Source organism: Streptomyces albidochromogenes, assembly GCF_005981925.1.
Classification (GTDB): domain Bacteria; phylum Actinomycetota; class Actinomycetes; order Streptomycetales; family Streptomycetaceae; genus Streptomyces; species Streptomyces albidochromogenes.
Genome location: NZ_VBVX01000013.1, coordinates 1 through 44,445, shown reverse-complemented (window position 1 = coordinate 44,445; position 44,445 = coordinate 1). Strand labels below are relative to the sequence as shown.

Here is a 44,445-nt window from a genome sequence, read left to right as displayed (position 1 = left end):
GCTGTGGTGGGACGACGAGCCCGCGTGGGGGGTCCAGCCGCCGGTCGCCGGGTACGTGCACCGCCTGATGATGGACCGCGCGACCGCGCCGCCGGGGCTGGGGCGCACGCTGCTCGCCCGGGCGGAACGGCGGATCGCGGAGGCCGGGCGCGAGCTGGCCCGGCTCGACTGCCTGACGTCGAACCCGAGGCTGCGCGCCTACTACGAGGAGGCGGGCTACCGGGTGGTGGGCGAACAGCCGGCCAAGGACGGCGGCCCGGGCGGGGCGTCGTACGGGGTGACGCTGCTGGAGCGGCGGCTGTAGCGGTGCCCGGAACGCCGGACGGGCCGGCGGGCTCCCGCTGAGCGGGGGCCGCCGGCCCGGCCGGGCAGGTGACGCGGTGGGGTGCTCGGAGGGCGTCCCCCTGTCCCCGGGTGCTATCCCCGGGTGAACACGGCGACCGTGCGGGCCGGGACCGTGAAGGTGCCGGTGGCCCGGTCGTACGCCGCCTTCCTGACCGTCGCGTCCGCGCCGGCCGCCTGCACCGGGTGCAGCGCGTACGGCGTGTCCTTGAGACCGGTGACCTTCTGCTCCCGCTGCGACGGGGTCGCGTTGAAGACCACGACCAGGTCGCCGGCGCGCATGGTGATCACACCGGGTGTCTCCTCCTTGCCCGACAGCGGGAAGGACACCTCCTTCTGCACCTGGTCCGCCGACGCGAGGCTGAAGGTCTTCTCGGTCGTACGGATCTTCAGCAGGTCCCGGTACGCCGCCGACGCGCCCTCGATGTCGCCGCAGTCGGGGGTCAGCGACGGGGTGGTGAGCAGGGGTTTGGCGTAGGACCACTTGCTCGTGTTGTCGGCGGCCGGCGGCAGGCCCCGGCCGAAGCCGTTGCCGGCGGCGCAGTCCCAGTGGATCGCGTTGTACCAGTCACCGCTGTCGTAGGAGTTGCGGTCGAGGGACTTGGACCGCAGGAGGTCGGTGCCGGACTGGGACAGCGCCGGGCCCTGCGAGAGCGCCGCCGTCGCCATGGCCAGGACCTGCATGCGCGCGCGGTCCGCCGCCGGGGTGGCGCGCGGCAGCTTGAAGGCGAGGGCGTCGTAGAGGGTCTCGTTGTCGTGGGCGTCGGCGTAGGCGAGGGCGTCGCCGGGGGCCGCCGCGTAGCCGGCGGGTGCGCCGTTGTAGTCGACCTCGGAGCCCTTGACCGTGCGGCCGGCGGTGTCGGTGAAGGTGTACGCCGCCAGGTTGCCGGTCAGGCCCACCTTGATGAGGTCCTGGTAGTGCAGGAGGCGGGCCTTCTGCTCGGCCTCGGTGCCGTTCGCGGCCGAGGAGTTGGGGTCGGTGTAGAGGCCGGAGGCGAAGCCCTGCACGCCCGGGTCCTCGTCGAAGGGCCCGCCGCCGCGCACCGCGTCACGGGCGCGGTCGGAGAAGGTGGCGATGCCCGTGCCGGCCATGTTCTTCTGGGTGGCCTGCTCGAAGCGGGCGTCGTCGGCGATCTCGCCGAAGTTCCAGCCCTCGCCGTACAGGACGATCTTCTTGCCGTCGACGCCGTCGCGGGCGACGGTCAGCTCGTCCAGTGCCTTGCGGACGGCCAGCATGTTCGCCTTCGGGTGGTGGCCCATGAGGTCGAAGCGGAAGCCGTCGACCTTGTAGTCCCTGGCCCAGGTGACGACGGAGTCCACGACGAGCTTGCCCATCATGGCGTTCTCGGGCGCGGTGTTGGCGCAGCAGGTGGAGGTGGCCACGCTGCCGTCGGCCAGCAGCCGCTGGTAGTAGCCGGGGACGATCTTGTCGAGTACGGACTTGTCCGCCTGGCCTGAGGCGACCGTGTGGTTGTAGACGACGTCCATGACCGTGCGCAGGCCCGAGTCGTTCAGGCCCTTGACCATCTGCCGGAACTCGACCGTGCGGCGGGTGCCGTCGGGGTCACTGGCGTACGAGCCCTCGGGGACGGTGTAGTGCAGCGGGTCGTAGCCCCAGTTGTACGCGTCCTTCGCCGCCGCCTTCGCCACGCACGCCTGCTGCTCCTCGGAGTCGGGCGCGTACACGGCGAGGTCGCAGGCGGGGCGCTGCTGGTCGGTCTTCTTCTCGGGGATGGTGCCGATGTCGAAGACGGGGAGGAGGTGGACGTACGACGTGCCGGCCTTCGCCAGCTTGTCGAGGTGCTTCATGCCCTTCGAGCCGCGGTCGGTGAAGGCGAGGTACTCCCCCGGGTGCTTCGCGGTGCGGTCGGCGATGGAGAAGTCCCTGACGTGCAGTTCCTGGATCTGCGCGTCGCGCAGCGGGGTCGCGGCCGGCTTCCTGAGCGTCGACCAGCCCTTGGGGGCCAGCTTCGGGTCGGTGAGGTCGACGACGAGGCTGCGGGCCGAGTCGGCGGTGAGCGCGGTGGAGTAGGGGTCGGTGACCTTGTTGGTGACGACCTTCTGGACGCCGGGCGCCCAGACCTTCACGGCGTACCGGTATGGCTTGCCCGTCCAGGACGCGGCGCCCGTGACGGACCAGACGCCGGTGCGGTCGTCGCGCCGCATGGGGACGGTGCGGCCGTCGAGTTCGAGGGCGACGTGCTGGGCGGTGGGGGCCCACAGGGAGAGGGTGGGACGGCCCTTGCGGAAGACGGGGCCGAGGGACGCCTTGGTGGCCCCGGCGCTGTAGGTGTCGTCCAGTACGCCGGGCAGCTGCACGCCGGTGGCGGCGAGCAGGGCGCCGTTCGCGGCCCGCTGGGTGGCGATGATCTGGCCGCGCAGCGCCTCGCGCACCCGGTCCCGGTCGCGCGGGTCGACGGTGAACGCCGGGTGCTCCTTGAGGTGCGGGTACTTCGCCTTCTGCGCGTCGGTGAGCGCGGAGGGGGTGAGCCGCAGCCAGCGCCCCTCGTCGGAGAGGGCCCCGTCGACGACGGAGATGCCGCCGTCACGGGCGTACACGAGCTGCTGGCTGGTGGCCTCGGTGGCCTTGACCTTCCAGACGACCGTGTCCTTGTCGATCCACTGCGCCTCGGCCTTGCCCAGGTCGAGGGAGGTGGCCCCGGCGCTCTGCGGCAGCAGGTACTTCGGCTGCCCCGCCAGCATCCACACCTCGTGCCCGAAGGTGGCGAGGTCGAGGGACTGGTCGCTCGGGAGGTCCTTCTCGTCGCCCTTGTGCAGGATGTAGCTGAGCGAGGTGGCGCCGTCGGCGAGCGGGACCTCGAAGGTAGCGCCGTAGGCGTCCTTCTTCACCGGCATCAGCGGCTTGGCCCAGTCCGTCGGGTCCTTCGCACCGGTCCAGGTGTGCAGACCCCAGCCGTCGTAGTCGCCGTCGGCGCGCTGGTAGTGCAGTACGGCCTTGCTCTTGTCCTGGGGCGGGTACGCGCCGTCGGGGGCCTTGTCGGCCTGGCCGTCCTTGCCCTGCTCGATCCAGACCTCGCCGGTCTTCCCGAGGTCGACGGTGCGCCGCGGGCCGTCCGCCGCGCCGTCCTTCTCGACGGTGTACGGCAGGGACGAGGCGCCGGCGGGGAGCTTGATCCAGGCGAAGGCGCCGTAGGCGTCGCGCCCGGTGAAGGCGGCCGACGTGTCCCCGGCCTTGAGCCGGTAGCCGTCGTAGTCGCCGTCGGGGCGCTTGTAGTGGACGACGGCGTGGTCGCGCTCGACGGCCGTCGGCCGGTCCGGGGCGGGAGCCTGGCCGGCGGTCGTCGACGCGACGGCGCTCGCGGTGCGTCCGGCGCGGTCCACCACGACCGCCTTGTAGCGCAGGGCGGTGCCGGCCTTCACGTCGCGGCCCAGGTACTGGGTGACCTTGTACGGGGCGTGGTCGGCGGTGCCCAGGGTGCGCCACTTGCCGTTGCCGGTCTGGGCGGCGAAGACGACGCGGTTCAGCTGCCCGCCGTCGACGTCGGCGCCGATCTCGACGGTTCCGGTGGCGCCCGCCGCCGGTGCCTTCAGGGTGATGGCCGGCCGGGCCGCCGGGGCGGGGAGGGGCTCGGCCGCGCGCAGTACGACGGACGACAGCGCGGGCACGGTGACGGCGAGCTTGCGACCGGCGTCGCTGCGTGCCGCCGCTGAAGCGCCGTACAGGGGGCGGAAGTCGGCGCCGGCGGTGGCCACCGTCAGTTCGACGGTCTTCGGCCCGGCGCTGTTGTTGGTCGCGACGACGTACTCGGTGGCGCGCTTGGCGTCGGTGCGCGAGAACGCGTACACGGGGCCTTCGGCGTGCAGCTCACGCTGGACGCCGTCGCGCAGGGCGGGGTGGGCCTTCGTCAGCTTCGAGAGCGCGGCGATCGACCGGTAGAGGGGGTGCGCGGTGTCGTACGCGTCGGACGCGTGCGTACGGTCCGTGCCGAGCTGGTCGTCGTCGAGGTAGTCCGCGGTCTTCGACGCGAAGAGGGTCTGGCGGGCGTCCTTGTCGCCGCCCGCTCCGGTGAAGCCCTGCTCGTCGCCGTAGTAGACGACCGGGTTGCCGCGCGAGAGGAACATCAGCTCGTTGGCGAGGCGGGCGCGCTTGAGCAGCTCCGCGTCGCCGGCGTCGGGGTTGTCCTGCTTGAGGAAGGTCCCGATGCGGCCCATGTCGTGGTTGCCGGTGAAGGAGACCTGGCCGTAGGCGTTGGCCTTGTCGGTCGTGTAGCGGTAGTCCTCGCCGAAGACCTTGGCCAGCCGGGTGGCGGGCCCGCCCTGGGAGGCGTACGAACGGGTCGCGTCCTGGAGCGGGAAGTCGAGGGTGGAGTCGAGGCGGCCGCGCGTCACGTAGGGCGAGGTGACCTCGGTGTCGGCGGAGTAGACCTCGCCGAACATGAAGAAGTCGTCCCGGCCGCGCTGTGCGGCGTACGTGTCGAGGGCGGTCGCCCACTGGGTCCAGAAGTCCAGGTCGACGTGCTTGACCGTGTCGATGCGGAAGCCGTCGATGTCGAAGTCGCGGACCCACTTCCGGTAGATCTCCGCCATGCCGTCGACGACCTCGGGGTGCTCGGTCCACAGGTCGTCGAGGCCGGAGAAGTCGCCGTACTCGGAACTTTCGCCCGCGAAGGTCGAGTCGCCCCGGTTGTGGTACATCGTCGGGTCGTTGAGCCAGGCGGGGACCTTCTTCTCGTCCGCGCGCGTCTTCGGCGTGTAGGGGTACGCGTCCTCGTCGACCTTCGCGACGCCCGCGCGGTCGTCGAAGGGGCGCCCGTTCCTGTCGAGGTACGGGTAGGCGCCCTTGGGGCGGTAGCCGTACTTCTTCTCGGCGTAGTCGACGGTGTCGGCGGTGTGGTTGGTGATGACGTCGAAGAAGACCTTCATGCCCTTGGCGTGGGCCTTGTCGATCAGCTTCTCCAGGTCGGCGTTGGTGCCGAAGTGCGGGTCGACCTGGGTGAAGTCGGTGATCCAGTAGCCGTGGTAGCCGGCGGAGGCGTCCTTGCCGGCGCCCTGCACGGGCTTGTTCTTGAAGATCGGCGCCATCCAGATGGAGGTGGTGCCGAGGTTCTTGATGTAGTCGAGCTTGCGGGTGAGGCCCTTGAGGTCGCCGCCCTGGTAGAAGCCCTTGTCGGTGGGGTCGTATCCCGTGTCGAGACGCGAGCCGGTGAGCCCGCCCCTGTCGTTGGCCGTGTCGCCGTTCGCGAACCGGTCGGGCAGTACGAAGTAGAACTGCTCGCGGGTCAGGTCGTGCCGCGTGGGCTGGGCGGCGAGTGCCTTGTCCGAAGGCGGCGCGGGGGGCTTGGCGGCGGCGGCCGGGACGGCGGGCGCGAGTGCGGCGCACAGCGCCACGCTCACGACGCCGACGGCCGCTCTTCGCAGGGGCGGGCGTATCACAGCGGGGACTCCTCGGTGGTACGGGCGGAACGGGGAAGGGGACGGGGTCAGTCGCGCCAGGTGTCGTTCAGCGTGACCTTGCCGCTCGCGGGGACGGTGGCGGTGCGGTTGGCGCCGCTCTCCCAGGTCACCGCGCCGGCGGCGTCCTTGCGGACGTACTTGTACGCGAACGGCGTTCCGGCGGGCAGGGCGACGTCGAGCTTCCACACCGGGTAGCCCGCCGGGTCGAGCTTGACCGCCGCGGCGGTGTTCCAGTTGCCGAGCGCGCTCTGGTCGCCGGTGACGTAGATGTTCTGGCCGGGCGTGGTGGTGGCGTTGACGTGGAACGAGGCGCCGGCCGAGACCGGCGCCGGGCCGCTGCCGCAGGTTCTGGCGTTCACGTGCAGCGCGAGGGCGGTGTGGGCGCCGAGGGTGGCCGTGAACTGGCCCGAGCTGCCCACCGTCACGGCGGTGTTGCTCTGGACGTCGCAGTAGGTGCCGGCCGCGAGCGAGGTCTGGAAGGTACGGGTCAGCGAGGAGCCCTCGTGGTTGATGGCCACGTACGCCTTGTCGCCGCGTCCGAAGGCGATCCGGTCACCGCCGTTGTCCCACCAGTTCGTGACGCCCTGACCGCGCGCCACGTTCCGCAGGCCGACCATGCTCTTGATCTCGTTCCAGTTGTGCTGGCACTTCCACCCGTCGCTGTAACAGGCGTTCACCGTGCCCCCGTTGGGCGGGCCCGCGTCCTTGTCCGACCACTCGTAGCCGGAGTGGACGTCCGGAGAGCCGTAGGGCCAGGCCAGCATGAAGACACCGGCGAGGGTGTACGTGGCGCCGTCCTTGTAGGTGAGGGTGTCGCCGCCGCGCTCGGTGTCGTGGTTGTCGACGAAGACGGAGGACTTTCCGCTCTCCATGAAGCCCCAGCCCTCGCCGAAGTTCTTCAGGTTCGCGAGGTTCTCGTTGTTGAAGACCTGCTTGAGGCTGCGGCCGTACCGGAACTCCTGCACGTCGCCCGAGCCCAGGTACTCGCTCGGCGAGACCGCCTCGCCCGCGCCGTGGATGGCTTCGTGCTTCCAGTACACGCCCGGGTTGTTCAGCCGGGACTTGATGTTGGCGAGGTCGGCGGCCGGCATGTGCTTGGCCGCGTCGATCCGGAAACCGTCGACGCCCAGCGAGAGCAGGTCGTTCAGGTACGCGGCGATCCGGCCGCGCACGTAGTCCTCGCCGGTGTCCAGGTCGGCGAGCCCGACGAGCTCGCAGTTCTGTACGTTGCCCCGGTCGCCGTAGTTGGATACCTGCGAGCGGCAGTCGTCGAGGTCGGCGCCGGAGTACACGCCGGGGTAGTTGTACTTCTCGTACGACGAGCCGCCGGTGCCGGTGCCGTTGCCGGCCGCCATGTGGTTGATGACGCTGTCGGCGACGACCTTGACGCCCGCCGCGTGGCAGGCGTTGACCATGTTGGCGAACGCGGCGCGGTCACCGAGCCGTCCCGCGATCTTGTAGCTGACGGGCTGGTACGAGGTCCACCACTGGCCGCCCTGGATGTGCTCCTGCGGAGGGGACACCTGGACGAAGCCGTAACCGGCCGGTCCGAGCGTCCGCGTGCACTCCTTGGCGACCGAGTCGAACTTCCACTCGAAGAGGACCGCGGTGACGTCCTTGGTTCCGGGCGGGGCGGCCTGCGCGGGCGAGGCCGGGGCCGCCAGGACGGCCGTACCGGCGGCGAGGGTGAGGGCGAGCGCGGCAGAGAAGGGTCTGCGAGCCATTGGTTCCTCCTGCATGGGGGGAGGTGCGGGTGCGACGGTGCAGCCTCGCGCGGCAACGCGCCTTGCCCTCAAGGCTTGAAGGTTCTTGCAGCAAGAAATGAAACCCTGCCGCGGAGCAGACCGTACGAGCCCTGACCAGCGGGGTCAACCCTTGTGACGCATCCCGCTAACCTGCTGGAAACCTGAGAGTTCCGGCTCTGCAAGCCCTTTCGCAAGCAGTTGCGGCTCTGCTACCTTCTCCCCTACTCCGGCCCGGCCGGCCGGGGGTCCGGGCACGCCCGGGCCCCACGCGCCCGACCGGCCGGGCCGGTGCCCGCACCCGCACCGGCGCCTTCGCGCCCGTGGCGTCCCCCGGGCCGCTATCCGCGGGGCCGCGCCGGAGCCGTCGAGTCGCGCACGACGAGCTCCGGCTGGAACACGTACTCCGTGCGCTGGACCGGGCTGCCGCCCAGCTCCTCCAGCAGCGCGCCGACCGCGGCGGTCGCCATCGCCTGCACCGGCTGGCGCACGGTGGTCAAGGGCGGATTGGTGAAGGCGATCAGCTGCGAGTCGTCGAAGCCCACCACCGACAGGTCGTCGGGCACCTCCAGACCGCGCTCGCGCGCCGCCCGCACCACCCCGAGCGCCATCATGTCGCTGGCACAGACGATGCCCGTGCACCCCTTGTCGAGCAGCGCGCCGGCCGCGACCTGTCCCCCCTCCACGCTGAACAGGGTGTGCTGGACGAGGAGTTCCGCCTCACCCGCGGTCATGTGCAGCGTGCTGCCGAGCGCGTCGACGAAGCCCTCCCTCTTGCGGCGGGACGGGACGTACCGCCGCGGGCCGACCGCGAGGCCGATCCGCTCGTGGCCGAGCTCGGCGAGGTGGCCCACGGCCATCCGCATCGCGGCGTGGTCGTCCGGTGAGACGAACGGCGCGCTGATCGCCTCGTTGTAGCCGTTGATGAGGACGAACGGGACCCCGCGCGCCGCCAGGTCGGCGTACCGCGCGGGGTCGGTCGACAGGTCGGCGTGCAGCCCGGAGAGGAAGACGATGCCGCCCACCCCGCGCTCCACCAGCTGCTCGACGAGTTCGTCCTCGGTCACGCCGCCCGGCTGCTGGGTGCAGAGCACCGGTGTGTAGCCGTGCCCCGCCAGGACCTGCTCGACGACCTGGGCGAACGCCGGGAAGATCGGGTTGGTCAGCTCCGGCGTCACCAGGCCGATCAGGCCCGCGCTGCGCCGCCGCAGCCGTACGGGGCGTTCGTAGCCGAGGACGTCGAGCGCCGCGAGCACCCGCTGACGCGTGGTGTCCGCGACGCCCGGCTTGCCGTTCAGCACCCGGCTCACGGTGGCCTCACTGACACAGGCGTGCTCCGCGATGTGCGCCAGCCGCGGCGCGGGGACGGTCACACCGTCCACCACACCGTGGTGTCGGCGGGCAGGTCGAAGTCGCCCTCGTCGTAAGCGACTTCACCGCTGGCCAGCAGCACGCGGCCGGGTGCGGGGATGCGTATCGCCGCGCCGGTCGTGTTGACGGTGCAGACGAAGCCCTCGCGGGCGAAGGCCACCACTCCCTGCGGCGCGTCCAGCCAGGCCACGTCGGTGCCCGCGCCGAGACCCGGGTGGTCGCGGCGTACGGCCAGCGCCGAGCGGTACAGCTCCAGGGTCGAGCCCGGGTCGCCGCTCTGCGTCTCGACGCTCAGCTCGCCCCAGCCGGCCGGCTGCGGCAGCCAGCTGCCGCCCGTGCCGAAGCCGTGGGACGGCCCCGCGGCCGTCCAGGGGATCGGCACCCGGCACCCGTCGCGGAAGCCGTCCTGGCCCTCCGCGCGGAAGAAGGACGGGTCCTGGCGGGCCTCGTCGGGCAGGTCGGTGACGTCCGGCAGTCCGAGCTCCTCGCCCTGGTAGACGTACGCCGAACCGGGCAGCGCCAGCATCAGCAGCGTCGCCGCGCGGGCCCGCCGCAGGCCGAGTTCGCGGTCGCCGGGGGTGCGGATCTGGGTGCCGAGACCGGGCGGGTTGGCGAACCGGGTCGCGTGCCGGGTCACGTCGTGGTTGGACAGCACCCAGGTCGCGGGCGCGCCGACGGGCCGCATCGCGGCGAGCGACACGTCGATGACCTCGCGCAGCGCGGCGGCGTCCCACTCCGTGCCGAGGTACTGGAAGTTGAACGCCTGGTGCAGCTCGTCGGGGCGCACGTAGTTGGCCGTACGCTCCACGGTCGGCGTCCACGCCTCGGCCACGCCGATGCGCTCGCCCGGGTACTCGTCGAGGATGCGCCGCCAGGAGCGGTAGATCTCGTGCACGCCGTCCTGGTCGAAGAAGGGCATGACGTCGTTGCCGAGCAGCTTCAGCTGGTCGTGGCTGCCGAGGTCCGGCAGGCCCTCGGCCTTGACCAGGCCGTGCGCCACGTCGATACGGAAGCCGTCGACGCCCATGTCGAGCCAGAAGCGCAGGATGGAGCGGAACTCGTCCGCGACGGCCGGGTGCTCCCAGTTGAAGTCGGGCTGCTCGGGCGCGAACAGGTGCAGGTACCAGTCGCCGGGCGTGCCGTCCGGGTTCGCCGTACGGGTCCAGGCGGGCCCGCCGAAGATGGACTCCCAGTCGTTCGGCGGGAGTTCGCCGTCGTCGCCCTTGCCGGGCCGGAAGTGGTAGCGCTCGCGCAGGGCGGAGCCGGGGCCCTCCTTGAGGGCGCGCTTGAACCACTCGTGCTGGTCGGAGGAGTGGTTGGGCACCAGGTCGACGATGATGCGCAGGCCCAGGTCGTGGGCGTCGCGGATCAGGGCGTCGGCGTCGAGCAGGGTGCCGAACATGGGGTCGATGGCCCGGTAGTCGGCGACGTCGTAGCCGGCGTCGGCCTGCGGCGAGGCGTAGAAGGGGCTGAGCCAGACAGCGTCGACGCCGAGGTCACGCAGGTACGGCAGGCGGCGGCGTACTCCTTCGAGATCGCCCATGCCGTCGCCGTTGCCGTCGGCGAAGCTGCGCGGATAGACCTGGTAGATCACCGCGTCGCGCCACCAGCCGGTGCGCTCGTTGCCGGAGGCGGCGGCACTGGTGGGGGCGGTGGGAGCAGCGAGGTGCTGGGTCATGTCGTCCCTGGAAGTCATGGGGTGGGAGCGGCGCCGGGTCCTGGTGCGCGGCCCGGCGCCGCAGACGTGTGCGAGGCGGGCGGTCAGCCCTTGACGGCTCCGGCGGAGACGCCGGTCACCAGGTGGCGCTGGGCGAAGAGGAAGACCAGCGCGGCCGGGACGGCGATCAGCACGGAAGCGGCGGCCATCGGCCCCCACTGGGCGCCGTACTGGTTGACGAACTTCTGGAGGCCGCCCGCGAGGGTCAGGTTCTCGTCGCCGACCATGAAGGCGGAGGCGTACGCCACCTCGCCCCAGGCGGTGACGAAGGAGTAGAACGCGGTCACCGCGATGCCGGGCTTGGCGAGCGGCAGGATCAGCCGCCAGAAGGTGCCGAACGGGGTGAGGCCGTCGACCTGGCCCGACTCGTCGATCTCGCGCGGGATGGTGTCGAAGAAGCCCTTCATCATCCAGGCGCAGAACGGCACGGCGATCGTGAGGTACGTGATCACCAGGCCGACCGGCTGGTTGAGCAGGCCCATGCTCGACATGATGTTGTAGATCGGCACGATCAGGACCGCGACGGGGAACATCTGCGTGATGAGCAGGGTCCACATCAGGCCGCGCTTGCCGGGGAACCGGAAGCGACTCACGGCGTAGCCGGTCGTGGCGGCGACGAAGACACCGATGACGGTGGTCAGGCCCGCGACGAGCAGCGAGTTGGCGAACCAGGTCAGGAACGGGGTGTCGTTCAGGAGGTTCGTGTAGTTGGTGAGCGTCGTGTCCTTGAAGAAGTCGGTGCTGGTCGCGTACGCCGGCGGCTTGAGCGAGGTCAGCAGGACCCACAGCACGGGGAACACGGCGATCACGGACGCGACGACGAGCGTGGCGTGAAGGCCGACCGAGGCCAGCGGGGAGCGCCGGCCTCGCAGCGGGGCGTTCGGCGTGGCGGGGGCCATGGCGACCTTGCTCCCGGGCGGGACTTGGGCGTCGGTGTAGGTGGTCACCAGACATCTCCCTGCTTGCGGAGCACTCGCCGGTAGACCGCGGCGAAGAGCATCAGGAGGATCAGGATCAGTACGCCCCAGGTGGAGGACTGCGCGAAGTCGCGGGGGCTGATCTCGAAGGAGAACTTGAACGCCTGGGTGACCAGGATCTGGGTGGCTTCGCCGGGTCCGCCGCGGGTGAGCAGGAAGATCACCGGGAACATGTTGAAGGTCCAGATCGTGCTCAGCAGGATCACGGTGGCGCTGACGGGCCGCAGTCCGGGCAGTGTGATGTGCCGGAAGCGCTGCCAGGCGCCGGCGCCGTCCATCTCGGCGGCCTCGTACTGGGCGCTGTCGATGGACTGGAGGCCGCCGAGGAGGGCGACCATCATGAACGGCACGCCGAGCCAGACGTTGACGGCGATGACCGAGATCTTCGCCATCGTCGGGTCGTTGAGCCACGGCACCGCGTCGATGCCGCCGCCGGCCAGGAGCCGGTTCAGGAAGCCGCGGTCCTCGTTGTAGAGGAAGCGCCAGGCGAAGACGGAGACGAAGCCGGGAATGGCCCACGGCAGGATCAGCATCATGCGGTAGACCGAGCGGCCCGCGATCCTGCGGTTGAGGATGTTCGCGAGGCCGAGGCCGAGCAGGAACGTGACGCTGACGCAGGAGACCGTCCACACCAGGGTCCAGCCGAGGGTGCCGAGGAACTGGTCGCCGGTGAGCGCGTCGGCGTAGTTGTCCAGACCCACGAATTCGTACGTCGCGGGCATGTTGTTGACGCCGATGCTGCGCTCGACGTTGCGCTCGTTGGCGTCGGTCATCGACAGGTAGATGCCGCGGACCAGCGGATACCCGATGATCACGCCGATCACGACGACCACCGGGGCGACCATCGTCCAGGCGTACCAGTGGGTCGAGAGCGCGCGCCGGAACGGGCCCGGCGTTGTACCAGCACCGCGGCTGGGGCCGCGGGCGACGTCGTCGCCCGCGGCCTTCGCCACCGACTGGCTGGTGTGGACAGCCATCAGTCGGCCTGCCTTCCTGTTACTTCCAGCCCTTGAGGAGCTTGCGGTACTGGTCGCCGGTGGCCTTGGCGCCCTTCTCCGGGGCGGTCTGGCCGGTGAGCACCTTGGTGTACTCGGTCACCAGCGGCGCGAAGAGGCTGCCGGTCTCCGGGATCCAGGGGCGCTCGACGGCCTTGTCGACGACCGGCTTGAAGAAGCCGACGATCTGGTTGTCCGAGACGCCCGGCTGGGAGTAGACCGAGGTACGGGTGGGGAGCAGGCTCAGCTCCTTGGCGACCAGCGCCTGGCTCTCGGCGGAGGTCATGTACTCGCTGAAGGCGTACGAGGCGTCCAGGTTCTTGGAGCCCGCGTAGACGGCGAGGTTGTGGCCGCCCTGCGGGGCGCCCTGGCTCTTGCTGCCGGCCGGGACGGTGGTGATGCCCAGGTTGGCCTTGTCCTTGAACTCCTTGCCGGCGAAGGTGTCGGCGACGGCCCACGGGCCGTTGATCATCATGGCGACCTTGCCGTCCTTGAACGCCGACTGCATGTTCTCCCAGCCGTCGGTGGCGTCCGTCTTGGCGGCGCCGGAGTCGACCAGGTCCTTGACGACCTTCAGCGCCTTGACGCCGGGCTCCTGGTCGACCGTGACGCTCTTGCTCTTGGCGTCGACCAGGTCGCCGCCCTCGCCGTACAGGAAGGAGAGGAACCAGTACGCGTCGTCGCCGCGCAGGTAGAGGCCGGTCTTGCCGGTCTTGTCCTTGATCTTCTTCGAGACGGTCTTCAGCTCGGCGATGGTCCTGGGGACCTCGACGCCGGCGTCCTTGAAGATCTTCTCGTTGTAGAAGAGACCCATGGAGTCGATGACCTGCGGCACCGCGTAGGTCTTGCCCTGGTACTTCGTACTGGCCGCGGCCTGCGCCAGGAAGTCCTTGTCGTTCTTGAGGGCGGCGGTGCCGTCCAGCGGGGCGAGGTAGCCGAGGTCCGCGAACTCGGGGGTCCAGGCGACCTCGGAGCGGATCACGTCGGGGGCGCCGGAGCCGGACTGGGCGGCGTTCTTGAACTTGTTCTGCGCCTCACCGAACGGAACGTTGACGTACTTGACGTCGACGCCCGGGTGCTTCTTCTCGAAGCCTTCCGCCAGCTTCTTGAAGACCTTGTCCTCGCTGCCGACGGTGGAGGTGTCCCACCAGGTGACGGTGCCGGACAGCTTGTCCGAAGCCTTCTTGTCACCGGTCTCACCGCTGTCTCCGCCGCATGCGGTCGCCGCGAGCGCCAGGGTCGCGACCAGGGCGGTGGCCGTTATGCCACGTCGCATCTGAACTCCTTCAACTGCCGAACCGCTCCGTCGCGGCGCCGGGTCGTCGAGGAACGTAACAAGGATGAAAGAAGTCCGAAAGAGCTTGCGAAGATTTTCCGCAAGAGCAGCCGATCGTTACATCGGCGTGTCCTCACGGTTGCCGTCGAACCCCTTGTCAGCGGGTGTGCGCCCGGGTTATCGGGGCTGCCGCCGACCCTGCAACCACTACCGCAAGGACTTGCAGCCCTGTTACTTTCAAGGTGCGTCCGCGTTGATCTCGTAGTGACCGACCACGGCCAGGCCCGCCCCGCACGAGAGGGACCTTTCATGACGCAGGAGCTCGCACCCACCCGGCCGGCCCCGGAGCGCGGCTGGTGGCGCGACGCCGTCATCTACCAGGTGTACGTGCGCTCCTTCGCCGACAGCGACGGCGACGGCATCGGCGACCTGCGCGGCATCCGCGAGCGCCTCCCGCACGTGGCGGCCCTGGGCGCCGACGCGGTCTGGCTGACCCCCTTCTACGCCTCGCCGCAGGCCGACGGCGGCTACGACGTGGCGGACTACCGGAGCGTCGACCCGCTCTTCGGCACCCTCGACGACGCCGCCGAACTGATCAACGCCGCCCACGACCTCGGTCTGCGGGTGATCGTCGACATCGTCCCGAACCACACCTCCGACCAGCACGCCTGGTTCCGGGCCGCCCTGGCCGACCAGCAGGGCGGCCCGGCCCGCGAGCGCTACCACTTCCACCCCGGCCGGGGCGCGGCCGGGGAACGGCCGCCGAACGACTGGGAGTCGGTCTTCGGCGGGCCCGCCTGGACCCGCACCCCCGACGGCGACTGGTACCTGCACCTCTTCGCGCCCCAGCAGCCGGACCTGAACTGGCACAGCCCCGAGGTCCACGAGGAGTTCGAGTCGGTCCTGCGCTTCTGGCTGGGCCTGGGCGTGGACGGCTTCCGCGTCGACGTCGCCCACGGCATGGTCAAGGCGGAGGGCCTGCCCGACATCGGCGCCCGGGAGCAGGCCAAGATGATCGGCTCCCAGGTCCTGCCCTTCTTCGACCAGGACGGCGTCCACGACATCCACCGCTCCTGGCGCAGGCTGCTCGACTCGTACGACGGCGAGCGCATCGGCGTCGCCGAGGCGTGGGCCCCCTCCCCGGAGCGCCTGGCCCTGTACGTGCGCCCCGACGAGCTGCACCAGGCGTTCAACTTCCAGTTCCTGAACTGTCCCTGGGACGCGCAGGCGATGCGCGCCGTGATCGAGACGTCGCTCGCCGCGACCGCCCTCGTGGGCGCCCCCACCACCTGGGTGCTGTCCAACCACGACGTGGTCCGCCACCTCACCCGTTACGGCGGCGGCGACGAGACCCTGGGGCTGCGCCGGGCCCGGGCCGCGGCGCTGCTGATGCTGGCGCTGCCCGGTTCGGCGTACCTGTACCAGGGCGAGGAGCTGGGCCTGCCGGAGGTCACCGACCTGCCCGACGAGGTCCGCCAGGACCCGTCCTTCTTCCGCACCGACGGCCAGGACGGCCTGCGCGACGGGGCGCGGGTGCCGATGCCGTGGTCGGGCGACGCGGCGCCGTACGGCTTCTCGCCCGACGGCGCGGACCCGTCCTGGCTGCCGCAGCCCGACGCCTGGAAGTCGCTCACGGTGGAGGCCCAGACCGGCGACCCGCACTCCACCCTGGAGCTCTACCGCTCGGCGCTCGCCCTGCGCCGCGACCTGCCGGGCCTGGGCGACGGTCCGATGACCTGGGAACAGCCCCCCGGCGGCTATCCGGACGGGCTGCTCATGTTCAGCCGCCCCGGCTTCGTCTGCACCCTCAACACCACGCCCCGGCCGGCCGAACTGCCCACCCCCGGCCGCCTGCTGCTCGCCTCCGAGGCGCCCGCCGAGGACGGCGCCACCGTCACTCTCCCGGCCGATTCGTGCGCTTGGTGGGCAATCTGACATGCGCCCGGTACAGTCCACTCCCATGACCGCACGGCTTGCCGACATCGCAGCCCAGGCGGGGGTCAGTGAAGCGACGGTCAGCCGCGTGCTCAACGGCAAGCCGGGGGTTGCCGCGGCCACCCGCGAATCCGTACTCGCCGCGCTCGACGTCCTCGGATACGAGCGCCCCGTACGTCTGCGCCGGCGCAGCGCGGGCCTGGTCGGCCTCATAACCCCCGAGCTGGAGAACCCGATCTTCCCGGCGCTCGCCCAGGTCATCGGCCAGGGCCTGACCCGCCAGGGCTACACCCCGGTGCTGGCCACCCAGACCCCCGGCGGCTCCACCGAGGACGAGCTCACCGAGATGCTCGTCGACCGGGGGGTCTCCGGCATCATCTTCGTCTCCGGACTCCACGCCGACACCACCGCCGACATGCAGCGCTACGAGCAGCTGCGCGCCCAGGGTGTCCCCTTCGTCCTGGTCAACGGCTTCTCGCCGAAGGTCCAGGCGCCCTTCATCTCCCCCGACGACCGGGCCGCGATGCGGCTGGCCGTGACGCACCTGGCGTCCCTGGGCCACACCGGGATCGGTCTGGCCGTCGGCCCGAAGCGGTTCGTTCCCGTACTCCGCAAGATCGAGGGCTTCCGCTCCGCCATGCAGGAGCGGCTCGGTCTGGGTCCCGAGCAGGCCGAGGAGCTGATCCAGCACTCGCTCTACTCGCTGGAGGGCGGCCAGGCCGCCGCCTCCGCCCTGATCGAGCGGGGCTGCACGGCGATCGTGTGCGCCAGCGACATGATGGCGCTCGGAGCGATCCGCGCCGCCCGCCGCCTGGGGCTGGACGTACCGCGCGACGTCTCGGTGGTGGGCTTCGACGACTCACCGCTCATAGCGTTCACCGACCCTCCGCTGACGACCATCAGGCAACCGGTGACGGCGATGGGGCAGGCGGCGGTCCGCACGCTCCTCGAAGAGGTGGGCGGCACCCCCGCCCCGCCGAGCGAGTTCGTCTTCATGCCCGAACTGGTGGTACGCGGTTCGACGGCATCGGGGCCTCGTCCCTAGCGCTCAGCACGTGCACGCGTCACCCGACCGGAGGATGATCGGAAGGGTGGTGCTCATCTGGCAGACTCTCTCCCCATGGGTGACGCGACCGTGAAGACTCTGGAAGGCCGGACGGCCACCGACCCCTCACCCATGCCGGACGAGGAGCAGCGGAAGCCGTCCGCCCGGTCCGCTGCTCTGCGAAGGCTGCGCGCACCGCGTCACCCGCGCATCTGGTTCGAAATCCTGCTGATCGCGGTGAGTTACTGGACGTACTCGCTGATCCGCAACGCCGTGCCGGAGCAGAAGGCGGCCGCCCTGCGCAACGCGGACTGGATCTGGCAGGCCGAGCAGAGCCTGGGCCTCGCGTTCGAGGAGAGCGTCAACCGTGCCGTCAACTCGGTGACATGGCTGATCGTGTCGATGAACTACTACTACGCGACGCTGCACTTCGTCGTCACGATCGGCGTGCTGGTCTGGCTCTTCCGCTGCCACCCCGGCCGTTACGCCGCGACCCGCCTGGTGCTGTTCGCGACTACGGGAATCGCCCTGCTCGGTTACTACCTGTATCCTCTGGCGCCCCCGCGCCTGATGAACGGGCACGGCTTCATCGACACGGTCCTGGTGCACCAGACCTGGGGGTCGATGGCCTCCGGCAACTTCAAGAACATGTCGAACCAGTACGCCGCGATGCCCTCGATGCACATCGGCTGGTCCCTGTGGTGCGGCGTGACGATCTTCGCCCTGGCCTCGGTGCCCTGGGCCAGGGTCCTCGGGCTGCTCTACCCGACGGTGACCCTGGTCGTGATCGTCGCCACCGCCAACCATTTCTGGCTGGACGCGGTCGGCGGCCTGATCTGCCTCGGCTTCGGCTACGCCCTCAGTTGCACCTGGTACGGGGCGCTGCCGAACCGCCTGCCGAAGGTCGTCGCCCAGGACGCGTCCCGCCCGCGGACCGGCCGCCGGCCGTGGCCGCTGCGCGCTCAGTAGCGGCGCCGGCCACGTTCGCGTACGCCGACCTGGACCTGGCGAAGTGGACCGCCGCGCCGGACGCCCGCATCCGTTCGTACTGGGCCGGCCGGCTCTGATCCTTCCGGCCGGCCGGGGCTCCCCGCCGGCCGGGAGCGGCCCTGTCGGGCCCGGCGCCCTCAGGACCCGTAGAACAGCTCGTCGACGACGGCCCGCGCCCGCCGCGTCGTGCGCCGGTAGTCGTCGAGCATGTCCCCCACGTGACCGGCCTCGTACCCGAGGTACCGGGCGACGGCGCCCAGCTCCCGTCCGTCCGAGGGGAAGGTGTCGCCGGGCCTGCCCCGCACCAGCATCACCGCGTTGCGCACCCGCGTCGCCAGGACCCACGCCTCGTCCAGCACGTCCGCGTCGTCCGCCGCGATGAGGCCGGCCTCCCGGGCCGCCGCCAGCGCCTCGCGGGTCCGGGTGGTCCGCAGGCCCGGCACCCGCGCGCCGTGCCGCATCTGCGTCAGCTGGACCGTCCACTCGACGTCGCTGAGCCCGCCCCGGCCGAGCTTCGCGTGCAGCGTCGGGTCCGCGCCGCGCGGCAGCCGCTCGGACTCCATGCGCGCCTTGAGCCGCCGGATCTCGCGCACCGCGTCCTCGCCAAGCCCTCCCTCGGGATACCGCAGCGGATCGACCAGTTCGACGAACCGCCGGCCGAGGTCCGCGTCGCCCGCCATCGGATGGGCGCGCAGCAGCGCCTGGCTCTCCCAGACCAGCGACCACCGGCGGTAGTACGCCGCGTAGGAGGCGAGCGTACGGACCATCGGCCCGCTCTTGCCCTCCGGGCGCAGGTCCGCGTCGATCAGCAGGGGCGGGTCGGAAGTGGGCAGCTGGAGCAGCCGCCGCATCTCGGCGACGACCGTGTTCGCGGCCCGCGCCGCCTCCTGCTCGTCGGCGTCCTCCCGCGGCTCGTGGACGAACAGGACGTCCGCGTCGGACCCGTACCCCAGCTCGTGTCCGCCGAAGCGCCCCATCCCGATCACGGCGAACCGCGTCGGCAGCCGCTCCCCCCACTGCGCCCGCACCGCCGCCCGCAGCGCCCCGGCCAGCGTGGCGGCGTTCAGGTCGGTCAGGGCGTTGCCGACGCGGTCGACCAGGGCGCCCGGGTCCTGTTCGGCCGGGCTCTCCTCGGTTCCGTACGATCCGACCAGGTCGCCCGCGGCGGTACGGAACAGCTCCCGCCGCCGCACGCCGCGCGCCGCCACCACCGCCGCCTCCGCGCCGTCCGCGCGCCCGACCGCCGCCAGCACCTCCTGCTCCAGGTGCGCGCGGCCGCGCGGCTTCAGGCCCTCCGGGTCGCCGAGCAGCGCCACCGCCTCCGGGGCCCGCAGCAGCAGGTCGGGGGCGAGCCGCCCGGCCGACAGGACGCGCGCCAGGTTCTCCGCCGCCGCGCCCTCGTCCCGCAGCAGCCGCAGGTACCACGGCGTCTTGCCCAGCGCGTCGGACACCTTCCGGAACCCCAGCAGCCCGGCGTCCGGGTCGGCGGAGTCCGCGAACCAGCCCAGCAGCACGGGCAGCAGCGTCCGCTGGATCGCCGCCTTGCGCGTCACCCCGGACGACAGCGCCTCCAGGTGCCGCAGCGCCGAGGCGGGGTCGGCGTACCCCAGCGCTTCGAGGCGCTGCCCCGCCGCCTTGGGGCTGAGCCGGATCTCGCCGGGGGCGAGCTGCGCGACGGCGTCGAGGAGCGGCCGGTAGAAGATCTTCTCGTGCAGCCGGCGCACCACCGACGCGTGCCGCCGCCAGGCCCGGTTGAGCTCGGCGACCGGCTCCGTGCGCAGTCCGAGCGAGCGCCCGAGCCGCCGCAGACCGGCCTCGTCCTGCGGCACGAGGTGGGTGCGCCGCAGCCGGTACAGCTGGATGCGGTGCTCCATGGCGCGCAGGAAGCGGTACGCCTCGTCGAGCTGCACGGCGTCCGCCCGCCCGACGTACCCCCCGGCCGAGAGCGCCGCGAGCGCCCCCAGGGTGGAGCCCTGGTGCAGGGTCGCGTCGCTGCGCCCGTGCACGAGCTGGAGGAGCTGTACGGCGAACTCGACGTCCCGCAGCCCGCCGGGCCCCAGCTTCAGCTCGCGGTCGATCTGCGCGGCCGGGATGTTGTCGACGACGCGGCGGCGCATCTTCTGCACGTCGGGGACGAAGTTCTCGCGTTCGGCGGCCTGCCACACGAGGGGTGACACCGCCTCGACGTACGCCTCGCCCAGCGCCAGGTCCCCGGCGACCGCCCGCGCCTTGAGCAGGGCCTGGAACTCCCACGTCTTGGCCCACCGCTGGTAGTACGCGAGGTGGCTGGAGAGCGTCCGTACCAGCGGCCCGTTGCGGCCCTCGGGCCGCAGGTTCGCGTCGACCGGCCAGATCGTGCCCTCGATGTTCGTCTCGGAGCAGACGCGCATGAGGTGCGAGGCGAGGCGGGTCGCGGCGCGCAGGGCCTTGTCCTCGTCGGCGCCGCGCGGCCCCTCGGCCGCCTCCGCCACGAAGATCACGTCCACGTCGGAGACGTAGTTCAGCTCGTGCCCGCCGCACTTGCCCATCGCGACGACCGCGAGCCGGCACATCGCCGCGTCCTCGGGGGCGGCGGCGCGGGCGATGGCCAGCGCCGCCCGCAGGGTCGCCGTCGCCAGGTCGGCCAGCTCGGCGGCGGTCTGGGCGACGCCGGTCGTGCCGCACACGTCGCGCGCGGCGATCGACAGCAGGCAGCGCCGGTAGGCGACCCGCAGCGCCACTGGGTCGGTGGCGCCGGCGAGGCCCCGCTCGAAGTCGGCGACGCCGGGGTGCAGGTCCGCCGCCTCGTACGTGACCAGCGCGTGCCAGTCGCGCGGGTGCCGCGCCAGGTGGTCGCCGAGCGCCTCCGACGCGCCGAGTACGCCGAGCAGCCGGTCCCGCATGGGCTTGGCGGTGACGAGGGTGTCGAGCAGGACCCGCAGTTCGGCCGGGTCCTGGGCCTCCGCGAGCCGTACGAGACCGAGGAGCGCCAGGTCGGGGTCGGCGGTCGCGCCGAGCGCGTCGAGGAGCACCGGGTCGCCCCGCACGGCGGCCAGCTCGGGTGCGTCGAGGAGCCGCTCGGCGGCGGACGGATCGGTGAAACCGTGCCGCAGCAGCCTGCTGAAGGTACTGCTCCTGCGCCCCGGCGCCGACATTCTGCCTCCCGCTCCGGCCGTCCCACGGTCCGTACGACCGCCCGGTCAAGGTCCGGCTCACGAGCCTATCCGCAGGAGCCGCGGGACGGCCCGCGGCCCGGCGCGGCGACCGCCGGCGGGGGCGTGACCAGGGCCGCGAGGGAGCGGGGCTGTGACGGAGAAGGCCAGTGAGATCCGCAACATCACCGGTTCCGGGCGCCGGTGAACCGGGCGGCACGTGAAACCCTCTTCACTTCTGCTCCACAGTCTGCGCGATGATCAGCGCCGTCCTGGGCGCACCCCATCCCGTACCAGCACCACCGCACACCGAAAGCACGTTTCCTATGCCGCCCAGGGCCCTCAGTACGTTCCGCCTGCCGCGCCGCGCTCTGCCCAGCGTCGTCCTCGCGACGCTGCTGCTGACGGTGACGGGCATCCAGCTCGCCCGTCCCGCCGTGCCCCTCGCGGCCCCCGTGCCGAAGGCGGCCAGGACGGTGGCGGGCGACCCGGCGGACCGGGACGGGCGGGACGGCGGAGCCGGCCGGGCGGAGCCGGTGCGCGCCGCCGGTGAGTCCGTGATGCAGATCGTGTCCCACCCGGACGACGACCTGTTCTTCATGAACCCCGACCTCAGCCAGTCGGTACGCACCGGCCACAGCCTGACCTCGGTCTATCTGACGGCGGGCGAGGCGGACGGCGTGAACTCCTTCCGCGGCGGCGCGAACGAGGGCGTCCCGCTCCCCGCCCCCGACAAGGTGCGGTACGCCGAGGCCCGGCAGAACGGCATACGCGCCGCGTACGCCGAGATGGCCACCGGAGACCGTACGAGCCCCTGGCAGCGCTCGGCGATCCGTACCGACGGCGGCGGCTGGGCGGAGCTGGACACGCTCAGGGCACGCCCCGAGGTGAGCCTGGTCTGGGTGCAGCTGCACGAGGCGGGCGCGAGCGCGGCGGACCGGCCGCACAGCCTGCACGGGCTGTGGGACGGCCGGGTGCCGGCCCTGGAGTCGGAGCTGTCCGCCGACACCCCGGTCAAGGAGGACTTCGCGTACACCAGGGACGAGGTCGTCCGCACGATCACCGGCCTGCTGAAGCGCTTCCAGCCGACGCACGTGCGGATGCTCGACCCGACGAACGGCCGCGAGGCCACGGCGCACATGCTGCCCGACCACCAGGACCACATGTACGGGGCCCGGTTCGCCCAGCTGGCGCTCACCGAGTACGCCAGGAGCGGCGGCCACCCGCACTTCACCGTCCAGAACTACCTGGGCTACCTCAACGGCAGCCTCCCGCACGTGCTGGGCCCGGACGCCGTACGGGAGAAGCTGCACACGCTGAAGACGTACGCCTGGACCGACTACCCGGCGAACTACTGCGACGCGGAGGCCGGCTGCGGCGACCGCAAGGTGGCGGGGCGGCCCACGGGCCCCGGCTGGGTGTACGGCATACGTCACTCGCGCAACACCAGCACCTCCTGGCTGCAGAGCGGGGCGCGCGAGGGCGAGCTGTGGGCGTTCTCCGTACTGGACACCCGCCTCGCGGTCTGGCACCGCGCGCCGGGCGCGGGGGCCGACTCCCAGCCGGCCTGGACCGGTCCGGCGCTGCTCGGCGGCACCGGCCTGGACAGCGGCGTCACCTCGGCCAAGCTGCCCGACGGCCGCATCGCCCTCTTCGGCACCCGCACCGCGTTCGACGGACCGGCCGGCTACCGCCGGGACGTCGTCACCGCCGTGCAGAGCGCCGTGGGCGGGTCCTTCGGCCCCTGGCGGTCCCTGGGCATGCCGCACGCGGCGCACGCGCCGGGCTCGCTGGACATCAGCGCCCCGGCGGTGACGGTGGACCGCGAGGGCCGCGCGACGGTGTACCTGCGCGACGGCGGGCACGGCCTCAGCTCGCGCACGCAGCTGCCCGGCGGCGGCTGGGCGCCCTGGCAGGCGCTCGGTGGCCGGCAGGTGTTCGGCGACCCGACGGCCGCCGTCGACAGCGAGGGGCGCGGTTACGTCTTCGCCCAGACCCTCACCTCGACCGTCGTGTGGACCCAGGACGCCCCCGGCGCCCCGCTGCGCGGTCCGGTGCCCGCGGCCCTGCCCTCGACGCCGCTGCCGCCCACCGTCCGGGCGGACGGCGACGGCGTACGCCTGTACTTCCGCGAGCCCGGCTCCGGCGAGGTCCGCGCCGTCCGCTTCACCGCCGGTTCCTCCTCCGGCGCGGTCCCGGCGGCGGCCCCGGCCGGCGCGGTGGCCGACCTGGGGGGCCGGGCGGGCCACGGCGCGGTGAGCGCCGCGGACGGCCTGCTGGCGGCGCGGGACGGCTCGGGCCGCCTCGGCACGGCCGAACTCCCGGCGCCGGGGACCGGTGCCGCGCCCCGGTGGGCCCGGGGCGGCTTCCTCTTCGGCGGCGCTCCCGCGGCCACGACGGACGCGGCGGGCCACCCCTCCGTCGCGGCGGTGGCGCTCGACGGCCGCCTGCACTGGAGCGACGGCGGGGCCGCCGCCTGGCAGCCGGTCGGCCCGGCGCCGGTCACGACGAGGCCCGCTCCGCCCGTCCGCTGAGTTTCGCTTCCGCGCGCGGTCTGTCTTCCTGAGAGGTGAGGAAGGAAGACGGACCGCGAACGGGAGGCAGGCGCCATGGACGAGCAGAGCGACAAGGACACCCCGCAACCGCGCACGGACCTGGACAGCCGCTACAGCGAGCAGAACGCGAGCGCCACCCCGTGGTCCGAGGCGGTGCCGCGCCTGGAATCGGCCGAGCTGTTCTGGCTGACGACCGTACGCCCGGACGGCCGCCCCCACGTCACCCCGCTGCTGGCCGTCTGGCAGGACGACGCCCTGTACTTCTGCACGGGCCCGGCTGAGCGCAAGGCGAAGAACCTCGCGGGCAACCCGCACGTCGTCCTCACCACGGGCGCCAACACCCTGCACGAGGGCTTCGACCTCGTGGTCGAGGGCAGGGCGGTACGGGAGAGCGACGAGCCGCGGCTGCGGCGCCTGGCGGCGGCGTACGAGGCGAAGTACGGCCCCGAGTGGCACTTCGACGTGCGGGACGGGGCGTTCCACGGCGAGGGCGACCGGGCGGTGGTGTTCCGCGTGGCGCCCGTCGCGGCGTTCGGCTTCGGCAAGGACGTCTACAGCCAGACCCGCTGGCTGTTCGGCTGACGGCTTCCCGCCGGACCGGGCCACCGGGCCGGCGGGTCAGGGGCCCCGGCACCGACGCAGCCGGTACGAGGCGGCCGTCCCCGCGCCGGACGGCCCGGAGACGGCCCGGGGCAGGCAGAGACGCCGACCCGCGGCTACAGCACCGGCAGGTTCTTGCGGAGCTCGAAGGCGGTGACCTCCGAGCGGTACTCCTCCCACTCCTGCTTCTTGTTGCGCAGGAAGAAGTCGAAGACGTGCTCGCCCAGCGTCTCGGCGACCAGTTCGCTGCGTTCCATCAGGGCGATCGCCTCGCCGAGGTTCTGCGGCAGGGGCTCGATGCCCATCGCGCGGCGCTCGGCGTCGGACAGGGCCCAGACGTCGTCGTCGGCGCCCGGCGGGAGCTCGTAGCCCTCCTCGATGCCCTTGAGGCCGGCGGCGAGCAGGACGGCGTACGTCAGGTACGGGTTCGCGCCGGAGTCGATCGAGCGGACCTCGACGCGCGCCGAGCCGGTCTTGCCCGGCTTGTACATGGGGACGCGGATCAGCGCGGAGCGGTTGTTGTGGCCCCAGCAGATGTACGAGGGCGCCTCGCCGCCGGAGCCGGCCGTGCGGGTGGAGCCGCCCCAGATGCGCTTGTAGGAGTTCACCCACTGGTTGGTGACGGCGGAGATCTCCGCGGCGTGCTTGAGGAGGCCCGCGATGAAGGACCGGCCGACCTTGGAGAGCTGGTACTCGGAGCCCGACTCGTAGAAGGCGTTGCGGTCGCCCTCGAAGAGGGAGAGGTGGGTGTGCATGCCGGAGCCGGGGTACTCCGAGAACGGCTTCGGCATGAAGGTGGCCTGGACGCCCTGCTCCAGCGCGACCTGCTTCATGACCAGGCGGAACGTCATGATGTTGTCGGCCGTCGAGAGCGCGTCGGCGTACCGCAGGTCGATCTCCTGCTGGCCGGGGGCGCCCTCGTGGTGGCTGAACTCGACCGAGATGCCCATGGACTCCAGCATGGTGATCGCCTGGCGGCGGAAGTCCATGCCGACGTTCTGCGGGGTGTGGTCGAAGTAGCCCGAGTTGTCGGCCGGGGTGGGCCGGGTGCCGTCGAGCGGCTTGTTCTTCAGCAGGAAGAACTCGATCTCGGGGTGGGTGTAGAAGGTGAAGCCCAGGTCCGAGGTCTTGGCGAGGATGCGCTTCAGTACGTACCGGGGGTCCGCGAAGGACGGCGAGCCGTCCGGCATCAGGATGTCGCAGAACATCCGGGCCGTGCCCGGGGCCTCGGCCCGCCACGGCAGGATCTGGAAGGTGCTCGGGTCCGGCTTGGCGATCATGTCCGACTCGTACACGCGGGCGAAGCCCTCGATCGCGGAGCCGTCGAAGCCGATGCCCTCGTCGAACGCCTGCTCAAGCTCGGCCGGGGCCACCGCGACCGACTTCAGGAAGCCGAGCACGTCGGTGAACCACAGGCGCACGAACCGGATGTCGCGCTCCTCGAGCGTACGGAGCACGAATTCCTGCTGCTTATCCATCTGGTCTTCCTACCCATCCTTGCCGGTCAAGCCGCCTGCTCCCACGCCTCGGACGCACGTCGGGGCACCCGAGCATCCCACCACACGGTTACCAACACGTTGCGGCCCCCGTGGCCGACATCGGGCGCCGTACGGGTGAACGCCCGTGTCCGCCCGTCCGCCGCTGTCTCCCATACTGCCCACGGCGCGCCCGGACGGACCCGTGTTCGGGCGCCGGCGGGGGAAAATCTGCCACGGCCGGAGCAGACATGCCACACTCGTAGTGTCCGCCCCGCGCGCTACAGAAGATGGTGCAAGTGACCGCTCAGACCCATCGGACCTCCAAGGCCGACCGCTTCGACGACGACGACTTCCCCGCGTACACCATGGGCCGGGCCGCCGAGATGATCGGTACGACCCCCGCCTTCCTGCGGGCCATCGGCGAAGCACGGCTGATCACCCCGTTGCGTTCGGAGGGCGGCCACCGCCGCTACTCCCGTTACCAGCTGCGCGTGGCCGCCCGCGCCCGCGAACTGGTCGACCAGGGCACCCCCATCGACGCCGCCTGCCGCATCGTGATCCTCGAGGACCAGCTGGAAGACGCCCTGCGCATCAACGAGCAACTGCGCGAGCAAAATACCTAGTGCGGCAGCTATAGAATTTAAAGCGGCGGGCGTGGAGGGTTTATAGCGCCACGGCAGATGTGACGAAAGACCTCTGGCGAGTCCGCCGCACCGTGCTACTGTTGATCTCAGTTGCAGTTGTGGTTCCCAAACTTCAAGTGCTCCCGCGACACACCGTTGCGGGCGCACTTTCGTATTTCCGGTGCTTTGTTCCGGACGGGGCAATCATCGCGGCAACGCGACTCGGATTCCGCACAGGGCGGTCTCCGGCACTGCTCCAAAGGAGAATGACATGGCTTCTGGCACCGTGAAGTGGTTCAACGCTGAAAAGGGCTTCGGCTTCATCGAGCAGGAGGGTGGCGGCGCCGACGTCTTCGCCCACTACTCCAACATCGCCACCCAGGGCTTCCGTGAGCTCCAGGAAGGCCAGAAGGTGACCTTCGACGTCACGCAGGGCCAGAAGGGCCCGCAGGCCGAGAACATCGTTCCCGCCTGACGCTGACGCGTACCACACGGTCGGGGCCCGCACCTGAGGGTGCGGGCCCCGTCTCGTTGCTTTGAATCGTTGCCCCGACTCGGCCGCCCCTATCGCGCGGCCGACTCCTGAGCGGCCGGCCACGATTCTCGTCGCCCCGCCCCGTCCGCGCTTTCTTCTGTGCGGACTGCAGCCACTTCGAAGCTCCCGGCACAAAGGAATTCAAACCTTTCCACCGGCTTCATTTCGGCTTTTTAATTATCGGCTCGTTCTTGCGATTCCTTGCAACGGTCACCCGCGTGGTCACCGCTGCCCGGGATTCCTCGATACGTGCCCATCGAGGAGGGTTCACATGAACCGCGCAGCACGTTCCACCGACCGTGAACGATTCGCCCGTACCCGCGCCGGCGGCAACCACGCCGGTCGCAGCAGCGACCGCGGCGAGCATTTCCGCCCCGCCGCCCCCAGCCGCTCGGCCGGCTACTCCGGCCGGTCCTCCCAGCGCCGCTCGTCCGGACCGCAGGGCGAGTTCGCCCTGCCGGTCGGCACCTCGCCGGCGCTGCCGGCGGTCGAGGCGTTCGACCAGCTCGACATGCCCGCGGCGCTGCTCGCGGCGCTCACCGCGCAGGGCGTGACCGTGCCGTTCCCGATCCAGGCCGCCACCCTGCCGAACACGCTGACCGGGCGCGACGTCCTGGGCCGCGGCCGCACCGGCTCCGGCAAGACGCTCGCCTTCGGGCTCGCGCTGCTGGCCAGGACGGCCGGCCGGCGCGCCGAGCCGCGCCAGCCGCTGGCGCTGGTGCTCGTACCCACCCGTGAGCTCGCGCAGCAGGTGACCGACGCCCTGACGCCGTACGCCCGCGCCGTGCGGCTGCGGCTGGCCACGGTCGTCGGCGGCATGTCGATCGGCCGCCAGGCCGGCGCGCTGCGCACCGGGGCCGAGGTCGTCGTAGCGACCCCGGGCCGGCTCAAGGACCTCATCGACCGTCGTGACTGCCGCCTGGACCAGGTGAAGATCACGGTGCTGGACGAGGCCGACCAGATGACCGACATGGGCTTCATGCCGCAGGTCACCGAGCTGCTCCAGCAGGTCGCGCCCGAGGGCCAGACGATGCTGTTCTCGGCCACCCTGGACCGCAATGTCGACAAGCTGGTGCGCAACTACCTGACCGACCCGGTGGTCCACTCGGTCGACGCCGCTCAGGGCGCGGTGACGACGATGGAGCACCACCTGCTGCACGTCCACCCCGCCGACAAGCAGGCCACGGCCACCGAGATCGCCGCCCGCGACGGCAAGGTGATCATGTTCCTGGACACCAAGCACGCGGTGGACCGGCTGACCCGGGACCTGCTGGCCAGCGGTGTACGGGCGGCCGCGCTGCACGGCGGGAAGTCGCAGCCGCAGCGGACCCGCACGCTCGACCAGTTCAAGAGCGGGCATGTGACCGTGCTGGTGGCGACCAACGTCGCGGCGCGCGGCATCCACGTCGACAACCTCGACCTGGTCGTCAACGTCGACCCGCCGACCGACCACAAGGACTACCTGCACCGCGGCGGCCGTACCGCCCGCGCGGGCGAGTCCGGCAGCGTCGTCACGCTGGTGCAGCCCAACCAGCGCCGTGAGATGTCCCGCCTGATGCAGGCCGCGGGCATCACCCCGCAGACCGCGCAGGTCCGCTCGGGCGACGCCGAGCTGAGCCGGATCACCGGCGCGCAGGCGCCGTCCGGCGTGCCCGTCGTCATCTCCTCGCCGGTCCGCGAGCGCCCGGCCCGCAGCGCGTCCTCGCAGCGCGGGCGCCGCAGCGCTCCGGCGCAGGCGCGCCGCCGGTCCTACGGCGGCAGCGGCACGGGCAGCGCGGCGGGCCGGAGCAGTGGCGGCGCGGCGTAAGCACGGCAGAACGGCGTAAGCACGGCAGGAACGCGTGACAGTGCGGGCAGGGAGTGGCTTCGGTCAGTTCCTGCCCGCACTGGCGTGCCGGGCCCAGGCCGGCAGGACGAACCAGCACAGGACGAACCACAGCACCAGACCGCCGACCAGCCACAGCGCGGTGGTGTCGTACAGGACCGCGCGCAGGATCAGCAGCAGCGCGGACGCCATCGTGCACAGCAGCAGCACCAGGCCGACAACGGTGAGGCGGGACGCCCACCTGACCGTCTGCGGTTTGATCCGGCGGCCGGTGACCAGCCGGTGCAGCGACACGGGGCCGACGAGCGCGCCCACCGTCGCCGCGCCGAGCACGACCGTGACGACGTAGATGTCCTTGTCGGTCGGGGACAGCTCGGTGAAACGGGGCTGGAAGACGACGGTCAGCAGGAAACCGAAGAGGATCTGTACGCCGGTCTGGGCGACCCGCAGTTCCTGCAGCAGCTCCGCCCAGAGCCGGTCCGCCCGCTCGTCCTCGGTCTCGTGACGGCCCCGGCGGAGGGTGCCCGGCTGCCCGTGCGCCGCGTCCTGCGCGCCGGACCCGCCGACCGCGCCGGACCCGCCGACCGCGCCGGACCCGCCGGACCCCCCGGCACCGCCCGACCCGCCGGTCATGGTGAGGTCCCGGGCCCGCTCTCCAGTCGCAGCTGGAGCTCCCTCTCCTGGTCGCCGGAGGCCGAGCCCTCCTCCTGTACGGCGAACGCCACCTCCAGCTGCTCGCGCACCTGGTCCACCGCGCGGTAGCCGCCCTGGAGGGTGACGCTGACGGGGGCCGTCAGGCGCGCGGGGGCGGCCTGCTCGCGGATGCCGTGCACGTCGTACGTCGCGCTCCAGACCATGGGGCGGCCGTCGACGCCGTTGTGCAGTTCCTCGTCGACCTCGCGGTCGGACGCGAAGGCGGTGCACAGCGCGCCGAAGACGGCGTTGGCGTCCTCCTTCGAGCTGCCCGTCAGTTCCACCAGGACCTGCGTTCCGGAGTGTTCCGTGCTGTTCACTGTGAGGCTTCTTTCTCTCGTCGTCGCCGATCCCCAGGCTCGCCCGCCGGGATCGCGAGCGCGACCGGAGACAGCGAGCAGCGGGTACCCGCTCCCCCGGCCGTAATGCCACCGGTCCGGCCGCCCGTGACGGTCCGTGTGCCGCCGCACCCGGGGGGTACGCGGGTCAGGGGGGCCTCCCGGCCCGTCGCGGACCCTGGCGCCGGACCTCGGCGCCACGGACATTGGGGAGAGCACATGACGGTCGCGAAACAGAGCGTTCTTGTCCTGGACTGCGCGGAACCCGAGGTGCTGGCGGAGTTCTACGCCGGGCTGCTGGACGGGGAGGCCCGGACGGGGACCAACCCGGACTTCGTCGAGATCGTGGGCCATCAGGGCGTCATCATGGCCATCCGCCGCGACCACGGGTACGCGCCGCCCAGCTGGCCGCGTCCGGAGGACTCGCAACAGGCCCATCTGCGGATCCTGGTGGAGCGCGGCGACATGGACGAGGCGGAGCGCGAGGCGGTGAGCCTCGGCGCGCGGCCCGTGGACACCAAGGACAACAGCGGACCGCGCGACGAACGCGTGTACTCCGACCCGGCCGGGCACTCCTTCACCCTGGCCCACCGGTTCGCTCCGCGCTGACGCGGCCGGGCGGCGGTGCCCGTGACCGGGCCCGCCGGCCCGGTTCAGAGCTCGCGCAGGGCCGGCAGCAGCGCCTTCTGCGCCCAGTCGATGAACGGCCGCTGGTGCTCGCCCCCGATCTGCACGAGCGCCACCTCGGTGAAGCCCGCCTCGGCGTACGGCCGCACCGCCTCGACGAAGGTCTCGACGTCCGCGCCGCACGGGATGGACTCGGCGACGTCCTCGGGGCGCACGTACGTGGTGGCCCCGGCGAAGCCGGCCGGTCCCGGCAGCTCGGAGTTGACCTTCCAGCCGCCGCCGAACCAGCGGAACTGCTCGTGCGCCCGCTTCACCGCCGCGTCCCGGTCGGGGTCGTAGCAGACGGGCAGCTGGCCGACGCGCGGCTTTCCGGTGCCGCCGTTGCGGTCGAAGGCGTCCAGGAGTTCGCGCGCGGGCTCGGTGGCGACGACCAGGTCGGCGAGGCGGCCGGCGAGCGCACAGGACCGTTCGCCGGAGACGGCGATGCCGATCGGCGGGAGCGGGTCGGGCAGGTCCCAGAGCTTGGCGTTCTCGACGTCGTAGTGGGTGCTGTGGTGGCTGACGTAACCGCCGGCGAACAGCGCGCGGATGATCTCCACGGCCTCTTCCAGCATCTCCAGGCGGACGTGGGCGGCGGGCCAGCCGCCGCCGACGACGTGCTCGTTGAGGTTCTCGCCGGAGCCGAGGCCGAGCCGGAACCGGCCCTCGGCCAGCAGCTGCACGGTCGCCGCCTTCTGGGCGACGACGGCCGGGTGGTAGCGGACCGTCGGGCAGGTCACGTACGTCATGAGGGGGATGCGTGAGGTGGCCTGGGCCGCGGCGCCGAGGACGCTCCACGCGTAGGGGGCGTGCCCCTGCTCGGCCAGCCACGGGAAGTAGTGGTCCGAGGTCACGGAGAAGTCGAAGCCGGCCCGCTCGGCGGCGACGACGTGGTCGACCAGATCTCGGGGCCCAGCCTGCTCGGTCATCATCGTGTATCCGATTTGCACCATGAACGACGGGTTGCCGCTCGCCCGGCCGCAAAACATCCGCCCCACGGGCCGCGACGGGATGCGACCCGTATGGCCAACGGGGCCTCGCGGCGCACTACGATTTCCGCCCATGAGGGGACGGCGGCGATCCCGCACCGGGCGCACCAGGCGCATGGGACGTCCCATGGCGCTGCTGAGCGCCGTGGCGACGCTCCTCGCCGCGCTCTTCGTGTGCCTGGGCATGAGTCCGGAGTCCCGGGAGCACCACAGGTCCGGCGGCGGGAGCGTGGCCGCCGCCGTGACGGCCGTCCCGCCCGCGCCGGACAAGCCCGCGTACGTCTGCCCGTACGACTCCTCGCACTGCGGCGTCCTCCCGCACCTGTCCCCCGCCGTGCTGACGGTGCCTCCGCCGGCCGCGCCGGTGACCGACGAGCCGCTGTACCGCGCACGGCCGGCCGCCGCCGGTCCGGCGCGCGGCTGTGGGGCGCCCGCGCGGGCGCCGGGACGCCATGTCCTTCAGGTGATGCGGACGTAGCCGGGCCGCCCGCGCCCGGGACCTTCCGTATCCCTACCCACATTCAGCAGGCGAAGGACTTGAAACCATGGCTTCCAACAAGACCGCCAACGCGTCACGCAAGGCCCGAATAGAAGAGATGCGCCGCGCCGAGCAGGCCCGCGAGCGCAGAACCCGCTTCCTCGTGATCGGCCTCAGCACGGCCGTCGTGGCGGGTCTGGTCGGATTCGGCTCGTACGTCCTCCTCAAGGAGTCGGAGGAGAAGGAGCAGAAGGCCGCCCAGGCCAAGGCGCCGGTGAAGGAGGAGAAGTCCTGGGACGCGAAGAAGCTGGGGCGCGACCACGTCACCAAGGCCGTCTCCTACCCGATGAAGCCGCCGGTGGGCGGTGACCACTCGCAGGTCTGGATGAACTGCGAGGGAGACGTCTACAAGAAGGCGATTCCCGAGGTCAACGCGGTGCACTCGCTGGAGCACGGCGCCGTGTGGGTGACGTACAACGACAAGGCGTCCGACGGTGACGTCAAGAAGCTCGCCGAGAAGGTCGGCAAGACCCCCTACTCGCTGATGAGCCCGGTCGAGGACCAGGCGGGCGCTCTCATGCTCAGCGCGTGGGGCAAGCAGGTGACCGTGGACAGCGCCACGGACCCGCGCGTCGACCAGTTCTTCACGAAGTACGTGCAGGGGCCGCAGACGCCCGAGCCCGGCGCGGCGTGCACAGGTGGAATGGCTCAGTGATGACGCGTACGTACTGGGCCGCCGTCTGCGCCGTCGTACTCGCGCTGCTGTTCGCCGCGGGGGCCGTCACGGTCGCCGCGGGCAACGGCAACGAGCGTCACGGCGGGGCGGCCTCGGCGGCTTCCCGTACGCCCGGTGAGGACTCCGCGGACGCGGGGTTCGCTCGGGACATGTCGGTGCACCACCAGCAGGCGGTGGAGATGTCGTTCATCGTGCGCGACCGCACGAAGGACGAGGACGTGCGCAGGCTCGCGTACGACATCGCCAACACCCAGGCGAACCAGCGGGGCATGATGCTCGGCTGGCTCGACCTGTGGGAGCTGCCGAAGACCTCCCCGGACGAGCCGATGGCCTGGATGGCCGGCGCCGGCACGGACGGGGGCGGACACGGCGGGCACGGTACGCACGGTGCGGGTGGGGCCCACGAGGCGCGGGACGGGGCGCTGATGCCCGGCATGGCGACCCGGGCCGACCTGGCGAAGCTGCGCGAGGCGGACGGCGAGCAGGCGGAGATCCTGTACCTGAAGCTGATGACCGCCCACCACAAGGGCGGCGTCACGATGGCCCGGGGCTGCGCCGACCGGTGCGAAGTCGGTGCGCAGCGGTCCCTGGCGCGGGGCATGGTCGACGCCCAGGCGTCGGAGATCGCGCTGATGGCCGACCTGCTCAAAGAACGGGGCGCGTCCCTCCGCCCGTGACCGGGCCCGGCCCTCCGGCCGCCAGGACCGCCCGGGCCACCGCGTCCGGGCGGTCCAGCATGACCAGGTGGCCGGAGGGCTCGGCGATGTCGAAGCGGGCGCCGAGGGTGCTCGCGAGGCCGCGCTGACGTTCGAGCCAGCGCAGCCCGCCGCGGCTGCCTCGGCCGTCGTACGCCGCCAGGACCGTGACCGGGAGGTCGTCGGGCAGCGGGTGGTGCTCGCGCAGGGCGAGGAGCCCGGCGGCGACGGCGCGGTAGTGCGTGTTCTCCCGGAGCGCTCCGCGCAGGACGCGGGAGGTGCGGTAGCAGCGGCGTACGAGCGGGGCGGGGGCCGGGTCGCCCCGGCCGCCGGCCGCGTCCGCCCGGCCCGCCCGGACGCCCGCGCGGCGGGCGAGCGGCCCGAGCGCCGCCGGGAGACCGGCGGCGCGGAGCGCCGTGCCGAGCACCCGTGTCGCGGCGGTGCGCAGGCCGGGGGCGGCGGGCACGCGCGCGTGCTCCTCGACGCTGGAGTCGACGAGCACGAGGGAAGCCGTCCGGGCCGGGTACAGCCGGGCGAACGCCTCCGCGTGGAACCCGGCGAGGGAGTGCCCCACCACGGTGACGGGTGCGGCACTCGGCGGCAGGGCGTCGAGGAGCGCGGCGACACGGTGCGCCTCGCCCTCGGCGGTGGGCGGCGCGGCGGCCGGGGCGGGGGCGCTCAGGCCGTGGCCGGGGCGGTCGAACCGTACGACGGTGCGAAAGGGCGCGAGCAGCGGTACGACCGGGTCCCAGTCGAACCAGCTCATGCCGAGCCCGGCGCTGAGCACGCACACCGGGCCGGCGCCCTCCACGACCACGTGGTGCGCCGCGCCGCCGATGCGGAGGAAACGTCCGGTCGAGGTCACGCGTACACCTTCTCGCGTGCCACCGACCACGCGAGTACGACGAGCCACAGGGCCGCGGTCAGCACCTGGAGCCGCTGCCCTGCCCCCAGCAGCCAGGTGCCGTGGCCGGCCTCGAAGGCGGCGATCGAGGCCAGCGTCCAGGCGGTGGCCGCCACTTCGGCCGCCGCGAGGACCGGTCCGAAACGGGCCAGGGACGAGGGGCGGCCGTGGCAGCGGGCCGCGACGGTGAGCGCGACGACGCCGACGACCGCCGCGGTCGAGGCGACGCTGCTGCTCCAGGTGTGAGCCGCGTGGGTGAACGGGACGAGACCGGCCGCCTCGCGGGCCGCGCACGCCGCGTCCGCGGTCGTCGCGCAGCTCATCGGCAGCCGGGAGTCGGCCGCGGTGGCGGCGCCGAAGAGGGCGAGGGCCGCCCAGCCGGTGGCGTCCCACCGGCCGCGCGGCCGGTACCCGGCGAGGGCCACGAGCGCGCCGGCGAGGATCAGGAGGCCCGCGACGAGGTCGGTGGAGCGGAAGAGGCCGCCGAACGGCTGGTCGGAGGCGGCCAGTTCGCTGACGTACGTGCGCAGGGGATCGAGGCCGGTCGCGAGGACGGCTTCGAGCACCCAGGCGCTGTACGCGGCGGCGCCGAGCACGAGGAGGACGGCGGCGGGCCGCGTACGGCGGAGAAACGCGTTCGGCATAGTGGGATGAACGCTACTTCGGAAAGTCGTACGGGCGGCGCGACGGTGGCCGGACGGCGCCCCCGGGGTCCGGGCGCCGGCCCCGCGGCCGGGCCGGCGGGGCGGACGAGCCGCGCTGTTAGTCTCACCGAACTCCCGTTCGCCATGCCCGAAGGACCCCGATGAGCCAGCCCGCCCCGCCGCCCGCCGACCCGTGGGGACCGCCGCCGGCCGGGTACCCGGCGCCGTACCCGCAGATGCGGCCGCGCAACGGCATGGGTGTCACGGCCCTCGTGCTCGGCATCACCGGTGTCGTCCTCGGCCTCGCGGTGTTCCTGTTCTGGATGTCCTGGCTGCCCGCGCTGCTGGCGCTGGTCTTCGGCATCGTCGGCCTCGGTCAGGTCCGCCGGGGCACGGCGACGAACAGGGGCATGGCGGGCACCGGGCTGGTCCTCGGCGTCGCCGGTCTCCTGCTCGCGGTCGGCGGCGGGGTGTTCACCGTCTCGAAGGCCACGGAGTTCATCGACGGCGTGCGGGAGGAGGCCGAGACCGCCCGGGCGTCCGCGGAGGCGTCCGCCTCGGCCGAGGCGTCGGCCTCAGCCGCCGCGGAGGCGGCCCGGCACCTGGCCTTCGGTGAGACGTACACCTACGAGAACGGCTTGAGGATCACGGTCTCGGCGCCGCGCCCGTACGTCCCGGACGACTACGCCCTCGGCCACCCGAAGGGCAACAAGGCGCTCCAGGTGACGGTGACCGCCGTCAACGGCGGCGCGCAGCCGGTCGACTTCAAGACCGGGCTGCCGGGCGTCCGGGACGCCGACGAGGCCGACGCGGAGCTGCTGATCGACGGCAGCGGCCGCCAGAAGGTCCTCAGCGGCAACCTGCTGCCCGGGAAGCGGTCCGTCGGCAGGTACGCCTACTCCCTGCCGCCCGACGCGGCGGACCGGATACGGGTGGAGTTCAGCCCGGACGTGATGGAGTACGAGGACACCTTCTGGACCGGCCCGGTCGAGTGAGCCGTACCGTCCGGCGCCCGGTCCGGGCGGAACTCCCCCGTCTCCCAGGACATCGCGTCAGTCAGACGATTAGACTGGGCGGGTGCCTCAACTACGCCTCGCTCTGAATCAGATCGACTCGACCGTCGGTGATCTGGCCGGCAACGCCGCGTCGATCGTCCACTGGACCCGGCACGCCGCCGGCCAGGGCGCCCACCTGGTGGCGTTCCCCGAGATGGCGCTCACCGGCTACCCCGTCGAGGACCTCGCGCTGCGGTCGTCGTTCGTCGAGGCCTCGCGCGACGCCGTGCGCGCGCTGGCGGCGCGCCTCGCCGACGAGGGCCTCGGCGAGGTCCCGGTCGTCGTCGGCTACCTCGACCGCTGCGAGAAGACCCAGCCGCGCTACGGACAGCCCGCCGGCTCCCCGCAGGACGCCGCCGCCGTCCTGCACCGGGGCGAGGTGGTGCTGTCCTTCGCCAAGCATCACCTGCCGAACTACGGCGTCTTCGACGAGTTCCGCTACTTCGTGCCGGGTGACTCGATGCCCGTCGTCCGGGTGCACGGCGTCGACGTCGCCCTCGCCATCTGCGAGGACCTGTGGCAGGACGGCGGCCGCGTGCCCGCCGCCCGGTCCGCCGGGGCGGGTCTGCTGGTGTCCCTCAACGCGTCGCCGTACGAGGTCCACAAGGACGACAGCAGGCTCGAACTGGTGCGCAAGCGCGCCCAGGAGGCGGGCTGCACGACGGCGTACGTCGCGATGACCGGCGGCCAGGACGAGCTCGTCTACGACGGCGACTCGATCGTCTGCGACAGGAACGGCGAAGTCCTCGCCCGGGCACCGCAGTTCTCGGAGGGCAGCATGCTGCTCGACCTGGACCTGCCGGCGGCGCAGCCGGCCGGCCGGGCGCCGGCCGGTGTCGTCGACGACGGGCTGCACATCGACCGGGTGATCCTCTCCGAGGAGCCTCTGCCGGCGTACGAGCCCGAGCTGACGGGCGGTTACGCCGAGCGCCTGGAGGACGAGGAGGAGGTGTACTCCGCGCTGGTCGTGGGCCTGCGCGCGTACGCCGCCAAGAACGGTTTCGGCACGGCCCTGGTCGGACTCTCCGGAGGCATCGACTCGGCGCTCGTGGCGGCCATCGCGTGCGACGCGCTGGGGGCGCGGAACGTGTACGGCGTGTCCATGCCGTCGAAGTACTCCTCGGACCATTCCAGGGACGACGCGGCGGAGCTGGCCCGGCGCACCGGGCTGAACCACCGGACCGTCGCGATCGAGCCGATGTTCGACGCGTACATGGACGCGCTCTCACTCACCGGCCTGGCCGAGGAGAACCTGCAGTCGCGGCTGCGCGGCACGACGCTGATGGCCCTATCCAACCAGGAGGGCCACATGGTGCTCGCGCCGGGCAACAAGTCCGAGCTGGCGGTGGGCTATTCGACGCTGTACGGCGACTCGGTGGGGGCGTACGGGCCGATCAAGGACGTCTACAAGACGTGGGTCTTCGCGCTCGCGCGGTGGCGGAACAAGGCCGCCCAGGAGCGCGGCCAGACCCCGCCGATCCCGGAGAACTCCATCTCCAAGCCGCCGAGCGCGGAGCTGCGGCCGGGGCAGGTGGACACCGACTCGCTGCCGGACTACGAGGTTCTGGACCGGATCCTGGAGTTGTACGTCGACCGGGACCAGGGCATGGAGGCGATCGTGGCCGCCGGTTTCGACCGGGCGCTGGTCGCGAAGACGCTGCGGATGGTGGACACGGCGGAGTACAAGCGCCGGCAGTACCCGCCGGGTACGAAGATCTCCGCGAAGGGCTTCGGCAAGGACCGCCGGCTGCCGATCACGAACCGGTGGCGCGAGATCGTCTGAGACGGATGGGGCCGGGTCGCCCGGGTCCGACGGCCGCCGGGCGATCGGGCTCGTCGCGATCCGGCGGCGGGGCGACGCGGCGACCGGCCCGTCAGGACACCGGGTCGCGGGCCGGTTCGCTGGGCGCCGCGGCGGAGGCGACCACGCGGGAGCGGGACTCCGGCGTGGTGCGGTCGAGCAGGCCCGCCGTGACCGCGATGGCGAGACCCGCCACCGCCAGCACCGCCCCGACCAGCGTCGGGCTCATCCAGCCCCAGCCGGCCGCGATCGCCATGCCGCCGAGCCAGGCCCCGCCCGCGTTCGCGAGGTTGAACGCGGAGTGGTTGGAGGCCGACGCCAGGGTCGGCGCGTCCTTGGCCTTGTTCATGACCAGCATCTGGAGCGGTGTCGTGGTCATGAAGCCGACCGCGCCGAGCACCACCACGGTGACCAGCGCCGCCCACCGCACGTGCGCCGTGTGGTCGAAGGCCAGCAGCACCAGCGCGAGCGCGCCCAGTGAGCCGTAGAGCGTGGGGCGCAGGGCCCGGTCGGTCAGGGGGCCCGCCGCCAGCGCGCCCAGGGTCATGCCGATGCCGAAGAGCGCGAGGACGACGGTCACCGAGGACTCGCCGAAGCCCATGACCTCGGTCGTCATCGAGGCCAGGTAGGAGTACACCGCGAAGACGCCGGCGAAGCCGAAGACGGCGGTGAGCAGGCCGAGCAGGACCTGACGGCTGCCGAGGGCGCGCAGTTCGCGGCGTACGCTCTGGCGCCCGTCCAGCGGGAGGTGCGGCACCAGACGGGCCAGGGCCGCCATCGCGACCAGTCCGATGGCCGCCACCACCAGGAACGTCGCCCGCCAGCCGAGGTGCTGGCCGAGCAGCGTGGCCGCCGGCACGCCGACGATGTTGGCGACCGTGAGGCCGAGGAACATCGTCGCGACGGCCCGCGCCTGCCGCCCGTCCGCGACCAGCCGGGCCGCGACCACCGCGCCGACGCCGAAGAAGGCCCCGTGCGGCAGCCCGGCGAGCACCCTCCCCGCCACCAGCCAGCCGAATCCGGGGGCCAGGGCGGAGGCCAGGTTGCCGATCGTGAAGAGGGCCATGAGCAGGAGCAGCATGCGCCTTCGCGGAACGCGGGAGCCGAGCGCGGTGAGCAGCGGGGCGCCGACGACCACGCCGATCGCGTACGCCGACACGAGGTACCCGGCGGTGGGCACCGAGGTCCCCAGGTCGTCCGCGACATTGGGCAGCAGGCCCATCATGACGAACTCGGTGGTGCCGATGCCGAAGGCGCTGACGGCGAGGGCGAGCAGGGCTACGGGCCGGGGCGGCCTGGGCATGGAGGGACCTTTTCAGTGGCTGGGGGCGCGAGCGAGTACGTTCCCGTACTGAACAAAGTCTCTCAGGTGGAATGTTCCGCGGTGTGAACGCGGGGTTGCGGGCGGGCGTGCCCGGTGTCAGATCTCGACCCGGGCCGCGATCGGCAGGTGGTCGCTGCCCGTCTCCGGCAGCGCCCACGACGACACCGGTGTGATCCCCTTCACCATGATCTGGTCGATCCGCGCCATGGGGAACGACGCCGGCCAGCTGAAGCCGAAGCCGTCGCCCGCGGCGCCCTGCGTGGACCGCATCTGCGAGGTCACGGCGTTCAGGGCGCGGTCGTTCATGGTGCCGTTGAGGTCGCCGAGGAGGACGACCTTGCCCACGGGCTCGCGGGCGATCGCCTCACCCAGCGCGTCGGCGCTGTCGTCGCGCTGCCCGGCGGTGAAACCGGCGTTGACCTTGACCCGTACCGAGGGCAGGTGGGCGACGTACACGGCCACGTCGCCGGCCGGGGTGGCGACCGTGGAGCGCATCGCGCGCGTCCAGCCCATCTTGATGTCGACGGGCCCGGTGCCGGTCATGGGGTACTTGCTCCACAGGCCGACCGTGCCCTGCACCGAGTGGTACTTGTAGGTGCCGGACAGGGCGTCCTCGTACGACGGGACCTCGCTGGCCTTCAGCTCCTGGAGCGCCACCACGTCCGCGCCCGAATCGGCGAGCTCGCGGGCCGTTCCCCGCGGGTCGGTGTTGTCGGCCTTCACGTTGTGGGTGGCGACCGTGAGATTGCCGCCGGGGCCCGCCTTGTCGGTGAGCAGGCCGCCGAAGAGATTCAGCCAGACCACGGCCGGCAGCAGCAGGGCGAGGAGGGCGGTCGCCGAGCGGCGCACGAGAGCGGCGGCCAGCAGCAGCGGGACGCCGAGGCCGAGCCAGGGGAGGAAGGTCTCCGTGAGGCTGCCGAGGTTGCCGATCGTGTTGGGGATCTGCGCGTGGAAGACCATCAGGCAGGTGAGCAGCACCGCGCACAGCGCGAGGAGGATGCCGCGCCGCCAGATGCCCCGGTCGTGGCGGAGGCTGCCGAGGCGGCGCAGGAGGCGAGATCCGGGACGCTCAGGTCCTGAGCTGCCGTTCCCCGTGTCCGTCATGTACGCCTGCGCCATTCCGCTGCCCTCACTGACTGCCTTGCCCTGCACACCGCCCGCTCCCCGTCTGACCCTAGGGGATGGGCGCCGTCTTTCCGGGCCGCCGTGACACGACGGCCGTACTGCCACCAGGACGACACGGCGGCGCGGGGGGTTCCGGTTCGGGCGCGTCGGAGGAACGCTGTGACGAAACGCGCACAAACCAGCCAGTGCGTGCGGACCGCCACACGGCCCCACTTCCCGTGGGCGCCACCGGGATGCCACCATGGACGTGGTCCGGGGACGCCGTCAGGGCGCCTCGAGATTTCGAAGGAGCCGTTGGTCATGACGCTTCAGGCTGCCCGCACGACATCCGCCGACAGCAGCAAGGCGCTGTACGGCGGCAAGGGCACTCGCCGCATCACCGTCCACGACATCGCCGCCGCCAAGGAGCGCGGTGAGAAGTGGCCCATGCTCACCGCGTACGACGCGATGACCGCCTCCGTCTTCGACGAGGCCGGCATCCCGGTCATCCTCGTCGGCGACTCCATGGGCAACTGCCACCTCGGCTACGAGACCACCGTGCCCGTCACGATGGACGAGATGACCCTGCTGTCCGCCGCTGTCGTACGGGGCACCAGGCGCGCCCTGGTCGTCGGCGACCTGCCCTTCGGCTCGTACCAGGAGGGCCCGGTGCAGGCCCTGCGCAACGCGACCCGGCTGATCAAGGACGCCGGGGTGGGCGCGGTGAAGCTGGAGGGCGGCGAGCGCTCGCACGCCCAGACCGAACTGCTGGTGAAGGCCGGCATCCCGGTCATGTCGCACCTCGGTCTGACCCCGCAGTCCGTGAACACCATGGGATACCGGGTCCAGGGCCGCAGTGACGAGGCGGCGCACCAGCTGGTGCGGGACGCGAAGGCCGCGCAGGACGCCGGCGCCTTCGCGGTCGTGCTGGAACTCGTACCGGCCGAGCTTGCCGCCGAGGTGACGCGCTCGCTGCACATCCCGACCATCGGCATCGGCGCCGGGCCGGACACGGACGCGCAGGTCCTGGTCTGGACCGACATGGCGGGCCTCACCGGCGGCAAGGTGCCGCGCTTCACCAAGCAGTACGCGAACCTGCGGCAGACCCTCGGGGACGCGGCGAAGGCGTTCGCCGGCGACGTCGTCGGCGGAACGTTCCCGCAGGAGGAGCACACCTTCCACTAGGACTCACCGAGCCACTGCCGCACCACAGACAGCCCGCCGACATCCCCCATCGGCGGGCTGTCGGCGTGTGCGGCTCGTCGGCGCTGCCGGTGCCGGCCGGCCGGCTGTCGGCGGGCTGTCGGCAGGCTGTCAGCGCGTTGTCAGTGGCGGCTGCTCTCATAGCGGCATGACGCGATTCGACAAGAGCCCCACAGGCGGCGCGGCCAACGCCGTCGAGGTAAGGGGACTGGTCAAGCACTACGGCGAGACCAAGGCACTGGACGGCGTGGACCTGGACGTCCGGGAAGGCACCGTGCTCGGTGTCCTCGGACCCAACGGCGCCGGCAAGACCACCCTCGTACGCTGCCTGTCCACCCTGGTCCAGCCGGACGCCGGCACGGCCGTGGTGGCCGGGTACGACGTGGTGCGGCAGCCCCGGCAGCTCCGCCGCACCATAGGCCTGACCGGCCAGTACGCCTCGGTCGACGAGAAGCTCGCCGGCTGGGAGAACCTCTACATGATCGGGCGGCTGCTCGATCTGTCCCGCAAGGACGCGCGCCGGCGCGCCGACGAGCTGCTGGAGCGGTTCTCGCTCACCGAGGCCGCGAAGAAGCCGGTGATGCAGTACTCCGGCGGCATGCGGCGGCGCCTGGACCTGGCGGCGTCGATGATCGGGCAGCCCGCCGTGCTCTACCTGGACGAGCCGACGACCGGACTCGACCCCCGCACCCGCAACGAGGTGTGGGAGGAGGTGAAGCGGATGGTCGGCGAGGGGGTCACCGTCCTGCTCACCACCCAGTACATGGAGGAGGCCGAGCAGCTCGCGAGCGAGCTGACGGTCATCGACCGCGGCCGCGTCATCGCGGGCGGCAAGGTCGACGAGCTCAAGGCGAAGGTCGGGGGCCGCACCCTTGAGGTCCGCCCGACCGACCCGGCGCTGCTGCCCGACATGGCGCGGGCGCTGGAGGAGGCGGGGCTCGACGGCATCGCGGGCTCGAAGGTCGACGCGGGCGAGGGCCTGCTGTACGTACCGATCCTCAGCGACGAGCAACTGACCGCGGTGGTCGGTCTGCTGGGCGCGCGCGGCTTCGGCATCGCGCACATCGGGACCCATCTGCCCAGCCTGGACGAGGTGTTCCTGGCCATCACGGGCGAGAAGACGAGCGACGCGGCGGCCGGGTCCACCGCGTCCGGCGAATCCACGGCGCCCACCGCGCCCACCGCGCCCGTCGCGGACGACAAGCACGAGGAGGTCGCGGCATGAGCGCGGCGACAGTGACCCCACCGGCGCCGGCGCCCACCGCCGTGAAGGCGCGCGAGGGCGAGGGCCGGATCGGCCTGCGCGCCAATCTGCGGCACATCGGCGCGCTCGCCCGGCGCAACAGCCTGCAGATCAAGCAGGATCCGCAGTCGATGTTCGACGTGCTGCTGATGCCGATCGTCTTCACCCTGCTCTTCGTCTTCGTCTTCGGCGGCGCGGTCGCGGGCAACGGCAGGCAGGACGAGTACGTCAGCTACCTGGTTCCCGGCCTGATGGCGATGATGGGGCTGAACGTGTCCATGGCCGTCGGCACCGGCATCAACGAGGACTTCCAGAAGGGGGTGATGGACCGGTTCCGCACCATGCCGATCGCCCGGTCCTCCGTCCTCGTGGCGAAGATCGTCGTCGAGGTCGGCCGGATGATGGTCGCCTTCGCGATCCTGCTGGCCGTGGGCTTCATCCTGGGCATGTCCGTCGAGACGTCGCCGCTGCACGTGCTGGGGGCCGTCGGGCTCTCGCTCCTGTTCGGCGCCTCCCTGATGTGGATCTTCATCCTGATCGGCCTGTCCGTGAAGACGGCCCAGGCCGTGCAGGGCATGGCGATGCTCGTGCTGATGCCGCTCCAGTTCGGTTCCTCGATCTTCACCCCGCCGTCGACGATGCCGGGCTGGCTGCGGACCTTCACCGACTACAACCCGCTGTCGAGCCTCGCGGACGCGGCGCGCGGGCTGTTCATCGGCGGGCCGATCGCCCGCGACGTGTGGATGGTCGTGGGGTGGGCCGTGGCCATCACGGTGGTGACCGCGCCGCTCGCCATCTCGAAGTTCCGCAAGAAGACCTGACGTTCGCGCGCCGGCCGCGTCAGCGGTCGACGAGGGCGGCGGCCTGCTCCAGTGTGAGGCCGCCGCCCTCGGCGTACGCCGCCTCGTACGCGGCGTCGCCCAGCTCGGCGCGGGCCGCCGCCTCGGCGTCCGCCACCGCCTCCCGCTCCTGGGTGGTGGCGAAGTGGCGGGGCGGCAGCAGCGCCCCGTAGGCGCCGAGGAGCCTCGCGGCGTCCCGGGCCGGCTCGGGGCCGCCGAGGCCCGCCAGGGCGCGGGCCGCCGTCATCAGGTGGACGGCGGGCATCTGCGGGGCGACCAGCCGCGCCAGCGGCTCGCGGGCGCGCACCAGGGCGTGGCGGACCCGGCCGAGCGCCTCGTCGTACCGGCCGTCGAGGTTGTCCATCCAGGCGAGGAGGCCGATGACGAAGCCCTCGAAGATGGCGAGGTTCGAGTGGTTGAAGGCGCGGCGCATCGCGTCCAGGTGCTCCCGCCCCTCGTCGGTGCGCCCGGTGCGGGCGAGCCACATCGCGAGGAACATGCGGGCGGGAGGCTCCGACTCGTGCCCCCGCTCGACCTTCGCGAGGATGTCGCGCAGCATCACCTCGGCCTCGTCGCCGTCGCCCGTCTCCACCAGGACGCCCGCGAGCCGGGCCCGCAGCAGCGACACCTGGGTCTGCGCGCCGAGCAGGTCCGCGAGGCCGATCGCGGCCCGGTAGTCCCCGGCCGCGAGGGTGAACTGGCCCCTGCGCTCGCGCGACTCGGCGCGCGCGGCGAGGGCCTCGGCCTCGCCCCACACGTCGCCGAGCCGGGTGAAGATCTCCAGGCTCTCGTCGGCGTCGCGGCTCGCGTCGCCCGCCCAGTCGCCGCGGTTGGCCAGGAGGTTGGCCCGCAGCTGGAGTGCCATGGCCAGCTCCCAGACGTAGCCGAACTCACGGCAGGCGTCGACCGTCTTGTTGGCCACCTCGTAGAGCTGCCCCGGGCTGCCGGTCAGCATGACGGCGAAGATCCAGAGCGTCCCCGGCACCCGGCACGTCTGCGGCAGGCCGGGCCGGTAGACCTCGGTGACCGTGCGCAGCCACGCCGTCGCCTCGTCGGTGGTCCACTGGTCGAGCTCGTGGTTCATGCTCGCCAGATGGATGAGCCAGGCGGGGCGCCTGGCTCATCCCTCTCGCGAGCATGAACCACGAGCTCGACCCGCGGACCACCGACGAGCCGACGGC

General features: G+C 72.1%; 35 protein-coding genes. 18 read left to right on the top strand and 17 right to left on the bottom strand.

The features are described from left to right. Positions 1-304, top strand: a 304-nt coding sequence (locus tag E2E34_RS03490; RefSeq protein WP_138900405.1) for a GNAT family N-acetyltransferase, incomplete at its 5' end; no start/stop codon positions are given. Positions 305-417: 113 nt separating this feature from the next. On the opposite strand, the gene pulA is transcribed toward E2E34_RS03490, so the two are convergent. The 7 genes from pulA to E2E34_RS03455 all read right to left on the bottom strand — a co-directional run bounded on the left by pulA (position 418) and on the right by E2E34_RS03455 (position 13,835). Further along, entirely contained in the window at positions 418-5,736 is a 5,319-nt protein-coding gene (gene pulA, locus E2E34_RS03485) for a pullulanase-type alpha-1,6-glucosidase (protein ID WP_425573396.1), read from the bottom strand. A 47-nt stretch (positions 5,737-5,783) separates the two neighbouring features. Continuing rightward, positions 5,784-7,481, bottom strand: a complete 1,698-nt coding sequence (locus E2E34_RS03480) for a carbohydrate-binding module family 20 domain-containing protein (protein ID WP_138900404.1) — start codon at positions 7,479-7,481, stop codon at positions 5,784-5,786. Positions 7,482-7,840: 359 nt separating this feature from the next. Further along, the gene (locus E2E34_RS03475) at positions 7,841-8,884 is read right to left on the bottom strand and encodes a LacI family DNA-binding transcriptional regulator (RefSeq protein ID WP_208765133.1); all 1,044 of its coding nucleotides are present in this window, start codon (positions 8,882-8,884) and stop codon (positions 7,841-7,843) included. Next, on the bottom strand, positions 8,869-10,548 hold the full coding sequence (locus tag E2E34_RS03470) for a glycoside hydrolase family 13 protein (RefSeq protein WP_138900412.1): 1,680 nt from the start codon (positions 10,546-10,548) through the stop codon (positions 8,869-8,871). Before E2E34_RS03470 ends, E2E34_RS03475 begins: the two co-directional genes overlap by 16 nt. Before the next feature lie 83 nt (positions 10,549-10,631). Next, entirely contained in the window at positions 10,632-11,486 is an 855-nt protein-coding gene (locus E2E34_RS03465; protein WP_138900410.1) for a sugar ABC transporter permease, read from the bottom strand. 44 nt (positions 11,487-11,530) lie between these two features. Beyond that, a complete protein-coding gene (locus tag E2E34_RS03460; RefSeq protein ID WP_138900403.1) occupies positions 11,531-12,541 on the bottom strand; it encodes a carbohydrate ABC transporter permease in 1,011 nt (336 codons plus the stop codon). 19 nt (positions 12,542-12,560) lie between these two features. Further along, on the bottom strand, positions 12,561-13,835 hold the full coding sequence (locus tag E2E34_RS03455) for an extracellular solute-binding protein (RefSeq protein ID WP_138900402.1): 1,275 nt from the start codon (positions 13,833-13,835) through the stop codon (positions 12,561-12,563). Positions 13,836-14,144: 309 nt separating this feature from the next. Between E2E34_RS03455 and E2E34_RS03450 the strand changes: the two genes are divergently transcribed. The 3 genes from E2E34_RS03450 (at position 14,145) to E2E34_RS03440 (ending at position 17,784) form a co-directional block, all read left to right on the top strand. Continuing rightward, a complete protein-coding gene (locus E2E34_RS03450; RefSeq protein ID WP_138900401.1) occupies positions 14,145-15,770 on the top strand; it encodes a glycoside hydrolase family 13 protein in 1,626 nt (541 codons plus the stop codon). A gap of 25 nt (positions 15,771-15,795) precedes the next feature. Then, the gene (locus tag E2E34_RS03445) at positions 15,796-16,815 is read left to right on the top strand and encodes a LacI family DNA-binding transcriptional regulator (RefSeq protein ID WP_138900400.1); all 1,020 of its coding nucleotides are present in this window, start codon (positions 15,796-15,798) and stop codon (positions 16,813-16,815) included. Positions 16,816-16,947: 132 nt separating this feature from the next. Beyond that, positions 16,948-17,784 carry a phosphatase PAP2 family protein gene (locus tag E2E34_RS03440; protein ID WP_425573401.1) on the top strand — a complete coding sequence of 279 codons (837 nt, stop codon included), beginning with the start codon at positions 16,948-16,950 and terminating at the stop codon, positions 17,782-17,784. A gap of 158 nt (positions 17,785-17,942) precedes the next feature. Here the strand turns inward: E2E34_RS03440 and E2E34_RS03435 are convergent, their stop codons facing one another. Further along, entirely contained in the window at positions 17,943-20,939 is a 2,997-nt protein-coding gene (locus E2E34_RS03435) for a bifunctional [glutamine synthetase] adenylyltransferase/[glutamine synthetase]-adenylyl-L-tyrosine phosphorylase (protein ID WP_138900399.1), read from the bottom strand. Positions 20,940-21,262: 323 nt separating this feature from the next. Between E2E34_RS03435 and E2E34_RS03430 the strand changes: the two genes are divergently transcribed. Both E2E34_RS03430 and E2E34_RS03425 read left to right on the top strand, forming a co-directional pair. Continuing rightward, positions 21,263-23,470, top strand: coding sequence for a PIG-L family deacetylase (locus E2E34_RS03430; protein ID WP_138900398.1), 2,208 nt, complete (start codon positions 21,263-21,265; stop codon positions 23,468-23,470). A gap of 75 nt (positions 23,471-23,545) precedes the next feature. Beyond that, positions 23,546-24,073, top strand: coding sequence for a pyridoxamine 5'-phosphate oxidase family protein (locus E2E34_RS03425; protein WP_138900397.1), 528 nt, complete (start codon positions 23,546-23,548; stop codon positions 24,071-24,073). Between the two features lie 134 nt (positions 24,074-24,207). On the opposite strand, the gene glnA2 is transcribed toward E2E34_RS03425, so the two are convergent. Then, positions 24,208-25,569 (bottom strand): gamma-glutamylpolyamine synthetase GlnA2, encoded by a 1,362-nt coding sequence (glnA2, locus tag E2E34_RS03420; RefSeq protein WP_138900396.1) that lies wholly within the window; start codon positions 25,567-25,569, stop codon positions 24,208-24,210. Between the two features lie 296 nt (positions 25,570-25,865). On the opposite strand from glnA2, the gene E2E34_RS03415 reads away from it, so the two are divergent. The 3 genes from E2E34_RS03415 (at position 25,866) to E2E34_RS03405 (ending at position 28,534) form a co-directional block, all read left to right on the top strand. Beyond that, positions 25,866-26,192: a MerR family transcriptional regulator gene (locus E2E34_RS03415; RefSeq protein ID WP_425573398.1), complete on the top strand. Its 327-nt coding sequence runs from the start codon at positions 25,866-25,868 to the stop codon at positions 26,190-26,192. A gap of 271 nt (positions 26,193-26,463) precedes the next feature. Further along, on the top strand, positions 26,464-26,667 hold the full coding sequence (locus tag E2E34_RS03410) for a cold-shock protein (protein WP_028811307.1): 204 nt from the start codon (positions 26,464-26,466) through the stop codon (positions 26,665-26,667). Between the two features lie 331 nt (positions 26,668-26,998). After that, positions 26,999-28,534, top strand: a complete 1,536-nt coding sequence (locus E2E34_RS03405; RefSeq protein ID WP_138900394.1) for a DEAD/DEAH box helicase — start codon at positions 26,999-27,001, stop codon at positions 28,532-28,534. Between the two features lie 63 nt (positions 28,535-28,597). Here the strand turns inward: E2E34_RS03405 and E2E34_RS03400 are convergent, their stop codons facing one another. Both E2E34_RS03400 and E2E34_RS03395 read right to left on the bottom strand, forming a co-directional pair. Next, complete coding sequence (locus tag E2E34_RS03400) at positions 28,598-29,185, bottom strand: DUF6328 family protein (RefSeq protein ID WP_244315489.1); 588 nt, start codon at positions 29,183-29,185, stop codon at positions 28,598-28,600. Next, positions 29,182-29,565, bottom strand: coding sequence for a hypothetical protein (locus tag E2E34_RS03395; protein WP_138900393.1), 384 nt, complete (start codon positions 29,563-29,565; stop codon positions 29,182-29,184). The genes E2E34_RS03400 and E2E34_RS03395 overlap by 4 nt, the downstream gene beginning before the upstream one ends. Before the next feature lie 237 nt (positions 29,566-29,802). Between E2E34_RS03395 and E2E34_RS03390 the strand changes: the two genes are divergently transcribed. Continuing rightward, positions 29,803-30,192 (top strand): VOC family protein, encoded by a 390-nt coding sequence (locus E2E34_RS03390; protein ID WP_138900392.1) that lies wholly within the window; start codon positions 29,803-29,805, stop codon positions 30,190-30,192. A gap of 44 nt (positions 30,193-30,236) precedes the next feature. On the opposite strand, the gene E2E34_RS03385 is transcribed toward E2E34_RS03390, so the two are convergent. Further along, positions 30,237-31,202: an LLM class F420-dependent oxidoreductase gene (locus E2E34_RS03385; protein ID WP_138900391.1), complete on the bottom strand. Its 966-nt coding sequence runs from the start codon at positions 31,200-31,202 to the stop codon at positions 30,237-30,239. A 151-nt stretch (positions 31,203-31,353) separates the two neighbouring features. On the opposite strand from E2E34_RS03385, the gene E2E34_RS03380 reads away from it, so the two are divergent. From E2E34_RS03380 to E2E34_RS03370, 3 genes are all read left to right on the top strand, one after another. Continuing rightward, on the top strand, positions 31,354-31,716 hold the full coding sequence (locus tag E2E34_RS03380; protein WP_138900390.1) for a hypothetical protein: 363 nt from the start codon (positions 31,354-31,356) through the stop codon (positions 31,714-31,716). 67 nt (positions 31,717-31,783) lie between these two features. Then, on the top strand, positions 31,784-32,431 hold the full coding sequence (locus tag E2E34_RS03375) for a thioredoxin-like domain-containing protein (protein ID WP_138900389.1): 648 nt from the start codon (positions 31,784-31,786) through the stop codon (positions 32,429-32,431). After that, positions 32,431-33,129: a DUF305 domain-containing protein gene (locus E2E34_RS03370; RefSeq protein ID WP_138900388.1), complete on the top strand. Its 699-nt coding sequence runs from the start codon at positions 32,431-32,433 to the stop codon at positions 33,127-33,129. Before E2E34_RS03375 ends, E2E34_RS03370 begins: the two co-directional genes overlap by 1 nt. On the opposite strand, the gene E2E34_RS03365 is transcribed toward E2E34_RS03370, so the two are convergent. Both E2E34_RS03365 and E2E34_RS03360 read right to left on the bottom strand, forming a co-directional pair. Further along, positions 33,098-34,012, bottom strand: coding sequence for an alpha/beta fold hydrolase (locus E2E34_RS03365; RefSeq protein WP_244315488.1), 915 nt, complete (start codon positions 34,010-34,012; stop codon positions 33,098-33,100). The genes E2E34_RS03370 and E2E34_RS03365 overlap by 32 nt on opposite strands. Beyond that, positions 34,009-34,695: a DUF998 domain-containing protein gene (locus tag E2E34_RS03360; protein WP_138900387.1), complete on the bottom strand. Its 687-nt coding sequence runs from the start codon at positions 34,693-34,695 to the stop codon at positions 34,009-34,011. Before E2E34_RS03360 ends, E2E34_RS03365 begins: the two co-directional genes overlap by 4 nt. 161 nt (positions 34,696-34,856) lie before the next feature. Between E2E34_RS03360 and E2E34_RS03355 the strand changes: the two genes are divergently transcribed. Both E2E34_RS03355 and E2E34_RS03350 read left to right on the top strand, forming a co-directional pair. After that, on the top strand, positions 34,857-35,690 hold the full coding sequence (locus tag E2E34_RS03355) for a DUF4190 domain-containing protein (RefSeq protein WP_244315487.1): 834 nt from the start codon (positions 34,857-34,859) through the stop codon (positions 35,688-35,690). A gap of 82 nt (positions 35,691-35,772) precedes the next feature. Continuing rightward, a complete protein-coding gene (locus E2E34_RS03350; RefSeq protein WP_208765132.1) occupies positions 35,773-37,533 on the top strand; it encodes an NAD+ synthase in 1,761 nt (586 codons plus the stop codon). A gap of 91 nt (positions 37,534-37,624) precedes the next feature. Here the strand turns inward: E2E34_RS03350 and E2E34_RS03345 are convergent, their stop codons facing one another. Together E2E34_RS03345 and E2E34_RS03340 are read right to left on the bottom strand one after the other, a co-directional pair. Then, on the bottom strand, positions 37,625-38,854 hold the full coding sequence (locus tag E2E34_RS03345) for an MFS transporter (protein ID WP_138900386.1): 1,230 nt from the start codon (positions 38,852-38,854) through the stop codon (positions 37,625-37,627). A gap of 117 nt (positions 38,855-38,971) precedes the next feature. Next, positions 38,972-39,994 (bottom strand): endonuclease/exonuclease/phosphatase family protein, encoded by a 1,023-nt coding sequence (locus E2E34_RS03340; protein ID WP_138900406.1) that lies wholly within the window; start codon positions 39,992-39,994, stop codon positions 38,972-38,974. A gap of 306 nt (positions 39,995-40,300) precedes the next feature. Between E2E34_RS03340 and panB the strand changes: the two genes are divergently transcribed. The 3 genes from panB (at position 40,301) to E2E34_RS03325 (ending at position 43,246) form a co-directional block, all read left to right on the top strand. Further along, complete coding sequence (gene panB / locus E2E34_RS03335; RefSeq protein ID WP_138900385.1) at positions 40,301-41,164, top strand: 3-methyl-2-oxobutanoate hydroxymethyltransferase; 864 nt, start codon at positions 40,301-40,303, stop codon at positions 41,162-41,164. Positions 41,165-41,330: 166 nt separating this feature from the next. Next, on the top strand, positions 41,331-42,407 hold the full coding sequence (locus tag E2E34_RS03330; RefSeq protein ID WP_138900384.1) for an ATP-binding cassette domain-containing protein: 1,077 nt from the start codon (positions 41,331-41,333) through the stop codon (positions 42,405-42,407). Beyond that, positions 42,404-43,246 carry an ABC transporter permease gene (locus E2E34_RS03325; RefSeq protein WP_138900383.1) on the top strand — a complete coding sequence of 281 codons (843 nt, stop codon included), beginning with the start codon at positions 42,404-42,406 and terminating at the stop codon, positions 43,244-43,246. Before E2E34_RS03330 ends, E2E34_RS03325 begins: the two co-directional genes overlap by 4 nt. 19 nt (positions 43,247-43,265) lie before the next feature. Here the strand turns inward: E2E34_RS03325 and E2E34_RS03320 are convergent, their stop codons facing one another. Next, on the bottom strand, positions 43,266-44,348 hold the full coding sequence (locus E2E34_RS03320; protein WP_138900382.1) for a hypothetical protein: 1,083 nt from the start codon (positions 44,346-44,348) through the stop codon (positions 43,266-43,268). Between the last annotated feature and the right edge of the window lie 97 nt (positions 44,349-44,445).

Bases quoted from the DNA above. Each gene is read 5' to 3' on its own strand.
- E2E34_RS03445 (WP_138900400.1), top strand. From the start codon at position 15,796: ATGACCGCACGGCTTGCCGACATCGCAGCCCAGGCGGGGGTCAGTGAA.
- E2E34_RS03455 (WP_138900402.1), bottom strand. From the start codon at position 13,835: ATGCGACGTGGCATAACGGCCACCGCCCTGGTCGCGACCCTGGCGCTC.
- E2E34_RS03360 (WP_138900387.1), bottom strand. From the start codon at position 34,695: ATGCCGAACGCGTTTCTCCGCCGTACGCGGCCCGCCGCCGTCCTCCTC.
- E2E34_RS03320 (WP_138900382.1), bottom strand. From the start codon at position 44,348: ATGAACCACGAGCTCGACCAGTGGACCACCGACGAGGCGACGGCGTGG.
- E2E34_RS03410 (WP_028811307.1), top strand. From the start codon at position 26,464: ATGGCTTCTGGCACCGTGAAGTGGTTCAACGCTGAAAAGGGCTTCGGC.
- E2E34_RS03325 (WP_138900383.1), top strand. From the start codon at position 42,404: ATGAGCGCGGCGACAGTGACCCCACCGGCGCCGGCGCCCACCGCCGTG.
- E2E34_RS03345 (WP_138900386.1), bottom strand. From the start codon at position 38,854: ATGCCCAGGCCGCCCCGGCCCGTAGCCCTGCTCGCCCTCGCCGTCAGC.
- E2E34_RS03380 (WP_138900390.1), top strand. From the start codon at position 31,354: ATGGGACGTCCCATGGCGCTGCTGAGCGCCGTGGCGACGCTCCTCGCC.
- E2E34_RS03375 (WP_138900389.1), top strand. From the start codon at position 31,784: ATGGCTTCCAACAAGACCGCCAACGCGTCACGCAAGGCCCGAATAGAA.
- E2E34_RS03385 (WP_138900391.1), bottom strand. From the start codon at position 31,202: ATGGTGCAAATCGGATACACGATGATGACCGAGCAGGCTGGGCCCCGA.
- E2E34_RS03435 (WP_138900399.1), bottom strand. From the start codon at position 20,939: ATGTCGGCGCCGGGGCGCAGGAGCAGTACCTTCAGCAGGCTGCTGCGG.
- E2E34_RS03430 (WP_138900398.1), top strand. From the start codon at position 21,263: ATGCCGCCCAGGGCCCTCAGTACGTTCCGCCTGCCGCGCCGCGCTCTG.
- E2E34_RS03450 (WP_138900401.1), top strand. From the start codon at position 14,145: ATGACGCAGGAGCTCGCACCCACCCGGCCGGCCCCGGAGCGCGGCTGG.
- E2E34_RS03465 (WP_138900410.1), bottom strand. From the start codon at position 11,486: ATGGCCCCCGCCACGCCGAACGCCCCGCTGCGAGGCCGGCGCTCCCCG.
- E2E34_RS03440 (WP_425573401.1), top strand. From the start codon at position 16,948: ATGCCGGACGAGGAGCAGCGGAAGCCGTCCGCCCGGTCCGCTGCTCTG.
- E2E34_RS03470 (WP_138900412.1), bottom strand. From the start codon at position 10,548: ATGACCCAGCACCTCGCTGCTCCCACCGCCCCCACCAGTGCCGCCGCC.
- E2E34_RS03405 (WP_138900394.1), top strand. From the start codon at position 26,999: ATGAACCGCGCAGCACGTTCCACCGACCGTGAACGATTCGCCCGTACC.
- panB (WP_138900385.1), top strand. From the start codon at position 40,301: ATGACGCTTCAGGCTGCCCGCACGACATCCGCCGACAGCAGCAAGGCG.
- E2E34_RS03355 (WP_244315487.1), top strand. From the start codon at position 34,857: ATGAGCCAGCCCGCCCCGCCGCCCGCCGACCCGTGGGGACCGCCGCCG.
- E2E34_RS03330 (WP_138900384.1), top strand. From the start codon at position 41,331: ATGACGCGATTCGACAAGAGCCCCACAGGCGGCGCGGCCAACGCCGTC.
- E2E34_RS03460 (WP_138900403.1), bottom strand. From the start codon at position 12,541: ATGGCTGTCCACACCAGCCAGTCGGTGGCGAAGGCCGCGGGCGACGAC.
- E2E34_RS03425 (WP_138900397.1), top strand. From the start codon at position 23,546: ATGGACGAGCAGAGCGACAAGGACACCCCGCAACCGCGCACGGACCTG.
- glnA2 (WP_138900396.1), bottom strand. From the start codon at position 25,569: ATGGATAAGCAGCAGGAATTCGTGCTCCGTACGCTCGAGGAGCGCGAC.
- E2E34_RS03390 (WP_138900392.1), top strand. From the start codon at position 29,803: ATGACGGTCGCGAAACAGAGCGTTCTTGTCCTGGACTGCGCGGAACCC.
- E2E34_RS03400 (WP_244315489.1), bottom strand. From the start codon at position 29,185: ATGACCGGCGGGTCGGGCGGTGCCGGGGGGTCCGGCGGGTCCGGCGCG.
- E2E34_RS03480 (WP_138900404.1), bottom strand. From the start codon at position 7,481: ATGGCTCGCAGACCCTTCTCTGCCGCGCTCGCCCTCACCCTCGCCGCC.
- E2E34_RS03370 (WP_138900388.1), top strand. From the start codon at position 32,431: ATGACGCGTACGTACTGGGCCGCCGTCTGCGCCGTCGTACTCGCGCTG.
- E2E34_RS03340 (WP_138900406.1), bottom strand. From the start codon at position 39,994: ATGGCGCAGGCGTACATGACGGACACGGGGAACGGCAGCTCAGGACCT.